This window comes from Lelliottia sp. AC1, from assembly GCF_023278595.1.
Taxonomy (GTDB): Bacteria; Pseudomonadota; Gammaproteobacteria; order Enterobacterales; family Enterobacteriaceae; genus Enterobacter; species Enterobacter nimipressuralis.
This window is the reverse complement of the sequence record NZ_CP025699.1, coordinates 4,204,079-4,261,396: the sequence shown is the minus strand read 5'-3', so window position 1 is coordinate 4,261,396 and position 57,318 is coordinate 4,204,079. Positions and strand designations below refer to the sequence as shown.

The following is a 57,318-nucleotide window of genomic DNA, read 5'->3' as shown; positions in this document are numbered from 1 at the left end:
CACGCGCCGCGCCGTCCACTGTTCACCATGAATCGGGTGGAAACGCACCTGACCTGGGTGATGCTGATGATTATCGCGCTGGTAAGTGTCGGTATTTTCTTCATGCATAACGGCTTTTTGCTGTTCAAACTGCACTCTTACAGCCAGATTTTTTCCGCCGAAGTGTCCGGCGTGGCACTTAAGCGTTTCTTCTATTTCTTCATCCCCGCGATGCTGGTGATCTACTTCATGCGTCAGGACAGCAAAGCCTGGCTGTTTTTCCTGGTGAGCACGGTGGCCTTCGGTCTGCTGACCTATATGATCGTCGGCGGGACGCGCGCGAATATCATCATTGCCTTCGCGATCTTCCTGTTTATCGGCATCATTCGCGGCTGGATCTCGCTCTGGATGCTGGTTGCGGCAGGGGTGTTTGGGATTGTCGGCATGTTCTGGCTGGCGCTCAAGCGTTACGGCATGGACGTGAGTGGTGACGAGGCGTTTTACACCTTCCTGTACCTTACCCGAGACACCTTCTCGCCGTGGGAAAACCTGGCGCTACTGCTGCAAAACTACGACAAAATCGACTTCCAGGGGCTGGCCCCCATCGCGCGTGATTTCTACGTCTTTATCCCGACCTGGCTGTGGCCCGACCGGCCTGGCGTGGTGCTGAATACGGCGAACTACTTTACCTGGGAAGTGCTCAACAACCACTCTGGTCTGGCGATCTCCCCGACGCTGATTGGCTCGCTGGTGGTGATGGGCGGCGTGTGGTTTATCCTGCCGGGCGCCGTGGCTGTTGGGCTTATCATCAAATGGTTCGACTGGCTTTATGTGCGCGGGAACGAAGAGACCAACCGATATAAAGCGGCAATTTTGCACAGTTTCTGTTTTGGTGCCATTTTCAATATGATCGTGCTGGCGCGTGAAGGGCTGGATTCGTTTGTGTCACGCGTGGTGTTTTTCATGGTGGTCTTTGGTCTCTGTCTGCTGCTGGCGAAACTGTTGTACTGGCTGTTTGATAGCGCGGGCCTGATTCACCGACGACTGACGCGGGCAACCAGCACGCTTTCCCAAGTCTGAGTAAGGATAATAATGACTGACAATACCTCTGCGCCGGTCTATGCGCTGCGCGGCCTGCAGCTCATCGGCTGGCGTGATATGCAGCATGCGCTGGATTATCTCTGCGCTGATGGGCAGATCAAATCTGGCACCCTGGTGGCCATCAATGCCGAGAAAATGCTGGCGATTGAAGATAACGCGGAAGTGAAAAGCCTGATTGAAGCCGCCGAGTTTAAATATGCCGACGGCATCAGCGTGGTCCGTTCAATTCGCAAAAAGTTTCCGCAGGCGCAGGTCTCTCGCGTTGCCGGCGCCGATCTCTGGGAAGCGCTGATGGCGCGGGCAGGGCAGGACGGAACGCCAGTATTCCTGATTGGCGGTAAACCCGATGTGCTGGCGCAGACGGAGCAGAAACTCCGTGCGCAGTGGAATGTTAATATCGTGGGTAGCCAGGATGGCTACTTCAAACCCGAGGATCGTCAGGCGCTGTTTGAACGCATTCGCGACAGCGGCGCGAAAATCGTGACCGTGGCGATGGGCTCCCCGCGCCAGGAAATCCTGATGCGCGACTGCCGTCTGGTTTACCCGAATGCCCTGTATATGGGCGTTGGCGGCACCTACGACGTCTTCACCGGCCATGTGAAGCGTGCGCCAAAAGTGTGGCAAAACTTAGGGCTGGAGTGGTTATATCGCCTCTTGTCCCAGCCGAGCCGCATCAAACGACAGATTAAACTCCTGCGCTATCTGGCCTGGCATTACACCGGCAAAATGTAATCAAAATGTAGCGCGATGTGCTATTCGCGCTGCAACCCGCCTGCAAAACTGCTGCGTTTCTGTGCAATACGTTCATTTTTTTAATGCATCGTTTGCCATTTAGCAGGATTTAAGAAACCATTCCTCCCCGTATTTCAGTACCCAAAAATAATAACCGGCAAAAGTCGGGCAACAGCAAACACAACCGAGGATTTATGGCAGAGAAAAAACCTGAGCTTCAGCGTGGGCTGGAAGCTCGTCACATTGAATTGATAGCGCTAGGCGGCACTATCGGCGTCGGCCTGTTTATGGGCTCCGCAAGCACGCTTAAATGGGCAGGCCCGTCGGTCTTACTGGCGTACATCGTCGCGGGATTGTTCGTCTTCTTCATCATGCGCTCGATGGGCGAAATGCTGTTCCTTGAGCCGGTTGCCGGTTCATTCGCCGTTTATGCGCACAAGTACATGAGCCCCTTCTTCGGCTATCTCACGGCCTGGTCTTACTGGTTTATGTGGATGGCGGTGGGGATATCGGAGATCACAGCGATAGGTGTCTACGTCCAGTTCTGGTTCCCGGAAATGGCACAGTGGATACCCGCGCTAATCGCCGTAGGGCTGGTAGCGCTTGCGAACCTTGCGGCTGTGCGTCTGTACGGCGAAATCGAATTCTGGTTTGCGATGATTAAAGTCACCACCATTATCGTGATGATTGTGGTGGGGCTGGGCGTGATCTTCTTTGGCTTCGGCAACGGCGGGCAGGCGATTGGCTTTGGCAATCTGACCGAGCATGGCGGCTTCTTTGCGGGCGGCTGGAAGGGCTTCCTGACGGCGCTCTGTATTGTGGTTGCGTCCTATCAGGGGGTGGAGCTTATCGGTATCACCGCCGGGGAAGCGAAAAACCCGCAGGTCACGCTGCGTAGCGCGGTCGGCAAAGTGCTGTGGCGTATCCTGATTTTCTACGTGGGCGCGATTTTCGTTATCGTCACCATCTTCCCCTGGAACCAGATTGGCACCACCGGTAGCCCCTTCGTGCTGACCTTCGCGAAAATTGGTATCACGGCGGCGGCAGGGATTATCAACTTCGTGGTGCTGACGGCAGCGCTCTCAGGCTGTAACAGCGGTATGTACAGCTGTGGACGTATGCTCTATGCACTGGCGAAAAACCGTCAGCTTCCGGCGGCGATGGGTAAAGTCTCCCGCGCTGGCGTGCCTGTAGCGGGCGTAACGGTCTCCATTGCCATTCTGCTGATCGGCTCGTGCCTGAACTACATCATCCCCAATCCGCAGCGCGTGTTCGTCTATGTCTACAGTGCCAGCGTGCTGCCGGGCATGGTGCCGTGGTTTGTGATTCTGATTAGTCAGCTGCGTTTCCGTCAGGCGCACAAGCAGGCGATCGCCAGTCACCCGTTCCGCTCCATTATGTTCCCGTGGGCGAACTATTTAACGATGGCGTTCCTGATTTGCGTCTTAATCGGCATGTACTTTAATGAAGATACCCGCATGTCGCTGTTTGTCGGGATTATCTTTATGGCCGCCGTGTCGATTGGCTATAAGCTTTTTGGTCTCAGCCGCCACGCTGAAATCCAGAAAGTGGAGTAATAAGCGACAAAATGCACAAAGCGTAACCAAACGCGCATTATTTTCAAAAAAGCACTAGACAGCAGACCGAGACCTCCGTAATATCCAGCCCCGCAACGGCGCTAAGCGCCCGTAGCTCAGCTGGATAGAGCGCTGCCCTCCGGAGGCAGAGGTCTCAGGTTCGAATCCTGTCGGGCGCGCCAATAAAGTAGTGTGGCGTTCGAGCTGCGGTGGTAGTAGTACATACCGCGTGAAAGAATAAGTAGTGGTGGCTATAGCTCAGTTGGTAGAGCCCTGGATTGTGATTCCAGTTGTCGTGGGTTCGAATCCCATTAGCCACCCCATTATTTGATAAGTTGTGACATTGCGACGGTGGCGGAATTGGTAGACGCGCTAGCTTCAGGTGTTAGTGTCTTAACGGACGTGGGGGTTCAAGTCCCCCCCCTCGCACCACGACTTAACGAATTGAACTAAAAATTCAAAAAAGCAGTACATCGGCGAGTAGCGCAGCTTGGTAGCGCAACTGGTTTGGGACCAGTGGGTCGGAGGTTCGAATCCTCTCTCGCCGACCAATTTTGAACCCCGCTTCGGCGGGGTTTTTTGTTTTCTGTCGTTTATTCCTCTGTTGTCATTTCCCGACAACGTTAATTCAGTTTGTCGCGATTCAGAGACAGCTAATTCACTGTTTTGTATGACTATTATTCTTTAGCGATAATTGTGTCGTTCTCAGGAGACACTTGCGCCAAATTTAGGTCCTTTTCAGCTGTTCTGAATACCCCATCAAAATAAAAATTCCTTTCTTCTTATCATGTTGCGAAATGTAAAACTTCTTTTTGTAACCCTGGCACGTAACGTGCAATAATATACGCGTAGATGCTCATTCCATCTCTTATGTTCGCCTTAGTGCCTCATAAACTCAGGAATGACGCAGAGCCATTTAAGGTGCTTATCGTCCACAGACAGATGTCGCTTCGGCCTCATCAAACACCATGGACACAACGTTGAGTGAAGCACCAAATATGTTGTCAAACAGACCTGTTTAACGCCTGCTTTTATAGCAGGCGTTTTTTTATGGGCGATCCTCAGGATTGCGGCAATAAAAAAGGAGGCCCATGGGCCTCCTGATTCGCACTGCTTAAGCTTACTGACCGTTGTTCTGCAACGTTAACAGCAGGCCATCGCGACGCATGGCAGCGGCTTCTTCCGGCTTGTGCTGTTTGTCCAGCGTATCGGCCAGCCAGGCGTAGTCAAACGCATCCGGGCGCTGTTTCAGCGCTGCGCGGAAAGCGAGACTTGCCTCCTGCCATTCGCCGTGTTTCATCAGCGACTGGCCCAGCGTACTCCACAGCAGCGGGCGGTCCCCCACGGTTTTGATCTGCTGGCGCAGCATCTTTTCCATCTGCTCAGGATTGTTGGTTTTAAGGCGTGGGATCACCATCACCAGACGGTCATCATACTGGCGTTTCAGGCCATCAAGGATGATCTCCTGCGCTGTGTCATGATCGTCACATTCGATGAGATGTTCGGCCATCGCCACCTGCAGTGGAACCTGCTGGCGCGTTTTGCGGCTCTGATTTTTCCACCAGGTTTTCAGGCCATCGCTGCCCAGATCGGCTCGCGCCTGATCCATCAGACCAATCCACGCCTGGCGCTGCAGCTCATCACGATGCTCATCATCGCCCACGTTGGCTTTCGCCATCGACGGGATGATATCCAGCAGTGAACCCCAGGCGCCAGTGCTGATATAAGCCTGCTCGGCAAGACGCAACACTTCCGGATGGCGCGGGGTGATCTCCAGCAGACGGTCAACGCCATGACGCGCGGCGTGATTCTCATTGCGTGCCAGCTGGATGCGCACGCGGGTAATTTCTACTGGGATCTGATCATTCGATGCCAGCTCAGATGCGCGCTCCAGATGCTGATTCGCACGCGCTTCATCCCCACGCTGCTGGGCCGCTTCGGCGGCTAACAGATAGTTCACCACCGGCTGCTCGGCATGGTCGGCATTTTTCGACATCAGCTTTTCAACCTGCTGATAATCGCCTTCGGCCAGTTTAAGCAAAGCCTGTTCAGTCTGTTTGCGCGCGCGGCGGCGTTTGCGGCCAACGAACCAGCCACGGGTGTGCGCACCGGTACGGAAGATGCGGCGCAGGATCCATTCGATCGCAAACAACACCACCATGGTGAGGATCGCGATGATCACCAGACCCGTCACGCTGGTTTCAATGTTGTAGTTATCGGTCTGGATCAGGACATAGCCCTGATGGCCAGCAATCAGCGGCCCGAGGACGATCCCTGCGATCAACAATAAGAAGAGTAATAAGACTTTTAACATGATCACTCTCCTTGAGGTGCGCTTTCAGGGGCTGGCGCAGGGGCTGCTGCATCCGGCTGCGCTGCAACGCCAGGCTGGGCCAGCAGGTTGCGCACGCGGGTTTGCATCAGTTTTTCCAGAATCGGCTGGCTTTCGAGTTTGTCCGGGACATTCATGGTGATATTTTGCTGGCTGAGATTATCAACATCGTCCAGGAACGCGGTCGTCGTGGCATCGCTGGTATCGTAGTAAGCACGTACCCACGTTGAAACATTATCCAGCGCCTGCTTGTAGGTCTCTTCCTGGTGACGCGGGACGGCCTGCGCCGCAACCAGCAGTCGGGAGCGGATGTTCTCGCGCAGATAGACGTCCTGATTTGGCGCTAACAGCGGAACAGCGGTTTCGTCGCGGCGGCGGACGGTGATAAAGCTGTCCATAAAGTTCTGCCAGCTTTTTTGCAGATTGATACGCCACTCGCTCAGGGAGCTGGACAGCTCCGTGCCGTCGGAATCCATCGGGGAGTCGTCGTCGTTGTTATCCGCGAGACGCAGGTTATCAATCGAATTCGACAGCTGATTGACCTTCAGAATGATGCCGTCGTAATCGACCTGCGAAACGGCACCCAGGCTGGCGATATCTTCGGTAATAGCGCGACGCGCGGCAATCAGGCTCGGGTCGTTCATGTCGGCCAGGCTGGCGTCGGCGCTTTTCAGCAGCGCGGCGGCGGTGGTGACATCCTGATCGCTCCACAGCTTACGTCCGGCCAGTTTGACCAGGAAATCGGCCTGAGAGAGCAGCCAGGTTTTGGCATCGGTGCCGGAAATGGTCGCCACTTTTTGCTGCACTTCGCCGAGCTGTTTCGTCAGCTCTTCCTGGCGAGAGTTGGCTTCGGCCAGCTGCGTAGACTGCTGCTTAATGACACCTTCCAGCTCTGCTTTCTGCGTCTCCTGCGCTTTTTGCAGGGCGGTGATTTGATTCACCAGCGCATCGCTGGTGACCATCTGGTTAGTGGCCTGTTTTTTTACCAGACCGTATAAACCGACACCGGCCGCCAGGGCAATGGCGATAGCTATCGCGCTCAGCGCCAGGCTGGTTTTATTGCTGCCGTTTTTTTTCTCAACAGTGTGTTCAGTCTTTTCTGGCTGCGGCGGGGTGGCCACAGTCTCCCTGGTCTCTTCAACCACGGCGGAGGATTTTTCTTGTTCCGTCATTATGGCTTCCCATTATGAGAGTTATTGTAATGCGCGCAGCAGCGCATCGTTGTCGGCGTTATCAGCGATCCGAATATCTTGCCAGCCCAGTTCCCGGGCGAGGTTCGCCAGACGCTCACTGACGACCAGAAGCCGACAGCGGAGTAACCAGTTTTCACGATACCATTGCGGAATGAGCGACCAGAACTGCTGTAGCATTTCGCCGCTGGTGATGACGATGGTATCCACGCCGCGCGTGTGCCAGCGCATCGCTTCCTGCGCGCCGTCATAATATTTTGCACAGCGCTGGTAGCATTCGCAGAACGTGACGTCAGCCCCACGGGCGCTTAAGGTTTCGCCCAGCAGTTCACGGCCACCGTTTCCGCGCAAAATCAGCGCACGCTTTCCCGCAACAGTTTGTAATTCAGGTAATTGTAGCAAGATTTCGCTGATTTCCCGATCTAACGGGTATTGGACGTCAATTCCGCTGACCGCATGCAGGGCCAGGGCGGTGGTGCGTCCAATGGCGAAATAGCGCGGCGCAGTCGGCCAGTGGTGTTTCTCTTGCTGCAGTTGGGCGTGTGCAAATTCCACGGCATGTTGTGATAAGGCGAAAACCAAATCGCCTTCATTCAATGCGTGCAGATGGTCGGCGAGCGCAGAGAGCTGCCGGCCAGGGGAGAACTCAATCAGCGGAAAACTCCATGCCACCTGCCCCAGTGCGCGCAGACGGCTCACTAACTGCTCTCCTGCGGGAGAAGGGCGGGTGACGAGAATATTCATGCTGGTGGCTCTCCGTTGTAAACGTCTGCCAGAATTTCGCGGGCGCCGTTATTCAGCAATTCTTCGGCAAGCGAGATGCCGAGCGCTTCGGCGTCTTGCGCCCGTCCACGGCGTTCACCACGCACCATCTGTGAACCGTCCGGTGCGCCAACCAGCGCACGCAGCCACAGTTCATCGTCAATGAATTCAGCATAGCTGCCAATCGGCACCTGACAGCCGCCTTCAAGGCGGGTGTTCATGGCGCGCTCAGCTTTGACGCGAATCTCGGTTTCGTCGTGATTCAGCGGTGCCAGCAGGGCACGGGTGCGGTCGTCGTCAAGACGACACTCAATCCCCACCGCGCCCTGGCCGACGGCCGGAAGTGAAAGCTCTGGCGCAAGGGCAACGCGCACGCGAGACTCCAGCCCCAGACGTTTCAGGCCCGCAACCGCCAGAATAATGGCATCGTAATCGCCGTTATCCAGTTTGCCGAGACGCGTACCGACATTGCCGCGCAGGGAGCGAATCACCAGGTCCGGGCGACGCTCAGCCAGCTGGCACTGACGGCGTAAACTTGACGTGCCAACCACACTCCCGACGGGTAAATCGTCCAGAGAAGCGTAGTGGTTTGAGACGAACGCATCGCGCGGATCTTCGCGCTCGCAAATCGTCACCAGGCCCAATCCCTCGGGGAATTCGACCGGGACATCTTTCATGGAGTGGACGGCGATATCGGCGCGGTTCTCAAGCAGTGCAACTTCCAGCTCTTTGACGAACAGGCCTTTTCCGCCCACTTTCGCCAGCGGCGTATCAAGGATCACATCGCCGCGCGTCACCATAGGAACCAGTTCGACACGCAACCCGGAATGGCAGGCTTCGAGGCGCTGCTTAACATATTGTGCCTGCCATAGCGCAAGGGGGCTTTGGCGTGTGGCAATTCTCAAAACATTGTCTAACATGCTTGTTACCGTCATTATCGTCCGCAGACCATCCTAACATTGTTGACTCTGGGATGTCAGTTTTACGGTCGATGAAGGGGTGAGGGACAAGGCGGTGCGCAGGACACCCGCTGCCGTATTAAGGAATTTACACGTACAGAACGGTGCTACACTTGTATGTAGCGCATCTTTCTTTACGGTCAATCGGCAAGGTGTTAAATTGATCACGTTTTAGACCATTTTTTCGTCGCTACCACCATTGAGTGAGGACGAAAAAGGGTAACGGTTCTTTTTTGAAATACTGCGGGCTCGTAATCATTGCTCTTTTGAACGATTGCTACGTCCGGTAACATCAGGCGATATGTCTTGTACCTCTATATTGAGACTCTGAAACAGAGACTGGATGCCATAAATCAATTGCGCGTGGATCGTGCGCTTGCTGCCATGGGACCTGCTTTCCAACAGGTTTACAGTCTGCTGCCAACATTACTGCACTATCACCACCCGCTGATGCCAGGTTACCTCGATGGTAACGTTCCCCAGGGCATTTGCCTTTTCACGCCTGATGAAACTCAACAGCACTATCTGACCGAGCTGGAACTCTACCGTGGCATGCCGCCGCAGGTGTCTCCAAAAGGTGAGCTGCCGATAACCGGCGTCTACACCATGGGGAGTACCTCATCCGTAGGGCAAAGCTGTTCTTCTGACCTCGATATCTGGGTCTGCCATCAGTCCTGGCTCGATAATGACGAGCGCCAGTTGCTGCAGCGTAAATGCAGCCTGCTGGAAAGCTGGGCGGCGTCGCTCGGCGTGGAAGTGAGCTTCTTCCTGATTGATGAAAACCGTTTCCGCCATAACGAAAGCGGCAGTCTCGGTGGTGAAGACTGTGGCTCCACGCAGCATATTTTGCTGCTCGACGAATTTTACCGTAGTGCCGTGCGCCTCGCCGGGAAGCGTATCCTGTGGAATATGGTGCCGTGCGAAGAAGAAGAGCATTACGACGATTACGTCATGTCGCTCTACTCTCAGGGCGTCCTGACGCCAAACGAATGGCTGGACCTGGGCGGTTTAAGCTCTCTGTCAGCCGAAGAGTATTTTGGCGCGAGCCTGTGGCAGCTCTATAAGAGTATTGATTCTCCGTATAAAGCGGTGCTGAAAACCCTGCTGCTGGAAGCCTACTCCTGGGAATACCCTACGCCGCGACTGCTGGCGAAAGATATCAAACAGCGTCTGCATGATGGAGAGATCGTCTCCTTTGGCCTCGATGCCTACTGCATGATGCTTGAACGCGTGACCGAATACCTGAAAGCCATTGATGACACCACACGTCTCGACCTGGTGCGTCGATGTTTCTATCTCAAAGTCTGTGAAAAACTCAGCCGCGAACGCGCATGCGTTGGCTGGCGTCGTGAAGTGGTCAGTCAGTTAGTCAAAGAGTGGGGCTGGGAAGAAGAACGTTTGTCTATGCTCGATAACCGCGCCAACTGGAAAATTGATCAGGTGCGTGAAGCGCACAACGAACTGCTCGATGCGATGATGCAGAGCTATCGTAATCTGATTCGCTTCGCCCGCCGTAACAACCTCAGCGTTTCCGCCAGCCCGCAGGATATCGGTGTTTTAACCCGTAAACTGTACGCTGCGTTCGAAGCGCTGCCGGGGAAAGTCACGCTGGTTAACCCGCAGATTTCGCCGGACCTGTCAGAACCTAATCTGACCTTTATCTATGTTCCGCCAGGCCGCGCCAACCGCACGGGCTGGTATCTGTACAACCGTGCGCCAAGCATGGATTCGATCATCAGCCATCAGCCGCTGGAATATAACCGCTATCTGAATAAGCTGGTGGCCTGGGCCTGGTTCAACGGCCTGCTGACATCGCGGACGCGCCTGTTTATCAAAGGCAATGAGGTCGTTGATCTCGCCAAATTGCAGGAAATGGTTGCCGATGTGTCGCACCACTTCCCGCTGCGTCTGCCTGCGCCGACGCCAAAAGCGCTCTACAGCCCGTGTGAGATTCGCCATCTGGCGATTATCGTCAACCTGGAATACGACCCGACGGCGGCCTTCCGCAATCAGGTGGTCCATTTTGATTTCCGCAAGCTGGATGTCTTTAGCTTTGGCGAGCAGCAAAACTGCCTGGTCGGCAGCGTGGATCTGCTGTATCGCAACTCGTGGAACGAAGTGCGTACCCTGCATTTCAACGGCGAGCAGGCGATGATCGAAGCGCTGAAAACCATTCTCGGCAAAATGCACCAGGACGCCGCGCCGCCTGATAGCGTGGAAGTGTTCTGCTACAGCCAGCATCTGCGTGGCCTGATTCGTACCCGCGTGCAGCAGCTGGTGTCAGAGTGTATCGAACTGCGCCTGTCCAGTACGCGTCAGGAAACCGGGCGCTTCAAAGCGCTGCGTGTCTCCGGTCAGACCTGGGGCCTGTTCTTTGAACGCCTCAACGTCTCTGTGCAGAAGCTGGAAAACGCGATTGAGTTCTACGGCGCGATTTCCCACAACAAGCTGCACGGCCTCTCTGTGCAGGTGGAAACGAACCACGTCAAACTGCCGCAGGTGGTGGATGGGTTTGCCAGCGAAGGGATTATCCAGTTCTTCTTCGAAGAAGCGGCCGATGAGTCCGGGTTTACCATTTATATTCTGGATGAGACCAACCGCGCCGAGGTGTATCACCACTGCGAGGGCAGTAAAGAAGAGCTAGTGCGCGACGTGAGCCGCTTCTATTCGTCCTCACACGACCGCTTCACCTACGGCTCAAGCTTTATCAACTTCAACTTGCCGCAGTTCTATCAGATTGTGAAGGTCGATGGCCGCGCGCAGGTGATTCCGTTCCGCACCCAGGTTATCCCCGCTCCGCCGGCCAACCAGGACGCGAATCAGCCCCTGTTGCAGCAGTATTTTTCCTGATAATTACCCCTGGCCGGATAAGCGCATCAAGCGCCATCCGGCACAATCACCTCAATCTAACGTAACATCGCCGCTTCTACGCACATCAACAGGCCATGAAAAAAGTTTGGGTGGGACAATCGTTTTGCACAGTTCAGGATTGGTCGTGTAATAACCCATAAGATCCTTGTCGTGACAGGGGCTGTAGCCTGCAAACATAAGTCCGAAAGGGACCAGGTAAGATATGACCAGAGAAATAGCGAGAGTAAAAACCCAAACAGAGATAAATATACTATCGATGATGGTAGTCTTATCGGGCGATCTTATTCCCGGGTAGAATAAAGCGCGAAGCGCGATAAAGATGCCGTAGAGCAAAAAAGGAATCCCACCCACCATAGCAGCAGACATTCGGTAATAAAAAATAATGTCGCCATGATGAATCAGCGAGATAACGCTTCGCATGGGAATTGATGCTAGAGCAAAATGAAGGAATGCTGACATTGCTATCACCAGAAAGATAGCTGCACATTTCATCATTATGACAGTGCGCCAGTTTTTTTTCTGTGTAGTTTTCATTTCACCAACCAGGGTTAAGTATTCTAAAAATTGACTGGTTGCCATGCTCAAGATTCCATTCAGCCATTTTTTGTTCTTCAATTAGCGCTTGATGTAATAACATTTTAATACGATAAGAAAGATGAAAATGGTCATCTAAAGAATTCAACTCTGCATTAAGAAAAAGACCAAGCAAGATTATAGCGCCTGGACCAACAATAACAGCCGAAGTAAAAAGCATCGCTACCCCTCCGACAAAACCAATCACCGCCCCACCAACAATCGCTTTTACGATATCCATCGGGGCATCCACCAAAAAATCATTCAGTGTATAGTCCGACTTGAAAATAAGCTCTACTCCCCGCCATGCCAGCGAAAAAAGGATACAGCATTTGATACCACCGACAATGGCGCCAAAGAACCCTCGTTTACCAATGGCCAGCTCTATCATCTGAACATTACGCGCACCGTAACGGGTTCCTTTTAAAATTCTACGCAAACCTGGATAGCCTATGATTTTAATGTAAGTTTGACCCTGTAATTTGTACTCTGTGGCCTTGATACGCAGAGATGAGAAATGACGAACAAGCTCACCGGCTGGGTTATAGTAGGTTGTCAGTCGGTTGAGAGAGTGGAACCCATCCACCATATCTTTGATATTGCCCGGCCCCGCCCTGTAGGAGAAAAACGCGTCTATACCTCCGAGAAGATCATTTATTATCCCCTGAGCTTCTTCCAGTGTGAGTAATTAAATATGGTGGCTCTCATTAATGAACGTTTCATTAAGCATTGCCATATCACCCAGCATAGGATTCATGCTGGGAAACGGATGAGAGTCGTGGTTGTCCCAGGGGTTTGGATCTGTGTGCCATTCATTCATATTCATTATCGTTCCTTGAGATTATAAAATTCGCTCACTCCACAAACTGTATGCACTGGTTCCGGCTGAGAAATGCTCCCAGGTGATAGATTCATAACTGAAGGAAACTTTTTCCTGCGATTCTGCTCCGTTTTCAATAACACTGTGCGGAATGACTGTTTCCAGGTGCAAAATGTGGGCGTTGGTCAGCTTTATTTTATAGTAAAGCTCATTCATACCTGCCCGGTTGGTACGGTACACACTGAATTCACAGGTGAGCGTTTCGTTATCATTTATGGCTTTTCCTAACAGAGGAGAAGATTTATCGATGGGTTTTACAATACTTAACTCCTGATGATTAACGTTCTGTACGCGAGAGAGGGCATGCTTGAGCGCATACACCATGATTTGATCAACATGGGCGAGTTGGGCCTTATTACCGATTGAACTCATGGATGCACAGCCAGCAGAAATTAACCCTTGCTGGTTGCCATTCAGGGTTAAATAAACCAAGTCAGACATATCATTTCCTTATTATATATTCAGCCGGATTATAAGTTTTGGAGTTACAGTGTAATAACGAAAATAATTCTGTGCCCGACCCAAAAAGAAATCAATCGATTTAGTGTAATGATGAAGTGTGAATAAAAGAGGAATTTAAATTAATTAACGGAAGGTCTACTGGGGATCTATGAAATAAATAAAAAGGAAAAGCGTGTTTTTGTGAATACCGTTTCCAGAAAGAAACGGTATCAATTCACTTAACGGAAGCTGACGTCCTCGCCCGCCTGCTGCGTCGCAGCCTGCTCCAGCAGATCCCAGAACGTTTCGCCGCTACGGTCACACACCCACTGGTCGTCTTTCAGATCGAAATGGTAGCCGCCCTGTTTTGTTGCCAGCCACACCTGGTGCAGCGGCTCCTGGCGGTTGATAATAATCTTACTGCCGTTTTCGAAGCTGAGCGTCAGCACGCCGCCGTTGATTTCACAATCGATATCGCTGTCGCCATCCCAGTCGTCCAGGCGCTCTTCAATGGTCTGCCACAGGGTATCGGCCAGGCGATGGAATTCACTGTCATTCATGGTTTTGTTCCTGTTTTTCGTGATGGCGGCAGTATAACGCTAAATAATTCCCGTTGCAGGAAAGCGGCTAACTCTTGCTTTTGTGTCTTCTCCTGCGATGATAGAAACAGAAAGCATGAACTTACGGGCAACCCATAATGAAAAACGTTTTTCGAACGCTTGCCGTTCTCATCACACTGTTTAGTCTGACTGGCTGTGGTCTGAAAGGGCCGCTTTACTTCCCGCCAGCCGATAAAACAGCGCCGCCGCCAACCAAACCCGTTCAAACCCAGATTGAATCATCGACGCCAGTGAGCAACGATCGCGGCGATAACGGTGGCCCAAGCCAGGTCAACTACTGACAATCAGTTGTTCAACCGCGCAATGGAGTAAATGATGCAGTTCTCTAAAATGCATGGCCTTGGCAACGATTTTATGGTCGTCGACGCGGTAACGCAGAATGTCTTTTTTTCCCCTGAGCTGATTCGTCGCCTGGCGGACAGGCATCTGGGCGTGGGGTTTGATCAGCTGCTGGTCGTTGAGCCACCCTACGATCCGGATCTCGATTTTCACTACCGAATCTTTAATGCTGACGGTAGCGAAGTTTCCCAGTGCGGCAACGGCGCGCGCTGCTTTGCGCGCTTTGTGCGACTGAAAGGGCTGACCAACAAGCGCGATATTCGCGTCAGTACGGCCAATGGCCGCATGGTGCTCAGCGTCACCGACGACGAGCTGGTGCGCGTGAACATGGGCGAACCCAACTTCGAGCCTTCTGCGGTCCCGTTTCGCGCAATCAAAGCGGAAAAGACCTATATTATGCGGGCGGCCGAGCAGACAGTATTGTGCGGCGTCGTCTCGATGGGCAATCCCCATTGCGTGATTCAGGTTGATGATGTTGATGTCGCTGCCGTTGAAACCTTAGGCCCGATTATGGAAAGCCATGAGCGCTTCCCTGAGCGCGCCAATATCGGTTTCATGCAGGTGGTGAAACGTGAACATATCCGCCTGCGCGTCTATGAACGCGGCGCGGGCGAAACGCGGGCCTGTGGCAGCGGCGCGTGCGCGGCTGTGGCTGTGGGTATCTCGCAAGGGTTACTGGCAGAAGAGGTTCGCGTGGAATTGCCGGGCGGTCGTCTTGATATCGCCTGGAAAGGTCCGGGTCATCCACTGTATATGACTGGCCCGGCGGCACATGTATACGACGGGTTTATCCATTTATGAAACAACCAGGGGAAGAACTTCAGGAAGCAATAACGGAGCTGGACGACCGGACTGTTGTTGATTATCTGCTGCGCAATCCTGAGTTTTTTATCCGCAATGCACGCGTGGTCGAACAGATGCGCGTGCCGCATCCGGTGCGCGACACCGTCTCGCTGGTCGAATGGCATATGGCGCGCTCGCGCAAGCACATCGATCAGCTGGAAGAGAACATGACCCTGCTGATGGAACAGGCCAGCAATAACGAAAGCCTGTTTTATCGTCTGCTGCATTTGCAGGCGCGGCTCGCGTCGGCGCACAGCCTGGACGAGTTTCTCAGCCGCTTTCATCGCTGGGCGCGTGAGCTTGGGCTGGCAGGCGCGACTATTCGTCTCTTTCCCGACCGCTGGCGCATCGGTGCCCCCTCCGGTTTCACGCATCTGGCGCTAAGCCGTCAGGCGTTTGAACCGCTGCGCATTCAGCGTCTTGGTCATGAGCATCACTATCTCGGTCCGTTGAACGGTCCTGAACTGCTGGTGGTGCTTCCTGAAGCCAAGGCTATCGGCTCGGTTGCCATGTCCCTGATGGGGCGCGAAGGCGATTTGGGCGTGATGTTATTCACCAGCCGCGACGCGCATCATTATGAGCAGGGACAAGCCACGCATTTGCTGCAGGAAATCGCCCTGATGCTCCCTGAGCTGCTGGAGCGCTGGATTGAGCGCGTATGACGGATTCCCTGCTTGCGCCTCTGGTGGTGCGTTTCCTGCGCTATCTGGGCGTTGAACGTCAGCTTAGCCCGATCACGCTGCTGAACTATCAGCGTCAGCTTGATGCCATCATGCAGATCGCCGATGAAACCGGCCTGAAGAGCTGGCAACAATGTGACGCTGCGACCGTGCGCGGGTTTGTGGTGCGCAGTCGCCGCAAAGGTTTAGGCCCCGCGAGTCTCGCGTTACGTCTCTCTGCCCTGCGCAGTTTCTTCGACTGGCTGGTGAGCCAGGGCGAGCTAAAAGCCAATCCGGCGAAAGGTATCGCTACCCCGAAAGCGCCGCGCCATCTGCCGAAAAATATCGACGTTGATGACGTGAATCGGCTGCTGGATATCGATCTTAACGATCCGCTGGCGGTACGCGATCGCGCCATGCTAGAAGTAATGTACGGTGCGGGCTTACGTCTTTCCGAACTGGTGGGGTTAGATCTTAAACATCTCGATCTGGATACCGGCGAAGTGTGGGTGATGGGGAAAGGCAGCAAAGAGCGCCGTTTACCGATTGGCCGCAATGCAGTGGTATGGATTGAGCACTGGCTCGATCTGCGCGGGCTGTTTGGCGCCGAAGAGAACGCGCTGTTTCTCTCGAAGCTTGGCAAGCGGATCTCCGCGCGTAATGTGCAGAAGCGTTTTGCCGAATGGGGCATCAAGCAGGGGCTGAACAGCCACGTTCACCCGCACAAACTGCGCCACTCTTTTGCCACCCACATGCTGGAATCCAGCGGCGACCTGCGCGGCGTGCAGGAGCTGTTAGGTCACGCCAATTTATCTACCACTCAAATCTATACCCATCTTGATTTTCAACACCTTGCTTCGGTGTATGACTCGGCGCATCCACGCGCAAAACGGGGGAAATAATGCGTTTTTACCGCCCACTGGGTCAGATCTCTGCCCTGACGTTTGACCTTGATGACACCCTTTACGATAACCGCGAAGTGATTCTGCGCACCGAGCAGGAGTCGCTGGCGTTTGTGCAAAACTACCATCCCGCTTTAAAAACGCTGCAAAACAAAGATTTTCAGCGCCTGCGCCAGGCGTTGCGCGAAACCGAACCGGACATCTACCACGACGTAACCGAATGGCGTCGTCGTGCAGTAGAGCAGGCGATGCTGAATGCCGGGCTGAGCGCGCAAGAGGCGGCGCTGGGCGCAGAAGCCTCAATGGCAAACTTTGCCAAATGGCGCAGCCGGATCGATGTGCCGCAGGAAACGCACGACACCCTGACGGCTCTCGGCAAAAAATGGCCGCTGGTGGCGATCACCAACGGCAACGCGCAGCCGGAACTGTTTGGCCTGGGCGATTATTTCCAGTTCGTCCTGCGCGCGGGCCCGCACGGGCGCTCGAAGCCTTTTAACGACATGTATCATCTGGCTGCCGAAAAACTTGATTTGCCGCTGGGCGAGATCCTGCACGTCGGCGATGACCTGACCACCGACGTGGCGGGCGCGATCCGCTGCGGAATGCAGGCCTGCTGGATCAAACCGGAAAGGGCCGACCTGATGCAGACCGCCGACAGCCGCCTGTTGCCACACATCGAAATTTCGCGGTTGGCATCCCTCACCACGCTGATATAATCACCAGCAGTATTGTATAAATCAACAGTATGCCCGGCAGAAAAAACGCTGTCGGGCAGATGACTTCTGGCGGTGCCAATGGACGTTTCTTACCTTCTCGACAGCCTTAATGACAAACAGCGCGACGCGGTTGCCGCGACGCGGACCAATATGCTGGTGCTGGCAGGGGCGGGCAGTGGTAAGACGCGTGTTCTGGTGCATCGCATCGCATGGCTGCAGAGCGTAGAGAACTGCTCGCCGTACTCCATCATGGCGGTGACCTTTACCAACAAAGCGGCGGCAGAGATGCGCCACCGTATCGCACAGCTGATGGGCACCAGCCAGGGCGGCATGTGGGTGGGCACGTTTCATGGGCTGGCGCACCGTCTGCTGCGCGCGCACCATATGGATGCCAATCTGCCGCAGGATTTTCAGATCCTCGACAGTGAAGACCAACTGCGCCTGCTTAAACGCCTGATTAAGGCGATGAATCTCGACGAGAAGCAGTGGCCGCCTCGTCAGGCGATGTGGTACATCAACAGCCAAAAAGACGAAGGGCTACGCCCGCACCATATTCAGAGCTTCGGCAATCCGGTGGAGCAAACCTGGCAGAAGGTCTATCAGGCCTATCAGGAAGCCTGCGACCGCGCGGGGCTGGTGGATTTCGCCGAGTTGCTGCTGCGCGCCCATGAGCTGTGGCTCAACAAACCGCATATTCTTCAGCATTACCGCGAGCGCTTCACCAACATCCTGGTGGACGAATTCCAGGATACCAACAACATTCAGTACGCGTGGATCCGCCTGCTGGCGGGCGATACCGGTAAAGTGATGATCGTCGGCGATGATGACCAGTCGATTTACGGCTGGCGCGGCGCGCAGGTGGAAAACATCCAGCGCTTCCTGAACGACTTCCCGGGCGCCGAAACCATTCGTCTGGAGCAGAACTACCGTTCAACCAGCAATATTCTGAGCGCCGCAAACGCCCTGATAGAAAACAACAACGGGCGTCTGGGCAAAAAGCTGTGGACCGACGGCGTCGACGGTGAGCCGATTTCAATTTACTGCGCGTTCAACGAACTGGATGAAGCCCGCTTTGTGGTCAACCGCATTAAAACCTGGCAGGAAAACGGCGGAGCGCTTGAGCAGTGCGCCATTCTCTATCGCAGCAACGCCCAGTCGCGCGTGCTGGAAGAGGCGCTGTTACAGGTCAGCATGCCGTATCGCATTTACGGCGGCATGCGCTTCTTCGAACGTCAGGAAATCAAAGATGCGCTCTCCTATCTGCGCCTGATTGCCAACCGCAACGACGACGCGGCCTTTGAGCGCGTGGTGAACACCCCCACGCGCGGCATCGGCGATCGCACCCTCGACGTGGTGCGCCAGGCCTCCCGTGACCGCCAGCTCACCCTGTGGCAAGCGTGCCGTGAGCTGTTGCAGGAAAAAGCGCTGGCAGGACGCGCCGCGAGCGCGCTTCAGCGCTTTATCGAACTGATTGACGCGCTGGCACAGGAAACGGCCGACATGCCGCTGCACGTGCAGACGGACCGGGTGGTGAAAGATTCCGGTCTGCGCATGATGTACGAGCAGGAAAAGGGCGAGAAAGGCCAGACGCGTATTGAGAACTTAGAGGAACTGGTGACGGCAACGCGCCAGTTCAGCTACAACGAAGAAGACGAAGATCTGATGCCGCTGCAGGCATTCCTCTCCCACGCGGCACTGGAAGCGGGCGAAGGGCAGGCGGATACCTGGCAGGATGCGGTTCAACTGATGACGCTGCACTCGGCGAAAGGGCTGGAGTTCCCGCAGGTGTTTATCGTCGGGATGGAAGAGGGGATGTTCCCAAGCCAGATGTCGCTCGATGAAGGCGGGCGTCTGGAAGAGGAACGTCGGCTGGCCTATGTGGGCGTCACCCGTGCGATGCAAAAGCTGACCCTGACCTATGCCGAAACGCGCCGTCTGTACGGCAAAGAGGTCTACCATCGCCCGTCGCGCTTCATCGGCGAGCTGCCGGAAGAGTGCGTCGAAGAGGTGCGTTTGCGCGCCAGTATCAGCCGTCCGGTCAACCATCAGCGGATGGGCACGCCGATTTCGGAAAACGATACGGGCTACAAGCTGGGCCAGCGCGTTCGTCATTCCAAATTTGGCGAAGGCACCATCGTGAATCTGGAAGGCAGTGGCGAGCACAGTCGCCTGCAGGTGGCGTTCCAGGGGCAGGGGATCAAATGGCTGGTCGCGGCTTACGCCAAGCTGGAAACAGTGTAACATTCAGAAAAATATCATTATTTTGTAATAATCTGCTAGCCTTATAAGCTGAAGGCTATTTATTGCTCTTCAGCGTTCCGTTGCGTGTTGACGCCACAGTTATTGCTGGCGTAACATGCGCGCACGATTACGCTAAGAGGACATTCGCCTTGGACACACCCAGTAGATACTGGCTCAATTCCCTGTCATCCAGGAACAACTCCTAAGGCTATCTCCTCTTGCTGATGGCCTTAGTGGTTGTCAGCGACCTGCTTAATTCCCGTCGCGCTGAGTCAGGCTTTTAATGGTCTGAAACCCATATTGTTTCTGTGTGCCCACCGAACTGTCCGATATTTTTTGCATTGGGAGTCCCGGTCATGTTGAGCGCATTTCAACTGGAAAAAAACCGACTGATTCGGCTTGAAGCTGAAGAGTCACAGCCCCTCATTGATGCCGTATGGGTGGATCTGGTCGAGCCGGACGACGATGAACGCCTTCGCGTACAATCAGAGCTCGGACAAAGCCTGGCGACCCGCCCGGAACTGGAAGACATCGAGGCCTCCGCGCGTTTCTTTGAAGACGAAGACGGCCTGCATATCCACTCCTTCTTTTTCTATGAAGATGCGGAAGATCACGCCGGTAACTCCACCGTCGCATTTACCATTCGTGATGGCCGCCTGTTCACCCTGCGCGAACGCGAGCTGCCTGCGTTTCGTCTCTACCGCATGCGCGCCCGCAGCCAGGCGATGGTAGATGGTAACGCCTACGAACTGCTGCTCGACCTGTTCGAAACCAAAATCGAGCAGCTGGCGGACGAAATCGAAAACATCTACAGCGATCTGGAAAAGCTGAGCCGCGTGATCATGGAAGGCCATCAGGGCGATGAATATGACGAAGCGCTGTCGACGCTGGCGGAGCAGGAAGATATCGGCTGGAAAGTGCGTTTGTGTCTGATGGATACCCAGCGCGCCCTGAACTTCCTGGTGCGTAAAGCGCGTTTACCGGGCGGTCAGCTGGAGCAGGCGCGTGAGATCCTGCGCGATATCGAATCCCTGTTGCCGCACAACGAATCCCTGTTCCAGAAAGTTAACTTCCTGATGCAGGCGGCGATGGGCTTTATCAATATCGAGCAGAACCGCATCATCAAGATCTTCTCGGTGGTGTCGGTGGTGTTCCTGCCGCCAACGCTGGTGGCGTCGAGCTACGGGATGAACTTTGAGTTTATGCCGGAACTGCGCTGGAGCTTCGGCTACCCGGGCGCGATTATCTTTATGATCCTCGCCGGGCTGGCACCGTATCTCTATTTCAAACGTCGTAACTGGCTTTGAGCGTGATGCCGGGTGGCAGCTACGCCTTCTCCGGCCTACGTAACCTGTAGGCCAGAGTGGCAAAGCGCCCACCGGCAAAAAATCACACTCCTTTTCGCACTCTACGCTGGGTATAAATCGCATCGGCGACGAATACCGCCAGCGCCACCCAAATGAACGCGAACGTCACCATCTTATCCGCACCCGGTACTTCGCCGTAGAACACCACCGCCAGCAGGAACATCAGCGTCGGGCCGATATACTGGAAGAAGCCAAGCGTGGAGAGGCGTAAGCGTGTGGCGGCACCGGTGAAGCACAGCAGCGGGATGGTGGTGACAACACCGGCGGCAATCAGCATCAGATTCAGCGACCACGGATTATTCGCCATATGGCTGGTGCTGCTGTCGGCGATGCCGAACAGATAAATCGCGGCCAGCGGCAGCAGCCACAGGGTTTCAAATAGCATCCCTGTTTGCGCTTCCACGGCGATTTTCTTACGCACCAGGCCGTAAAACGCAAAGCTAAACGCCAGCCCCAGAGCAATGATCGGCAGCGAGCCGAAGGTCCACAACTGTACCAGTACGCCGCAGAGCGCCAGGAGTACCGCCACCCACTGCATTCGGCGGAAACGCTCGCCGAGGAACAGCATCCCCAGCACGATATTCACCAGCGGGTTAATAAAATAGCCGAGGCTCGCTTCCAGCATATGGTGGTTATTCACCGCCCAGATGAACAGCAGCCAGTTGCCGCCGATCAGCACCGCAGACAGCGCCAGCAGGAAAATCTTCTTCGGGGTTTGCATCAGCGTTTTCACGCCCGACCACTGGCGGCTCACGCTCATCAGCGCCACCATAAAGAAAAAGGACCAGATCACACGGTGGGTGAGGATTTCGTCGGCCGGGACAAAGTAGATCAGCTTGAAGTACGCAGGCGCGATACCCCATATAAAATAAGCGGCCAGAGCGAGTAAAACGCCCTGCCGCGTCTGTTTAGCATCCATCGGGATAATCCGTTACAAAAAAGTAAATTCATTTTACCCGATTACACCTTCTCAACCCACCATATAAGTGGCGGTTGCGCTGGCGATGTAAACCTGCTCTTCGTTATGTAATTCGACGCGAGCGACGGCGACCTTATTGCCTGCGCGCAGCAGACTGCTGGTGGCGGTAAAACGGTTCCCGCGGCCTGGCCGTAAATAATCCACGCGTAAATCAATGGTGCCCATTCTGGATAAGCGCTGACGCAGTTCATCTTCGTTGATGGTGTCATGGCGCGCCAGCGTGCTGCCCACGCAGACCAGCCCGGCGGCAACGTCCAGCGCAGAGGCGATCACTCCGCCGTGCAAAATGCTTTGCGCCCAGTTTCCCACCATCATCGGCTGATTGTTAAAGCTGAGCTGAGCGAATCCCTTCTCGTAACGTTCAAGCTCCAGCCCCAGCGCGCGGTTAAAGGGCATGTGATAGACAAAAATCTCTCCCACCAGTTTCAGAGCTTCTTCAGCGGTAAGCGTGGCTGACATGAAAAGTCGCATCCTTCGTTGTTAACAAAATGTTGATTTTATGCTTCAGAGATAAGGAATTCCACTTTCAGAAACGAAGAGGGGAAGTTAATTGAGAAATAGGTAGAATGTGGCCCACATAACTATTCACATAATTTCATTTTGCAGGAGAACCCCACCGATGCGGACGTATCTGGGTTGGTTACTGGCGGCGGTTACGCTGCCGCTCACAGCATTTGCGCAGGAAGCGACGCTCAAGGAAGTGCACGATAAGCCCGCCGTTCGCGGCAGCATTATTGCTAACATGCTTCAGGAGCACGATAACCCGTTCACGCTCTACCCGTACGACACAAACTATGTGATCTACACCCAGACGAGCGATCTCAACAAAGAAGCGATCAGCTCCTATAACTGGTCTGATAATGCGCGTAAAGACGAAGTGAAGTTCCAGCTCAGCCTGGCCTTCCCGTTCTGGCGCGGCATTCTGGGGCCGAACTCGGTTCTGGGCGGCTCATATACCCAGAAATCCTGGTGGCAGCTCTCCAATAGCGGCGAATCTTCTCCGTTCCGCGAAACCAACTATGAGCCGCAGCTGTTCCTCGGTTTTGCGACCGACGACGAATTTGCCGGCTGGACGCTGCGCGATGTGGAGTTTGGCTATAACCACGACTCCAACGGCCGTTCCGATCCGACCTCGCGTAGCTGGAACCGCCTCTATACCCGTCTGATGGCGGAAAACGGCAACTGGATGGTGGAAGTGAAGCCGTGGTATGTGATTGGCGATACGGACGACAACCCGGATATCACCAAATACATGGGCTACTATCAGCTGAAGATTGGCTATCAGCTGGGCGACGCGGTGCTGAGCGCCAAAGGCCAATACAACTGGAATACCGGCTACGGCGGCGCAGAGCTGGGCCTGAGCTATCCGATGACCAAACATGTACGCATCTATACTCAGGTGTACAGCGGTTACGGCGAGTCGCTGATCGACTACAACTTCAATCAGACCCGTGTCGGCGTGGGCGTGATGCTTAACGATCTTTTCTAGCCTGCTAGAATGTTTTTGCGTTAAACGTTGAAGTTTCTCTCTCAGGCGCTGAAAATAGCGCCTGTTTTGTATCTGGCAAATGGGGTTAACGTGGCGCAGGCGGAAGTAATGAATCAGGAATCGCTGGCTAAACAGGTTTTGCATGAAACCTTTGGCTACCAGCAATTTCGCCCTGGCCAGGAAACCATCATTGAAACCGTACTGGAAGGCCGCGACTGTCTGGTGGTTATGCCGACAGGCGGCGGCAAATCCCTGTGCTATCAGGTTCCCGCGCTGGTGCTGGATGGTCTTACGGTGGTGGTTTCACCGCTCATTTCCCTGATGAAAGACCAGGTGGATCAGCTGCTGGCGAACGGCGTGGCCGCTGCCTGTATCAACTCCACTCAGACTCGTGAACAGCAGCAGGAAGTGATGGCCGGATGCCGTACCGGGCAGATTCGCCTGCTGTACATCGCCCCGGAACGTCTGATGCTGGACAACTTCCTCGAACATTTGGCGCACTGGAACCCGGTGCTGCTGGCGGTCGACGAAGCACACTGTATCTCCCAGTGGGGTCACGATTTCCGCCCGGAATACGCCGCGCTCGGCCAGCTCCGCCAGCGTTTCCCGGCGCTGCCGTTTATGGCGCTCACCGCCACGGCGGATGACACCACGCGTCTGGACATCGTGCGCCTGCTCGGGCTTAACGATCCCTTTATTCAGGTCAGCAGCTTCGACCGCCCCAACATCCGCTACATGCTGATGGAAAAATTCAAGCCGACGGACCAACTTCTGCGTTACGTGCAGGAGCAGCGCGGCAAATCCGGCATTATTTACTGCAACAGCCGCGCGAAAGTGGAAGACACCGCCGCGCGTCTGCAAAACCGTGGCTTTAGCGCTGCGGCCTACCACGCCGGTTTAGAAAATCACATCCGCGCCGACGTGCAGGAAAAGTTCCAGCGTGATGACCTGCAAATCGTGGTCGCGACGGTGGCGTTCGGGATGGGGATCAACAAACCAAACGTGCGCTTTGTGGTGCATTTCGACATTCCGCGCAATATCGAATCCTATTATCAGGAGACGGGCCGCGCCGGGCGTGACGGTCTGCCTGCCGAAGCGATGCTGTTTTACGATCCGGCGGATATGGCGTGGCTGCGCCGCTGCCTGGAAGAAAAACCGCAGGGGCAGCTGCTGGATATCGAGCGTCATAAGCTCAACGCGATGGGCGCGTTTGCCGAAGCGCAAACCTGCCGTCGTCTGGTGCTGCTTAACTACTTTGGTGAGGGGCGCCAGGAGCCGTGCGGTAACTGCGATATCTGTCTCGACCCGCCAAAGCAGTACGATGGGCTGATGGACGCCCGTAAGGCGCTCTCAACCATTTACCGCGTGAATCAGCGCTTTGGTATGGGTTACGTGGTGGAAGTGCTGCGCGGTGCAAATAATCAGCGTATCCGCGAGATGGGCCACGATAAGCTGCCGGTTTATGGCATTGGCCGCGAACAGAGCCACGAACACTGGGTGAGTATTATCCGCCAGCTGATTCACCTCGGTTTCGCCACGCAAAATATCGCCCAGCATTCCGCGCTTCAGCTCACGGAAGCGGCGCGTCCTGTGCTGCGCGGTGAGTTAGCGCTGCAGCTTGCGGTTCCACGCGTCGTCGCCCTGAAACCGCGCGTGATGCAGAAATCCTACGGCGGCAACTACGATCGCAAGCTGTTTGCCAAACTGCGCAAGCTGCGTAAGGCGATTGCCGACGAAGAGAACATCCCGCCGTATGTGGTGTTCAACGATGCGACGTTGATCGAAATGGCCGAGCAGATGCCGCTCAGCGCCGGTGAAATGCTGAGCGTCAACGGCGTTGGTACGCGCAAACTCGAGCGCTTTGGCAAAGAATTTATGGCGCTCATTCGTTCCCATGCTGATGGTGACGATGAGGAGTAGTCAGTCCGGCTAAAAAGTGCCAGGATGGTGACTCACTGAATTATTTTCCCGCGAGTTAATTATGTTAATGCTATTCCTCACTGTGGCGTTGGTGCACATCGTTGCGTTGATGAGCCCTGGCCCTGACTTTTTCTTCGTTTCGCAGACTGCCGTCAGCCGCTCCCGCAAAGAGGCGATGATGGGCGTGCTCGGTATTACCATGGGTGTCATGGTCTGGGCTGCCGTTGCGCTGCTTGGCCTGAACCTGATCCTCGCGAAAATGGCCTGGCTGCATAATATCATTATGGTCGGCGGTGGCTTGTATCTGTGCTGGATGGGCTACCAGATGCTGCGCGGTGCGCTGAAGAAAGAAGAGAGCGTAGCCGCTGAACCTAACGTTGAGCTGGCGACCGGTGGACGCAGTTTCGTGCGCGGCTTACTGACCAACCTTGCAAACCCAAAAGCGATTATCTACTTCGGCTCGGTGTTTTCCCTGTTCGTCGGTGACGACGTCGGCGCGGGCGCGCGCTGGGGCATTTTCCTGCTGATCGTCGTCGAAACCTTCGCGTGGTTTACCGTGGTAGCGAGCCTGTTCGCTTTACCGTCCATGCGCCGTGGCTATCAGCGCCTGGCGAAGTGGATCGATGGCTTTGCGGGGGCGCTCTTCGCAGGGTTTGGGATTCACCTGATTATCTCCCGCTAATATCCTGAATGCCGGATGAGGTGCTTGCACCGCCATCCGGCTTTTCCCGGCTACGCATGCCTCGCCGACGCCAGCAACGCACCTACCAGCATAAACAATGACCCGAACACTTTGTTCAGCGCCTTCATCTGTTTCGGCCCTTTGATCCACGCGGCAATTCGTTGCGCCAGGGTCGCGTAACCAATCATCACAATGATATCGACGATAATGGTGGTGGCGCCGAGCACCACGTACTGCATCACCTGTGGCTGATGCGGGACGATAAACTGCGGAAAGAGGGCGGCGAGAAAGACAATGCTTTTCGGGTTGGTCAGGTTCACAAATACCGCGCGTTTAAACAGACGACCGCGCGTCTGGGTATGGGCGAGGGTATTCAGGTCAATCGAGCCTGCCGCGCGCCATTGCTGGATGCCCAGCCAAATCAGATAAGCTGCACCCGCCCATTTGAGCACTTCAAACGCCAGTACCGAACGCGAGAACAGCGTCCCAAGGCCAATCCCCACCAGCACGATATGAATACCCAGCCCGGTCTGTAGTCCGGCAATGGACGCGGCCGCGCCGCGATAGCCGTGGTTAATGGATGTGGTCATGGTATTGATCGCGCCAGAGCCAGGGGAAAGGCTCAGGATGATGGATGTCAGCAGGTAAGCGAACCACCACTCGAAGGTCATTTGAAACTCCCGAATCGTCTATTTTTATGCCACAATACGCTATTGTCGCGTCATTGTGTGACGCAACCAGAAAAAACGATATTCCTTGGCTTACAGGGGTGGAAACCCGATGTTTCAGCAGAAAAAGGACTGGGAAACACGCGAGAACGCATTTGCTGCTTTCTCCATGGGGCCGCTGACCGATTTCTGGCGTCAGCGCGAAGAAGCCGAAATCACAGGCGTGGACAATGTTCCGGTGCGCTTTGTTCGTTTTCGGAATGTCAAAAACGACCGCGTGATCGTGGTTTGCCCCGGTCGTATCGAAAGTTACGTTAAATACGCTGAACTGGCCTACGACCTTTTCCATCTTGGGTTTGATGTACTGATTATCGACCATCGTGGGCAAGGGCGCTCCGGTCGGTTGTTATCCGACTCGCACCGCGGGCATGTGGTGAATTTCAGCGATTATGTCGACGATCTCGCCGCGTTCTGGGAGCAGGAAGTGCAGCCTGGGCCGTGGCGCAAGCGCTATATCCTGGCACACTCCATGGGCGGGGCGATTGCGACGCTGTTTTTACAACGTCATCCGCATCAGTGCGATGCCATCGCGCTCACCGCACCGATGTTTGGCATCGTGATGCGCTTTCCGGACTGGATGGTGCGCCATATTCTCGACTGGGCTGAGGGCCATCAGCGCATTCGTGAAGGCTACGCGATCGGGACCGGTCGCTGGCGCGCTCTACCGTTTGCCGTGAACGTGCTAACGCATAGCCGCCAGCGTTATCGGCGTAACCTGCGTTTCTACGCCGATGAGCCGCGCCTGCGCGTCGGTGGGCCAACGTACCACTGGGTGCGTGAAGGTATCCGCGCGGGGGAGTCTGCGCTGGCCGGTGCGGGCAAAGATGCCACGCCAACGTTACTGATTCAGGCAGAAGAAGAGCGTGTGGTGGATAACCGCATGCACGACCGTTTTTGCGAATTGCGCGCCGCCGCCGGGCACCCCTGTGAAGGGGAGAAACCGTTGGTCATAAAGGGCGCGTACCATGAGATCCTTTTTGAAAAGGACACCATGCGCTCAGTCGCGCTCAACGCTATCGTCGAGTTTTTCGACAGGCATAACTGATTTCCTATTGAGGTTAAATTTTCCTATGTACCAGGTTGTCGCATCTGATTTAGATGGCACGCTGCTTTCTCCCGACCACACCCTGTCGCCTTACGCGAAAGAAACCTTAAAACTGCTGACAGCCCGTGGCGTGAACTTCGTCTTCGCAACTGGCCGCCACCACGTGGATGTGGGGCAGATCCGCGATAATCTGGACATCAAAGCGTACATGATCACCTCCAACGGTGCGCGCGTACACGACACCGACGGCAATCTGATCTTCACCCATAACCTCGATCGCGATATCGCCGCCGACCTGTTTGGCGTGGTGCATAGCAACCCGTCAATCGTCACCAACGTTTACCGCAACGACGACTGGTTTATGAACCGTCATCGTCCGGATGAAATGCGTTTCTTCAAGGAAGCGGTTTTCAACTACACCCTGTACGAGCCGGGTCTGCTGGAGCCTGAAGGGATCAGTAAAGTGTTCTTCACCTGCGAAACCCACGAAGAGCTGCTGCCGCTGGAGCAGGCCATTAACGCGCGCTGGGGCGACCGGGTGAACGTCAGCTTCTCAACGTTGACCTGTCTGGAAGTGATGGCGGGCGGCGTATCGAAAGGTCACGCGCTGGAAGCGGTGGCAAAACGCATGGGCTACGAGCTGAAAGATTGCATCGCCTTTGGCGACGGCATGAACGACGCTGAAATGCTGTCGATGGCCGGGAAAGGCTGCATTATGGAAAACGCGCACCAGCGTCTGAAAGATCTGCACCCGGAGCTGGAAGTGATTGGCACCAACACTGATAACGCCGTGCCGAACTACCTGCGCAAACTGTTCCTTGAATAATCTTCATTTGATTATTTATTGCTCAGTTGTCAACTGAAGAGTTCGCTACAATGCTCGTCCTTCTTTCTGAGAGACATGCATTGTGGCGCTACTCATTATCACCACTATCCTGTGGGCCTTCTCGTTCAGCCTGATCGGTGAATATCTTGCCGGACACGTCGACAGCTACTTCTCTGTGCTGATGCGCGTTGGGCTGGCTGCGCTGGTGTTCCTGCCGTTCCTGCGCCTGCGCGGACAGACGATCAAAACCATTCTGCTGTACATGCTGGTGGGCGCAATGCAGCTCGGCATCATGTATCTGTTCAGTTTCCGCGCCTATGTCTATCTGTCGGTATCAGAATTCCTGCTGTTCACGGTGCTGACGCCGCTCTACATCACGTTGATTTATGACCTGCTGAGCAAACGTCGTCTGCGCTGGGGCTACGTCCTGAGCGCGTTGCTGGCGGTGGCCGGTGCGGCGATTATTCGCTACGACAAAGTGAGCGATCACTTCTGGACCGGGCTGATGTTTGTCCAGCTCGCGAACATCAGCTTTGCCATTGGCATGGTGGGTTACAAACGCCTGATGGAGATCCACCCGATGCCGCAGCACAACGCGTTCGCCTGGTTTTATATGGGGGCGTTCATCGTAGCGGTGGTGGCGTGGTTTATGCTGGGCAATCCGCAAAAATTGCCGACCACCACACTGCAATGGAGCGTGCTGATCTGGCTTGGGGTAGTCGCTTCAGGGCTGGGCTACTTTATGTGGAACTACGGGGCCACGCAGGTGGATGCCGGGACGCTGGGCATCATGAACAACGTTCACGTGCCTGCGGGGCTGCTGGTGAACCTGGCAATCTGGCAGGAACAACCCCACTGGCCGAGCTTTATTATTGGGGGAACGGTGATTCTGGCTTCCCTGTGGGTACATCGCCATTGGGTCGCTCCGCGCTCCGAACAAACGGCAGATGGTCGCAAGCGTGATTCCGCGCTGAGCGAATAAACGCCTCCGTGACCGGCTGACGCTGCTCGCCATCGCGCACGGCAGCGTACAGTCGGCTCCACAATCCCTCGCCCAGGGTTTTGGTTACTACCAGACCCTGACGTTCAAAGCTCTCCACCACCCAGTGCGGCAGCGCCGCGATCCCCATTTTAGCCGCCACCATCTGAATCAGCAGCAGGGTGTTATCAACACTTTTCAGGTTCGGGCTGATGCCTGCCGGTTGCAGGAAATGGCGCCAGATATCCAGACGACTGCGCTGCACCGGATAGATCATCAGCGTTTCAGTCGCCAGATCTTCCGGCGTGACGCGCGTTTTCACCGCCAGCGGATGGTCAGGTGCCAGCACCAGGCGCACTTCATAATCAAACATCGGCGAATAGTGCAGACCGCTGCGCGGCAGAATATCGGAAGTCAGCACCAGATCCAGCTCGCCCTGCTGGAGAGACGGCTGCGGGTCAAAGGTCACGCCCGATTTAAAGTCCATCTCTACCTGCGGCCAGTTCTGACGGAAATTCTCAAGCGCGGGCGTCAGCCACTGAATACAGCTATGACATTCAATTGCGATGCGCAGCCGTGTCTGCTGCGGCTCATTGCAGGATTGCAGGGCGCTGGCGATTTGCGGCAGCACCTGATTTGCCAGCTGCAGCAAAATCTCACCCTGCGGCGTAAAGCGCAGCGGCTGGCTCTTACGCACGAACAGACGAAAGCCAAGGCGTTGTTCCAGATCGCTGAACTGGTGGGACAGGGCGGATTGTGTTTGATGCAGCGTGGCCGCAGCCGCTGCGAGCGAACCGCAGTTCCGCAACGCTTGTAGCGTTTTCAGGTGTTTTATCTCGATCATGAAAGTCCTTCACTTCGCCATGAACAATTTGCGCTTGTGGATCATACAGTACATTCACATTATGGATGTGTAAACATCTGGATGGCTAAATAACGAATTCATAAGAGGCAGCGACATGACAATTATTAACCACACCCTCGGTTTTCCTCGCGTTGGCCTTCGCCGCGAGCTGAAAAAAGCACAAGAGAGCTACTGGGCGGGCAACGCCACCCGTGAAGAGCTACTGGCGGTTGGACGCGAGCTGCGTGCGCGCCACTGGGATCAGCAAAAACAGGCAGGCGTGGATCTGCTGCCGGTGGGCGATTTTGCCTGGTACGACCATGTTCTGACCACCAGCCTGCTGCTCGGCAATGTGCCGGCTCGTCATCAGAACAACGATGGATCGGTAGATATCGACACCCTGTTCCGCCTGGGTCGTGGGCGCGCACCGACCGGCGAGCCAGCGGCAGCCGCAGAAATGACGAAATGGTTTAACACCAACTATCACTACATGGTGCCGGAGTTTGTGAAAGGCCAGCAGTTCAAACTGACCTGGAGGCAAATCCTGGATGAAGTGGACGAAGCGCTGGCGCTGGGCCACAAAATCAAACCTGTACTGCTCGGCCCGGTAACCTACCTGTGGCTGGGCAAAGTGAAAGGCGAGCAGTTTGACCGCCTGAGCTTGCTGAAAGACATCCTGCCGGTGTACCAGCAGGTGCTGGCTGAGCTGGCAAAACGCGGCATCGAGTGGGTACAAATCGACGAACCGGCGCTGGTACTGGAGCTGCCGCAGGCGTGGCTGGATGCCTTCAAACCGGCTTACGACGCTCTCTCCGGGCAGGTTAAACTGCTGCTGACCACCTATTTCGAAGGCGTCACGCCGAACCTCGACACCATCACCGCGCTGCCGGTGCAGGGCCTGCACGTTGACCTGGTTCACGGCAACGATGACGTGGTAGAGCTGCACAAACGCCTGCCGGCTGACTGGCTGCTCTCTGCCGGTCTGGTTAACGGACGTAACGTCTGGCGCGCCGATTTGACCGAGAAATACTCGCAGATCAAAGACATTGTCGGCAAACGTGATCTGTGGGTAGCTTCGTCTTGCTCCCTGCTGCACAGCCCGATCGATCTGAGCGTGGAAACGCGTCTGGATGCGGAAGTGAAAAGCTGGTTTGCTTTCGCCCTGCAAAAATGTGAAGAGCTGGCCCTGCTGCGAGATGCGCTGAACAGCGGCGACACGGCTGCGATTACCGAATGGAGCGCACCGATTCAGGCGCGCCGCCACTCGACTCGTGTTCACAACGCGGCGGTGGAAAAACGTCTGGCGGCGATCACCGCCAAAGACAGCCAGCGTGAAAATGCCTATGAAGTTCGTGCTAAAGCACAGCGCGCGCGCTTTAATCTGCCGGCCTGGCCAACCACCACTATTGGCTCATTCCCGCAGACCACTGAAATTCGCGGCCTGCGTCTGGACTTCAAAAAAGGCAATCTCGACGCCAACAACTACCGCACAGGCATCGCTGAACACATCAAACAGGCGATTATTGAGCAGGAACGTCTGGGTCTGGACGTGCTGGTTCACGGCGAAGCCGAGCGTAACGACATGGTGGAATATTTCGGCGAACATCTGGACGGTTTCGTCTTTACCCAGAACGGCTGGGTGCAGAGCTACGGCTCACGCTGCGTAAAACCCCCGGTGGTGATTGGCGACGTGAGCCGCCCGGAAGCGATTACCGTCGAATGGGCGAAGTACGCCCAGTCTCTGACCGACAAACCGGTCAAAGGCATGTTGACCGGTCCGGTGACTATTCTGTGCTGGTCCTTCCCGCGCGAAGACGTGACCCGCGAAACCATCGCCAAACAGATTGCGCTGGCGCTGCGTGATGAAGTGGCGGATCTGGAAGCGGCAGGCATTGGCATCATCCAGATTGACGAACCGGCATTGCGCGAAGGTCTGCCGCTGCGTCGCAGCGACTGGGCGGCGTATCTGGAGTGGGGCGTGGAAGCGTTCCGCATCAACGCCGCCGTGGCAAAGGACGACACGCAGATCCACACCCATATGTGTTATTGCGAATTTAACGACATCATGGACTCGATCGCCGCGCTGGATGCGGATGTGATCACCATCGAAACGTCGCGTTCCGATATGGAGTTGCTGGAGTCATTCGAAGAGTTCGACTACCCAAACGAAATCGGGCCGGGCGTGTATGACATTCACTCCCCGAACGTACCCAGTGTGGAGTGGATTGAAGCCCTGCTGCAGAAAGCCGCCCAGCGTATTCCGGCTGAGCGTCTGTGGGTCAACCCGGACTGCGGCCTGAAAACCCGCGGCTGGCCAGAAACCCGTGCCGCACTGGCGAACATGGTGAAAGCCGCGCAGAACCTGCGTCAGGCGTAATGCGATATGGCCGGGCGATTGCCCGGCCTAGGCATGACCGTCCATTAACCGGCTGATGTGAATGCTCAGCCACGTCAGCTCATCTTTCGGCAGCGTTAGCTGATACTTCTCCTGCACGTAATCGCGAATCACCCACGCGACGGTCATTGCGTCCGGGCGATGGCGCATCAGCTCCTGATAAAAATCCTCGGTCTCACTGACCACCACGCTTCCACTTAACACGCGTTCCGCGAAATAGCGCAGATGGGTGATAAACCGCCGGTAATTCACCGACTCCGTATCGATCGCTTTGCTCAGCTTGTAGCGCACAATCTCGGCGATGCGATTCACCAGTTCGACCTGCTGATGGGCGGAGCTGTTGTCATCCTGGCTGCTGGCGTTAATGAGATGGAACGCAATATTGACCGCTTCTTCTTCAGGTAGCTCTACGTCAAAGCGTTCATTCACGTTGTCTCGCGCCTGCATCCCGACGCGGTATTCTTGCGGGTAATAGCGCTTCACTTCCCAGCTCAACTTATTCAGGATCAACTGCCCGTTACGGCTACGCTCCACCGCAAAATGCAAATGTTCGGCGAGCGTAAACAGCAGCACGGAGTTCAGCTTTTCGCCGCACAGGCTGCGGGCGAGCGTGAGAATCTCATGGCTGACGTCAAAGTACGCCGCAGGAATGGTATCCGTCAGGGATAAAAAATGGCGGGATTTCAGATCGCTAAGCGGCAGAAAAACTTTCTCCACCTGCGCCAGGTCGATATGCGTACCGGGTTTGGCTCCGAATCCAATCCCTTTACCAAACAGGATCATCTCCCGCTGGTCGTGGTCGACCAGCAGCATACTGTTATTGAGCGATTTTTTTATCGTTATCACGGTTATTCCTGCGGCCTGGCCGTTTAGCTCATGTCAGCGCCATTGCTGGCAATCACTCTCTGGTACCACCAGAACGACTCTTTTTTCAGGCGTTCCAGCGTGCCGTTACCTTCGTCATCCTGGTCGACATAAATAAAGCCGTAGCGTTTGGACATCTGCGATGTGCCCGCGCTGATAATGTCGATACAACCCCAGGTGGTGAATCCCATCACATCTACCCCTTCGTTGATAGCTGCCAATGTTTGTTCGAAGTGGGCGCGGAAATAGTCGATACGATAGCTGTCGTGGATCTTCCCTTCCTCGACGGTATCTTTTGCCCCTAAGCCATTTTCGACAATAAACAGCGGCTTTTGGTAACGGTCATATAATTCGAGCAGGGAGATTTTCAACCCGACGGGATCAATCTGCCAGCCCCACTCGGATGCAGGCAAGTACGGGTTTTTTACCCCCAGAATCGTGTTACCCGCGGTGCGCTCGACATCAGCCTGCGTCGATTCGGTGAGGGACATGTAATAGCTGAAGGAGACAAAATCGACGGTGTGATCTTTCAAAATACGATGATCGTCTGCCTGCATCTCAATCTGAATATCACGGCTGGCGAGATCGCGCAGGATCAGTGGCGGATATTCGCCAAAGACCTGCACATCGGCGTAAAAGTAGTTTTCGAGATTTTTTTTCAGCGTGGCCTCTACGTCCTGCGGGCGACAGCTGTGAGGATAGGTGGTGAGCTTCGTCAGCATGCACCCGACCTGGCTGCCGGGAATTTTGGCGTGGCAGTCGCGGGTCACCAGCGCAGAGGCCACAAACTGGTGGTGCAGCCCCTGGTAAATGTCCTGCTGCGCTTTTCCTGGCGCGCTTTTCTCTTCGCGAATCCCGGCGGTGGTAAACGGATGGCGATGAATGCTGTCGATCTCATTAAAGGTGAGCCAGTAGCGCACCAGATCTTTGTAGCGATCAAAGCAGACATTGCTGAACCGCACGAAAGCATCCACCACGTTACGATGTACCCAGCCGTTGTACTTCTCGCTCAGGGCCAGCGGCATTTCATAATGTGAGAGCGTGACGAGCGGTTCAATATTATGGCGGCGCAGCTCGCGGAACATCTCCTCGTAAAACTGCAGGCCCGCTTCATTAGGGGCCGCGTCCTCGCCTGTCGGGAAGATACGCGACCAGGCAATGGACACGCGCAGAACCTTAAAGCCCATCTCGGCAAACAGGGCGATATCGTCTTTATAGCGATGATAAAAATCAATGCCGCGACGCTTGGGATAAAGTGCGTCGTTGCGCCCTTCAAACGCATCGCGGATATTTTCATCCGTCAGCGCCATATGACCGTCATAATCCTTCAGCGACAGGTTCGGCTTCCAGGTGATGGCGTCAGCGACGGACGGCCCTTTGCCATCAACGTTCCATGCTCCTTCGGCCTGATTAGCGGCAATCGCGCCGCCCCATAAAAAACCTTGCGGAAACGGGAGGGATTTATCCATTACACGGACTCCTTTAGCGTCATGATGATATTAGGATGAGTGTCTTTGTCGTGGTTACTGCCTGGTGTCAGCGAGAATCGTTCGCCATTCGTGACGATCATGACCACAACCGGATCCAGCCCGGCGGCGGTGATGATGTCGAGAGAAAACTCAATCAGTGTGTCGCCGCTTTTCACGTGCTGGCCTTCTTTCACCAGCGGGCGGAATCCATTGCCTTGCAGCCTGATGGTGTCGATGCCGATGTGGAAAATCAGCTCAACCCCTGCATCCGTTAAGAGGCTTAGGGCATGACCGCTTTCAAAGACGTTAACGACCGTGCCGTCGGCGGGAGCACGCAGGACGCCCTGCGAAGGGACAATGGCTACGCCATCGCCCATGATTTTGCGCGAAAAAACGTCGTCGTTAACATTTTCCAGCGGGATAATTTGCCCCTCTACGGGACGGATAAAGTGCAGTTCATCGGCCTGTTCCGGGGCGTTATCGCGCCATAACAGCAGAGCACTCAGAAAGGCGATGACAAAAGATAAACCGGCACCCGCAAAGGCCCAGACGATGTTCATTGGGTTATCGGGCGAGACGAACATGGAGATGCTGGCAAGGCCAGGCCCTACCAGCGCAAAGGCTTCGATGGCCATCCAGCCAATAAATGCGCCGCCAACCAGGCTACCCGCAAGCACGCTATACAGTGCTTTTTTATTGAGAAGCGTGACGCCATACAGAGCGGGTTCGGTAATACCAAACAGCGCGGAAATTCCTGCCGAGAAGGCGGTGGATTTCAGTACCTTATCTTTGCTCCGGAGTGCAATGGCCAGACAGGCGCCAGATTCAGCGATGTTATGTGCCAGTGACGCAGGCAGATAGAGCATTTCGCGCCCGAACTGGCTCATCGAGGCGACGGCATAAGGCAGCATCGGCTTATGCATGCCGGCTGCGACCATAAACGGCAGCGCTGCCGCGAGTAACCCGGTCGCCACAAATCCCAGCTTGCCATAAAGCCATAAGATCACCGTGGCCAGGCCCGCGCCAAGCTCATAGCCCAATGGTCCCAGGATCAGCAATGTCACTGGCACCGTAACCAGCAGAGAGAGCATCGGCGAGAGAAAAATGCGCAGTGCGCCGGGAGAGTAACGGTTGAACAGCTTCTCAGTCTGAGCGTAAAACAGCACGCACAGAATGGCCGGGAAGACCTGCGAGGCATAGGCGACATTGCGCAGATCAAACGACATAAACTCTGCGCCATCAGCAAGTTGCTTCGTCATTGCCGGTAGCACCATTACCGCTACGGCAGAGACGGCAACCAGCACGTTCACTTTGAGCTTTGTCGCAGTGGTTATCGCCACCAGTATCGGCAGGAAATAGAGTGGGGCAGAGCCGATATTATCCAGCACTTTGTAAGTGGAACTGTCGCGGCTGAGCCAGCCAAGTACATCCAGCAACAGCAGCAGCGATTTCAGTACGCCGCCGCCCGCAATGGCCGGGACCAGCGGCTGAAAGACGCTTATCACAAAGTCGACGATTTGCGCGCCACGATGGGGCTTGACCGTCTGAGCTGACGCATTTGCCTGGGGTGTGCCGATGAGGGAGCGCGCCGCTTCATAAACCTGCACCACTTCATGACCGATAATGACCTGGCACTGTACGTTGACGCGCACGCCGAGCACGCCATCAATTTTCGCCAGTTCGCGCTCGTTCACTTTCCCGTTATCGTAAAGGCTCAGCCGTAAGCGGGTGGAGCAGTGCTCGAGATGTTCGATGTTTTCAGCGCCGCCCACCTGGGCGATGATATCCAGTGCTGTCTGCAAGTGATTCATGTCTGGCCCCTGTCTCCAGAGCAAAAAAAAGACCTGAAGCCCATTTCCCCCCGAAAGAGAGAGATGGGCTTCAGGTCTTGCCTACGGATCGTAGTTACACGCCTGTGCTTTTTATATCGTCGAAATTCTGTTTAAAAGTCAAACAACGGCTGCGGTTGTTGCGTCAATGTGTGAGCAACTTAACCCTTTTTCGCCCCATACTGCCTGAACCAGGCCAGCATACGTTGCCAGCCATCTTTGGCGGATTCTTCGTGATAACTCGGGCGATAGTCGGCGTTAAAGGCATGTCCCGCGTCGGGATAGACCACGATATCGGCTTTGGCATTGGCGGCACGCAGCGCCTGGCGCATGGTGTCCACACTCTCAAGCGAAATCCCGGTGTCTTGGCCGCCGTACAGCCCTAAAACCGGCGCGTTAAGATCGGTCGCGATATCCACCGGATGTTTCGGTGAATTCAGCGTTTTCTCACCGACCAGTTTGCCATACCACGCCACGGCGGCTTTCAGCTGCGGATTGTGCGCAGCATACAGCCAGCTGATGCGCCCACCCCAGCAAAAACCGGTGACCAGCAGACGGTGCGGATCACCGCCGTTGCGCGCGGCCCAGCTGGCGACGTGGTCCAGATCGGCAAGCACCTGCGCATCCGGCACTTTGCTGACCAGATTGCTGAAAAGCGTCGGGATATCGCTGTAATCATTCGGATCGCCCTGGCGGAAATAAAGCTCCGGCGCAACGGCCAGATAGCCTTCCAGCGCCAGACGGCGGCAGATATCGCGAATATGTTCGTGAACGCCAAAAATCTCCTGTATCACAATGACGATCGGCAACGGACCGTCGGCCTCTTTCGGGCGCGCGTGATAAGCGGGCATGTTTTCACCCTGCGAGGGGATCGAGGTTTCGCCTGCGGTAATGGCTTCTTCTGACGTGGAGACGATGGTCGCGGCGAGAGGGGCAGCAGCAGGTGCAAAATGGGTCTTTTGTGTCATGGTATTCTCCGTACCTGTAAGCGCAAAAGTAAATATAGACCTCAAGTTAACAACTCACAGTGCCCGAAACGGGCTATCTTTTGTGCAGCCCTGAACGATATAACTTGTTAATGTGATGTAAATCACTATTTTGTGGAAATTAACTGCAACCATTTTCATTCATGGTGAGGTGTGTCACGAAATTAAGCCTGGTGCTTCTGTAAAGTACCGTTTTACTTCTTCTGACACACCGACCCACAGAGGAGTCACCTATGTCTAAGTCTGATGTTTTTCATCTCGGCCTCACTAAAAACGATTTACAAGGGGCTACGCTGGCTATCGTCCCTGGCGATCCTGAGCGTGTGGAAAAGATCGCCGCGCTGATGGATAAGCCGGTTAAGCTGGCAGCGCATCGTGAATTCACCACCTGGCGTGCTGAGCTGGATGGCAAAGCGGTGATTGTGTGCTCGACCGGTATCGGCGGCCCGTCTACCTCTATTGCTGTGGAAGAGCTGGCGCAGCTGGGCATTCGTACCTTCCTGCGTATCGGCACCACGGGTGCGATTCAGCCGCACATCAGCGTCGGTGACGTTCTGGTGACGACCGCGTCTGTGCGTCTGGACGGTGCAAGCCTGCACTTCGCACCAATGGAATTCCCGGCTGTCGCGGACTTCGAATGCACAACGGCGCTGGTTGAGGCGGCAAAATCTATCGGCGCAACCACGCACATTGGCGTGACCGCTTCCTCTGACACCTTCTACCCAGGCCAGGAGCGCTACGACACCTTCTCCGGTCGCGTGGTGAGCCGCTTTAAAGGTTCCATGGAAGAGTGGCAGTCGATGGGCGTCATGAACTACGAAATGGAATCGGCAACGCTTCTGACCATGTGCGCAAGCCAGGGTCTGCGTGCGGGTATGGTGGCTGGCGTGATCGTTAACCGTACTCAGCAAGAGATCCCGAACGCAGAAACCATGAAGCAAACCGAAAGCCACGCGGTGAAAATTGTGGTCGAAGCGGCTCGCCGCCTGATCTAATCGCACAACATTCTGTTCAAGGCCGACACGTTCGGCCTTTTCTTTTTTGCGTAACGCCTCGCAGGAAATTCCTTTCAAACTGGACGTTTATACAGCACAATTCTATTTTGTGCGGGTAATGGTTTGATGCAGGAGGCGTTGTGGATATCTCAATCATCGTTTATGCGGCGATAGCGCTGGCGGGGCTGGTCATTGGCTGGCTGATCTCGAGCTATCAACATGCCCAGCAGAAAGCGGAACAACTGCTCGATCGTGAAGAGATCGTCGCTGAGTTGAGCGCTGCCAAACAGCAGCTGGCCCAGAGCAGCCACTGGCGCGATGAGTGCGAGTTGCTCAACAACGAACTGCGCAATCTGCGCGATATCAATACCTCCCTGGAAGCGGATCTCCGCGAAGTCACCACCCGTCTCGAATCCACCCAGCTGCATGCGGAAGATAAAATCCGCCAGATGATCAATAGCGAACAGCGCCTCAGCGAGCAGTTTGAAAACCTCGCCAACCGTATTTTTGAACAGAGCAATCGCCGCGTCGATGAACAAAACCGCCAGAGCCTGAATGGATTGCTGACGCCGCTGCGCGAACAGCTCGACGGCTTTCGCCGCCAGGTGCAGGACAGCTTTGGTCAGGAAGCCCGTGAACGTCACACGCTGGCGCACGAGATCCGTAATCTTCAGCAGTTAAATGCGCAAATGGCGCAAGAGGCAGTCAACCTGACGCGAGCCCTGAAAGGCGACAACAAAACCCAGGGCAACTGGGGAGAAGTGGTGCTAACCCGCGTGCTAGAGGCCTCCGGGCTGCGCGAAGGCTACGAATATGAAACGCAGGTCAGCATTGAGACCGATTCCCGCTCGCGGATGCAGCCCGATGTGATCGTGCGTCTGCCGCAGGGCAAAGACGTGGTGATTGACGCCAAAATGACGCTGGTGGCCTACGAGCGCTACTTCAATGCGGAAGACGATTTCACCCGCGAATCCGCGCTGCAGGAACACATCGCCTCCGTGCGCAATCACATTCGTCTGCTGGGCCGTAAGGATTATCAGCAGTTGCCTGGCCTGCGGTCGCTGGACTATGTGCTGATGTTTATCCCGGTCGAACCGGCGTTCCTGCTGGCGCTCGACAGGCAGCCGGAGCTTATCACCGAAGCGCTGAAAAACAACATTATGCTGGTCAGCCCGACCACGCTCCTGGTGGCGCTGCGCACCATTGCCAACCTGTGGCGCTACGAACATCAAAGCCGTAACGCGCAGCAGATTGCCGATCGCGCCAGCAAGCTGTATGACAAAATGCGCCTGTTTGTCGACGATATGTCCTCCGTGGGGCAAAGCCTGGATCGCGCGCAGGATAACTATCGACAGGCCATGAAAAAACTCTCCTCCGGGCGGGGTAATTTGCTGGCACAAGCCGAAGCGTTTCGCACGCTGGGCGTAGAAGTTAAACGCGAGATTAATCCGGAACTGGCGGAGCAGGCCACGGCCCAGGATGAAGAGTATCGTCTGCGCGAAGGCGTGAATGAACGAAATATGAGCAGTGATGACAGTGAGTTAGCGGCACAAACCGCCCCTGAAACGCAGTCAGAACGATTCTTTCAGGGTGGTTGAATCGTAGGGCAAACGCGCCCAATCTGTTACACTTCATGCACATTTGACTGATTAGCAGGCACTGAGATGGTTGAAGATTCACAAGAAACAACGCACTTTGGCTTTCAGACTGTCGCCAAAGAGCAGAAAGCAGACATGGTGGCCCACGTATTCCATTCCGTGGCGGCAAAGTACGATGTCATGAATGACCTGATGTCATTCGGCATTCATCGCTTGTGGAAGCGTTTCACTATCGACTGTAGCGGTGTTCGCCGTGGTCAAACCGTTCTGGATTTAGCCGGCGGTACCGGCGATTTGACCGCAAAATTCTCCCGCATGGTCGGTGAAACGGGCCGCGTTGTACTGGCTGATATCAACGATTCCATGCTGAAAATGGGGCGCGAAAAACTGCGTAACATCGGTGTGGTCGGTAACGTTGAATATGTACAGGCTAACGCCGAAGCCCTGCCGTTCCCCGATAACACGTTCGACTGCATCACCATCTCTTTCGGTCTGCGTAACGTCACCGAAAAAGAAAAAGCGCTGCGTTCCATGTATCGCGTGCTGAAGCCGGGTGGACGTCTGCTGGTGCTGGAGTTCTCCAAACCAATTATTGAGCCGTTGAGCAAAGCGTACGACGCCTACTCGTTCCACATTTTGCCGCGTATTGGCGAATTAGTGGCAAAAGACGCAGAAAGCTATCGCTATCTGGCGGAGTCTATCCGTATGCACCCGGATCAGGACACCCTGAAAGCCATGATGCAGGATGCCGAGTTTGAAAACGTTGAGTACTTCAACCTGACGGCGGGTGTTGTTGCGCTGCATCGCGGCTACAAGTTCTGACTGGAGGCAACGTATGCCTTTTAAACCGTTAGTCACCGCAGGCATCGAGAATGTCCTGAATACCTTTTTGTATCGCTCGCCTGCGCTGAAAACGGCGCGCCAGCGGCTAAACGGCAAGGTACTTCGCGTGGTGCTAAAAGAGTTCTCGACGCCGCTGGTGCTGGTGTTCAGCGAACGCCAGCTGGATGTCGTGGGCGAGTGGGAAGGCGACGCCGATTGCTCTGTCATTACGCACATGAGCGTGCTGCCAAAACTGCGCGACCGTCAGCAACTCACGGCGCTAATCCGCAGCGGTGAGCTGGAAGTCGAAGGCGATATTCAGGTGGTGCAAAACTTCGTTGCACTGGCCGATCTGGCTGAGTTTGACCCGGCGGAGCTATTGGCACCTTACACCGGTGACATCGTGGCCGAAGGCATCGGCAAGTTTCTGCGCGGCGGCTCGTCCTTCTTACGTAAAGGCGTGCAGCGCCAGCAACGCTACGTGGCTGAAGTGCTGACCGAAGAGTGGCGAATGGCGCCCGGTCCGCTTGAGATGGCGTGGTTTGCAGAAGAAACTGCCGCTGTCGAACGCGCGGTTGACGCGCTAACCCAACGGCTGGAAAAACTGGAGGGCAAATGACGCCTGGTGAAATTCGGCGCCTCTACTTTATCGTCCGCACCTTTTTGAGTTACGGGCTCGACGAGCTTATCCCCAAAATGCGTATTACGCTGCCGCTGCGATTCGGGCGGCGCATGTTGTTCTGGATGCCAAACCGTCATAAAGATCAGCCGCTCGGCGAGCGGTTGCGACTGGCGTTGCAGGAGCTCGGCCCAGTTTGGATTAAATTTGGGCAGATGCTCTCTACCCGCCGCGATCTCTTCCCACCGCAAATTGCCGATCAGCTGGCGTTGCTTCAGGACCGCGTTGCACCCTTCGACGGTGCGCGTGCCAAGCAGCAGATTGAAGAGGCGATGGGCGGCATTCCTGTTGAAACCTGGTTCGATGATTTTGAGATCACCCCGCTGGCCTCTGCCTCCATTGCGCAGGTGCATACTGCCCGCCTGAAAGAGAACGGCAAAGAGATCGTCATCAAGGTGATTCGCCCGGATATCCTGCCGATCATTAAAGCAGACATGAAGCTGATTTATCGTCTGGCTCGCTGGGTCCCGCGCCTGTTACCGGATGGTCGTCGTCTGCGCCCAGTCGAAGTGGTGCGTGAGTACGAAAAAACGCTTATCGATGAACTGAATTTACTGCGCGAAGCGGCCAACGCCATTCAGCTGCGCCGTAACTTTGAAAACAGCCCGATGCTGTATGTGCCTGAGGTCTATTCGGACTACTGCAGTCAGAACATGATGGTGATGGAGCGCATCTACGGCATTCCCGTCTCGGATGTGGTGGCGCTGGAAAATCAGGGCACCAACATGAAACTACTGGCCGAGCGCGGCGTGCAGGTCTTCTTCACTCAGGTATTCCGCGACAGCTTTTTCCACGCCGACATGCACCCAGGTAATATTTTTGTCAGCTACGAACACCCGGAAGATCCGAAATACATCGGCATCGACTGCGGTATTGTCGGCTCGCTGAACAAAGAAGATAAACGCTATCTGGCAGAGAACTTTATCGCCTTCTTTAATCGCGATTACCGTAAGGTGGCCGAGCTGCACGTGGATTCGGGGTGGGTTCCGCCGGATACCAACGTCGAAGAGTTCGAGTTTGCGATCCGCACCGTCTGTGAGCCGATTTTTGAGAAGCCGCTGTCAGAAATCTCATTTGGCCACGTTCTGCTGAATCTCTTTAACACCGCGCGACGCTTCAATATGGAAGTGCAACCGCAGTTAGTTTTACTTCAGAAAACACTACTTTACGTTGAGGGCGTAGGCCGCCAGCTCTATCCTCAGTTAGACTTATGGAAAACAGCGAAACCTTTCCTTGAGTCGTGGATTAAGGATCAGGTGGGCCTTCCTTCGCTGGTGCGTGCGTTTAAAGACAAAGCGCCGTTCTGGATCGAAAAAATGCCAGAGATCCCTGAACTGGTTTACGACACTTTGCGTCAGAGCAAGAACCTTCAGCACAGCATGGATAAAATCGCCAGCGAGCTTCAGTCCAATCGCGTGCGTCAGGGGCAGTCTCGCTACCTCTTTGGCATTGGCGCTACCTTGTTGCTCAGCGGCACGCTGTTGCTGATCAACCGCCCGGACTGGGAGATGATGCCCGCCTGGGTGATGGCCGGAGGCCTTGTGGTCTGGCTGATCGGCTGGAGAAAAACGCGCTGAATTTGCGTCGCTATCGCCAGGTTGCATACGTATAATGCAACCTGATTAATTAATCATCTATCGAGGATGTAGTATGGGTGGTATCAGTATCTGGCAATTGTTAATCATTGCCGTCATCGTCGTGCTGCTGTTCGGCACCAAAAAGCTCGGTTCTATCGGTTCCGACCTTGGCGCGTCCATCAAAGGCTTCAAGAAAGCCATCAGCGATGATGAAGACAAGCAAGAAAAATCCAGCCAGGACGCGGATTTCACGGCTAAAACCATCGCAGACAAACAGGACGAAGCCAAAAAGGAAGACGCTAAACGCCACGATAAAGAGCAGGTGTAAGTCGTGTTCGATATTGGTTTTGGTGAACTGCTGCTGGTATTCGTGATTGGCCTGATTGTATTAGGCCCGCAACGTCTGCCGGTGGCAGTAAAAACTGTCGCAGGCTGGGTACGCGCGCTGCGCTCGCTGGCCACGACGGTGCAAAATGAACTGGCGCAGGAACTCAAGCTCCAGGAGTTTCAGGACAGCCTGAAAAAGGTTGAAAAGGCGAGCATGGATAATCTGTCGCCTGAGCTGAAAGCCTCGATGGATGAATTGCGTGAAGCTGCGGAGTCCATGAAGCGTTCTTACAGCGTCAACGATCCTGAAAAAGCGAGCGATGAAGCGAATACTATTCGTAATCCGCTGGTAAAAGATAGCGACGCTCAGCGTGAAGGCATTACGCCTGCCGAAGCGGAGCATCAGGCCAGTGCGCCATCGCAAGCCCCTGATCTGCAAGAGCCCGTCCCTGCACAAGAGCCTGAGGTAAAACCGAAAGCCGCAGAAGCAAAAGCCGCCGCGCCCGTTTCCGAATCCGCCCCCTCGTCGAGTGATAAAGCGTAAACATGGCAGTAGATGATACTCAACCACTTATTACGCACCTCATTGAGCTGCGTAAGCGTCTGTTAAACTGCATTATTGCCGTTTTCCTGATTTTCTTGTGCCTGGTCTATTTCGCTAACGACATCTATCAGGTTGTCTCCGCGCCGTTGATTAAGCAGATGCCGCTGGGTGCAACGATGATTGCCACCGATGTGGCATCGCCGTTCTTTACGCCAATCAAGCTGACCTTCTGGGTCTCGCTGATTGCGTCTGCGCCGGTGATTCTGTACCAGGTGTGGGCGTTTGTGGCGCCAGCGCTCTACAAACATGAACGTAAGCTGGTGATCCCACTTCTGGTCTCCAGCTCGCTGCTGTTTTATATCGGCATGGCCTTTGCCTACTTCGTCGTCTTCCCGCTGGCCTTTGGCTTCCTGACGCACACCGCGCCGGAAGGGGTGCAGGTCTCGACGGACATCGCCAGCTACCTGAGCTTTGTGATGGCGCTGTTTATGGCGTTCGGCGTGGCCTTCGAGGTGCCGGTCGCGATCGTCCTGCTCTGCTGGATGGGCGTCACCACGCCGGAAGATCTGCGTAAGAAACGCCCGTATATGCTGGTGGGCGCGTTCGTGGTCGGGATGTTGCTGACGCCGCCAGATGTCTTCTCGCAAACCCTGCTGGCGATACCGATGTACTGCCTGTTTGAGGTTGGCGTGTTCTTCTCGCGCTTCTATGTGGGCAAACGTCGCTCACGGGATGACGAAGAAGATGAGCCAGAGAATCCGACAGAAGAGTAAAACCAGCCGCCCGACAGGGCGGTTGTCATATGGGAGAGAGCATGTTTGATATCGGTTTAAATCTGACCAGTTCGCAGTTTGCCAAAGATCGTGATGAGGTGGTGGCGCGTGCCTTTACTGCAGGCGTCAACGGGCTGTTGCTGACGGGCACCAACCTTCAGGAAAGCGAACATGCGCAGCAGCTGGCGCAAGGCTTTGAGCACTGCTGGTCAACCGCAGGCGTACATCCTCACGACAGTAGCCACTGGAATGATGAAAGCGCCGGAACGCTGTATGCGCTGGCGAAAACAGCAGAGGTGGTGGCGATCGGTGAATGTGGTCTCGATTTTAACCGCAACTTTTCTACCCCTGCCGAGCAGGAGAAGGCGTTTACCGCGCAGCTGGCGCTGGCGGCAGAACTCGGGATGCCGGTGTTTATGCATTGCCGCGACGCCCACGAACGTTTTCTGACGCTGCTGGAACCCTGGCTGGATAAACTGCCTGGCGCGGTGCTGCACTGCTTTACCGGCTCCCGTCAGGAGGCCATTGAGTGTCTGGATCGCGGGCTGTACCTGGGCGTAACCGGCTGGGTGTGCGATGAACGACGTGGACTGGAGTTGCGGGAACTGCTGCCGGTTATTCCTGCCGATCGGCTGTTAGTCGAAACGGATGCACCGTACCTTCTGCCGCGCGACATGCGGCCCAAACCCGCCTCACGACGCAACGAACCGGCTTATCTTGGCCATATCGTTGAGCGCATCGCGCACTGGCGGGGCGAAGAATTGCAGTGGCTGGACGCGCAGACGGATGAAAACGTCCGTCGCCTGTTCGGCGTGACGTTTTAAACCTTGCGGAATTCGGTATTCTTGACGCTCTGACGTACCTGTTTATTAAGGAAGTTCAGCAGCAGCATGGAGCGCGCTTCGCCGTCTGGCTCGGCAAATATTGCCTCAACCCCTTCGAATGCCCCTTCGGTGATAACAACGCTATCGCCGGGGAACGGCGTTTCAGGGTCGGTAATATCTTCCGGCTGTTTGTAGACCGAAAGCTGATGTATCACCGTCGACGGCACGGTGGCCGGATGCGCGCCAAAGCGCACGAAGTGGCTGACACCCCGCGTGGCATTGATGGTGGTGGTGTGGATCACTTCCGGGTCGAATTCGACGAAAAGGTAGTTAGGGAACAGCGGCTCACTGACTGTTGTACGCTTGCCGCGCAGCATTTTTTCGAGCGTAATAACAGGCATCAGACAATTGACTGCCTGACGCTCAAGATGTTCCTGCGCACGCTGAATTTGCCCGCGTTTGCAATACAGTAAATACCAGGCTTGCATAATCACTCTTTCCCTTTGTTCGCGGCGCAAGCATATCAAAACCCCGAAGGGATCGCTAAGGTGATTATAATGGCCGAAAGCGGAAGTTGAGGTAGAACTTCACGCTTATTTAACAAAATTACAGCGTCATGATGACGAACGCCGTATAATGAAGCGCTTACAGAGAGGCCATGACTAACTGCATGAAATACCACGATCTACGCGACTTCCTGGCGCTGCTGGAAAAGCAGGGCGAACTCAAACGCATTACGCTCCCTGTTGATCCTTATCTGGAAATGACAGAAATCGCTGACCGCACCCTGCGTGCCGGTGGCCCCGCGTTGCTGTTTGAAAATCCAAAAGGTTATTCCATGCCGGTGCTCTGCAACCTCTTCGGCACGCCCAAGCGTGTGGCGATGGGGATGGGCCAGGAAGATGTCAGTGCGCTGCGTGAAGTCGGTAAACTGCTGGCGTTCCTGAAAGAGCCAGAGCCGCCGAAAGGCTTCCGCGATCTGTTCGACAAACTGCCGCAGTTTAAGCAGGTGTTGAATATGCCAACCAAACGCCTGCGCGGTGCGCCGTGCCAGCAGAAAATCCTCGAAGGCGATGCCGTCGATCTGACCAAAATCCCTATCATGCAATGCTGGCCTGAAGATGCCGCGCCGCTGATCACCTGGGGTTTGACGGTTACCCGTGGCCCGCATAAAGAGCGTCAGAATCTCGGTATTTATCGCCAGCAGCTGATTGGCAAAAACAAACTGATTATGCGCTGGCTGTCGCATCGCGGCGGTGCGCTTGATTTCCAGGAGTGGTGTGCGGCGCATCCGGGCGAGCGTTTCCCGGTTTCAGTGGCGCTCGGTGCCGATCCGGCGACCATTCTCGGCGCCGTGACGCCGGTGCCTGATACATTGTCGGAATATGCTTTCGCAGGCCTGCTGCGCGGCACCAAAACCGAAGTGGTGAAGTGTATTTCTAACGACCTGGAAGTGCCTGCCAGCGCGGAAATCGTGCTTGAAGGCTATATCGAACAGGGCGAGCTGGCACCGGAAGGGCCTTATGGTGACCATACGGGATACTACAATGAAGTGGATAGCTTCCCGGTGTTTACCGTTACGCACATTACGCAGCGTGAAGATGCGATTTATCACTCGACCTATACCGGCCGTCCGCCGGATGAGCCTGCTGTATTAGGCGTCGCACTGAATGAAGTGTTCGTACCGATTCTGCAAAAGCAGTTCCCGGAAATTGTCGATTTCTATCTGCCGCCAGAAGGGTGTTCCTACCGCCTGGCGGTGGTGACGATGAAGAAACAGTACGCAGGTCACGCCAAGCGCGTGATGATGGGCGTGTGGTCATTCCTGCGCCAGTTTATGTATACCAAATTTGTTATTGTCTGCGATGACGACGTCAATGCCCGCGACTGGAATGACGTTATCTGGGCCATCACCACGCGTATGGACCCGGCGCGCGACACGGTGTTAGTGGAAAATACACCGATTGATTATCTGGATTTTGCCTCGCCGGTTTCTGGGCTTGGTTCAAAAATGGGACTGGATGCCACCAATAAATGGCCCGGCGAAACTGAGCGTGAATGGGGTCGCCCGATTAAAAAAGATCCTGAAGTGACCGCGCGAATTGACGCGATTTGGGACGAGTTGGCCATATTGAATGACGGTAAGCCCGAGTCTGACCGTTAAGCCCTATAGACTTCCCGACAGAGAGAGCGAATGACAACCTTAAGCTGTAAAGTGACCTCGGTAGATGCTATCACCGACACCGTATATCGCGTCCGTTTGGTTCCGGAGGCGGCGTTCTCTTTCCGCGCTGGCCAATATTTGATGGTGGTGATGGATGAACGTGATAAGCGCCCTTTCTCCATGGCGTCTACGCCAGCGGAGCAGGAATTTATTGAGCTGCATATTGGTGCGTCAGAGCTTAACTTGTATGCCATGGCGGTGATGGACCGTATTCTGAAAGAGCGTGAAATCGATGTCGATATCCCGCACGGTGAAGCCTGGCTGCGTGAAGACGAAGATCGTCCGCTGATTCTGATTGCCGGGGGAACGGGCTTCTCCTATGTGCGTTCGATTCTGCTGACTGCGCTGGCGCAAAACCCGGACCGCGACATCACCATCTACTGGGGCGGTCGCGAAGAGAAACATCTCTACGATCTTTCCGAGCTGGAAGCACTGAGCGTAACGCACCCGAATCTGCGCGTTGAGCCTGTGGTTGAGCAACCGGAAGAGGGCTGGCGCGGGCGCTCAGGTACGGTGCTGACCGCGGTGTTGCAGGATCACGGGACGCTCGCCGGACACGATATCTATATTGCCGGGCGTTTTGAGATGGCGAAGATTGCTCGCGACCTGTTCTGCCATGAGCGTGATGCGCGGGAAGATCGCCTGTTCGGCGATGCGTTTGCGTTTATCTAAATAAAAAACCCGCCCCTGACAGGCGGGAAAAACGGCAACTAAATCATTTATTCTGTTACAGGCCGGGGAGCGAAACGCCCCCGGCCTTCTCACTACACCCGCTCAAACACCGTCGCGATCCCCTGACCCAACCCGATACACATCGTCGCCAGACCAAACTGAGCGTCTTTGCGTTCCATCAGGTTGATAAGGGTGGTGCTGATACGCGCGCCCGAACAACCCAGCGGATGACCCAGCGCAATCGCGCCGCCGTTGAGGTTGATCTTCTCGTCGATCTGCTCCATCAGCCCCAGATCTTTAATGCACGGCAGGATCTGCGCGGCGAACGCCTCATTCATCTCAAACAGGTCGATATCGCTGGCTGTCAGACCGGCTTTTTTCAGCGCCAGTTTTGATGCCGGAACCGGGCCGTAACCCATAATCGAGGGATCGCAGCCCACTACGGCCATGGAACGGACGCGAGCGCGCGGCTTCAGGCCTAACTCGCGAGCGCGGCTTTCGCTCATCACCAGCATCGCCGCAGCACCGTCGGAAAGGGCAGAGGATGAGCCTGCCGTCACCGTGCCGGTTACCGGGTCAAACGCCGGACGCAGCGTGGAAAGCGCTTCGACGGTGGTTTCCGGGCGGATCACTTCATCGAAGTAGAACTGTTTCAGTACGCCGTCAGCGTCGTGGCCGCCGGTCGGGAGGATCTCATTTTTAAAAGCGCCGGACTGCGTGGCGGCCCAGGCGCGGGCATGAGAGCGCGCAGCAAAGGCGTCCTGCATTTCGCGGCTGATGCCGTGCATGCGGGAGAGCATTTCGGCGGTCAGCCCCATCATGCCTGCGGCTTTCGCCACGTTACGGCTCATGCCTGGGTGGAAATCGACGCCGTGGCTCATCGGCACGTGGCCCATGTGTTCCACGCCACCGACCATACAGACCTGCGCATCGCCGGTCATGATCATGCGAGCCGCATCGTGCAGCGCCTGCATCGACGAACCGCACAGACGGTTGACGGTGACCGCCGGAACCGAATGCGGGATTTCGGCCAGCAGGGAAGCGTTACGGGCGATGTTAAAACCCTGCTCCAGTGTTTGCTGTACGCAGCCCCAGTAAATATCATCCAGCGCAGCCGCTTCCAGCGCAGGATTACGCGCCAGCAGACTACGCATCAGGTGCGCGGAGAGATCTTCCGCGCGCACGTTGCGGAATGCGCCGCCCTTCGAACGGCCCATCGGGGTGCGAATTGCATCGACAATGACAACCTGTTCCATTGTGACTCCTTAAGCCGTTTTCAGCTCGCCAACCGGACGGGCAGGCGCAACTGGGGGATAGTACGGTTCGTTATGACGCGCTTTATTACGCAGGCCTTCCGGCACGTCATACAACGCCCCGAGATGCTGATAGTGCTGCGCCATGTCGAGATACTTCGCGCTGCCGAGCGTATCCAGCCAGCGGAACGCACCGCCGTGGAACGGAGGGAAGCCGAGGCCGTAGACCAGCGCCATATCTGCTTCTGCCGGGCTTGCGATAATGCCTTCTTCCAGGCAACGCACCACTTCGTTGACCATCGGGATCATCATGCGGGCGATAATCTCTTCGTCGCTGAAATCACGTTTTACCTGGCTGACGCCAGCCAGCAGATCTTCAACGGCAGCATCGTCCTCTTTCTTCGGCTTGCCTTTGCTGTCTTCTTTATAGCGCCAGAAACCCAGACCGTTTTTCTGCCCAAAGCGACTGGCGTCGAACAGCGCGTCGATGGCATCGCGATAATCTTTCTGCATGCGCTGTGGGAAACCCGCGGCCATCACAGCCTGCGCATGGTGCGCCGTATCAATGCCGACCACGTCCAGCAGATACGCCGGGCCCATTGGCCAGCCGAATACTTTTTCCATCACTTTGTCGACTTTGCGGAAATCCGCGCCGTCGCGCAGCAGCTGGCTGAATCCGGCGAAGTACGGGAAGAGCACGCGGTTGACGAAGAAGCCTGGGCAGTCGTTTACCACAATTGGGGTTTTGCCCATTTTGCTGGCCCACGCCACCACTTTGGCGATGGTTTCGTCGGAGGTTTTTTCCCCGCGAATCACTTCGACCAGTGGCATACGATGGACCGGGTTAAAGAAGTGCATACCGCAGAAGTTTTCCGGACGCTTCAGGACGCTCGCCAGTTCGCCAATCGGAATGGTCGAGGTGTTGGACGCCAGAACCGTATCCGGGCGCACTTTCTCTTCCGTTTCTGCAAGTACCGCTTTTTTCACTTTCGGGTTTTCGACGACCGCTTCAACGACGATGTCCACGCGGTCAAAACCGGTGTACTCCAGCGTTGGCTGAATGGTTGAGATCACACCCGACAGCTTCAGGCCGTCAATTTTGCCGCGCTCAAGCTGTTTGTTGAGAAGCTTGGCCGCTTCGTTCATGCCCAGCGTCAGGGATTTCTCGTTGATATCTTTCATCACTACCGGCACGCCTTTCCAGGCCGACTGGTAGGCAATCCCGCCGCCCATAATCCCTGCGCCGAGTACCGCCGCGTGTTTTGGCGTTTCAACGTTTTTGGTGAGTTGTTTGGCTTTCCCTTTCACGTACTGATCGTTGAGGAAAATGCCGACCAGCGCGCGCGCTTCGCTGGTATGCGCCAGCGGCACGAAGCTTTGGTTTTCTAATTTAAGCGCGTCTTCGCGGCCAAAGCGTGCGGCGGCTTCAATGGTTTTGACGGCGGTGATCGGTGCCGGATAGTGTTTTCCGGCGGTCTGCATCACCATGCCTTTGGCAATGGTAAAGCTCATGGTGGCTTCAATTTTGCTGAGTTTCAGCGGCTCAAGCTTCGGCTGGCGTTTGGCTTTCCAGTCGAGATCGCCATTGATCGCTTGACGCAGAATGCTGATCGCACCGTCGCGCAGTTTTTCCGGCTTCACGATGCCGTCAATCAGGCCGATTTTCAGCGCCTGATCTGCGCCTACGTCTTTACCTGCAGCAATAATTTCCAGCGCGCTGTCGGCGCCCAACATACGTGGCATACGTACGGAACCGCCAAAGCCCGGCATGATGCCCAGCTTGGTTTCCGGCAGGCCGATGCGCAGATCCGGCGTGGCGAGACGATAGTCTGTCGCCAGCACGCATTCGCAGCCGCCGCCCAGCGCGTAGCCGTTGACGGCAGAGATCGTGGGAACAGGAAGATCTTCCAGGCGGTTAAAGACGCTGTTGGCAAAATGCAGCCACTGGCTGAGCTGTTCTTCCGGCACCTGGAACAGGGAGAGGAACTCGGTGATGTCGGCACCGACAATAAAGGCGGCTTTCTCAGAACGCAGCAGCAGCCCTTTCAAATCAGATTGTTTTTCGAGGACATCCAGCGCGTGGCCGAGGCTGGCCACCGTCGCGGTGTCGAGTTTGTTGACTGAGCCGGGGGCATCGAACACCAGTTCGGCGATGCCATCTTCCAGCCAGTCTACGTACAGGGTGTCGCCTTTGTAGAGCATGTCAGTCTCCTGAATCCAGCAATTGGATCTGGTCATACCAGATGAAGTCGAGTGTGGAATTTATGTTAATAAAATGCAAATCACTCATTAAATAAATGCTGCATTGATCACGCTCGGTGGAAATGACGCAGTAAAAGCGAGGTGTGCTAAGATGCGAAGACTTGAGCTCAATAAAGAAAGGAAGAATGATGGACTCACTGGCCTCACTTTATAAAAATCATATTGTTACGTTACAGGAACGTACCCGCGATGTACTGGCCCGCTTTAAGCTTGATGCGCTGCTTATTCACTCTGGTGAGCTGGTTAACGTCTTCCTGGATGACCATCCGTATCCCTTCAAGGTCAATCCGCAGTTCAAAGCCTGGGTGCCGGTGACGCAGGTTCCCAACTGCTGGCTGCTGGTGGATGGCGTGAACAAGCCGAAACTGTGGTTCTATCTGCCGGTCGATTACTGGCACAACGTGGAGCCGCTGCCGACCAGCTTCTGGACCGAAGAAGTGGATGTGATTGCCCTGCCAAAAGCCGACGGTATCGGCAGCCAGCTGCCTGCTGCGCGTGGCAACATCGGGTATATTGGTCCTGTGCCAGAACGTGCTAGGGGTCTGGATATTCCTGCGGATAACATCAACCCGAAAGGCGTGATTGATTATCTGCACTATTACCGTTCGTATAAGACCGACTATGAACTCTCCTGCATGCGCGAAGCGCAGAAAACGGCGGTGAACGGTCATCAGGCGGCCCAGGAAGCCTTCCTTTCCGGGATGAGCGAATTCGACATTAATCAGGCATACCTGACGGCGACCGGCCATCGCGATACGGACGTGCCTTACAGCAACATCGTGGCGCTGAATGAGCATGCTTCCGTGCTGCACTATACAAAACTGGATCACCGCGCGCCGGCCGAGATGCGCAGTTTCCTGCTGGATGCGGGCGCTGAATACAACGGTTATGCAGCCGATCTGACCCGTACCTGGGCGGCGAACGCCGATACGGATTTCGCGCAGCTGATCAAAGACGTGAATGACGAACAGCTGGCGCTTATCAGCACCCTGAAGGCGGGTACCAGCTACGTCGATTACCACGTTCAATTCCATCAGCGCATCGCCAAACTGCTGCGTAAACATCAGATTCTGACGGATATGAGCGAAGAGGCGATGGTGGAAAACGATCTCACCGGGCCGTTCATGCCGCACGGGATTGGTCATCCGCTGGGCCTGCAAGTTCATGATGTGGCTGGCTTTATGCAGGATGATACTGGCACGCATCTGGCCGCACCGTCGAAGTATCCTTACCTGCGCTGCACCCGTGTGCTGCAACCGCGCATGGTGCTGACCATTGAGCCAGGCATTTACTTCATCGACTCTCTGCTGCAGCCGTGGCGTGAAGGCCCGTTCAGCAAACACTTCAACTGGCAGAAAATTGAAGCGCTGAAGCCGTTCGGTGGCATTCGTATCGAAGATAACGTGGTGATTCACGAAAACAGCATCGAGAACATGACGCGAGATCAGAAACTGGCGTGATGGACAGCTGGCTGATACCGGCTGAGCCGGTCACCTTCGTCGAAGAGATCAAAAAGAGCCGCTTTATCACGCTGCTGGCCCATACGGACGGCGTGGAGGCGGCGAAAGCCTTTGTTGAATCTGTTCGCGCAGACCATCCTGATGCCCGCCACCACTGCTTGGCGTGGGTAGCCGGTCCGCCGAATGATTCGCAACAGCTTGGCTTTTCTGATGATGGTGAGCCCGCAGGAACAGCGGGTAAACCGATGCTCTCTCAATTGATGGGAAGCGGCGTCGGGGAGATCACCGCCGTGGTGGTTCGCTACTACGGCGGCATCCTGTTAGGAACCGGTGGGCTGGTAAAAGCCTACGGCGGAGGAGTGCAGCAGGCGCTTAATCTGCTGCAGACGGTCCGCAAAACGCCACTTACCGAATATACTTTGTTGTGTGATTACGCTCAGTTATCTGGCATCGAAACGCTGCTTAAAAACGTTAACGGCGTGATTGTGCAGAGTGATTACCAGGCAACGGTACAATTACGCGTGGCGCTTCCTCAGGCGGAACTGGCGGCTTTTTCAGCAAAACTGGCTGATTTTAGTCGTGGTGCGTTGCAATTACTGCCGATTGAAGAATAATCCCCACCTTACTTTTTGAATACCAAAGGAACGGCAGAGATGCATTTTCGTGCCATAACCCGAATTGTTGGACTGCTGGTCATACTCTTTTCCGGGACGATGATCCTCCCAGGGCTGGTAGCGCTTATCTATCGGGACGGCGCGGGGCGCGCGTTCACGCAGACCTTTTTCGCCGCGCTGGTGATTGGCTCAATTCTCTGGTGGCCTAACCGTCGTGAGAAGGGCGAGCTGAAGTCCCGCGAGGGCTTTCTGATTGTGGTGCTGTTCTGGACCGTGCTGGGGAGCGTGGGTGCGCTGCCGTTTATCTTCGCGGAACAGCCGAATCTGACCGTGACCGACGCGTTTTTTGAATCCTTTTCCGGGTTAACGACCACGGGGGCGACCACGCTGGTGGGGCTGGACTCGCTACCGCATGCCATTCTCTTTTATCGGCAGATGCTGCAATGGTTCGGCGGTATGGGGATCATCGTCCTCGCCGTGGCGATTCTCCCGATACTGGGCGTCGGTGGGATGCAGCTCTATCGCGCTGAAATGCCGGGCCCCCTGAAAGATAACAAGATGCGTCCGCGTATTGCCGAGACGGCGAAAACGCTCTGGTTCATCTACGTATTACTGACCGTCGCGTGTGCGCTGGCCCTGTGGTTTGCCGGGATGCCTGCCTTCGATGCGATTGGACACAGCTTCTCCACGATTGCAATTGGCGGGTTCTCGACCCACGACGCCAGCGTGGGCTATTTCGATAGCCCGACTATCAACACCATTATTGCTATCTTCCTGCTGATCTCCGGCTGTAACTACGGCCTGCACTTCTCTTTATTGAGTGGGCGTAGCCTGAGGGTCTACTGGCGCGATCCTGAGTTCAGAATGTTTATCGGCGTGCAACTGACGCTGGTTATCATTTGTACGCTGGTGTTGTGGTTCCACGATGTTTACAGCTCGGCCGTGATGACCCTTAACCAGGCTTTCTTCCAGGTGGTGTCGATGGCTACGACGGCGGGCTTTACCACGGACAGCATTGCCCGCTGGCCGCTGTTCCTGCCGGTACTGCTTCTGTGCTCTGCTTTTATCGGCGGGTGTGCGGGGTCTACGGGCGGGGGCCTGAAGGTCATCCGTATTCTGCTGCTGTTCAAGCAGGGTAACCGTGAACTGAAACGTCTGGTACACCCGAATGCGGTTTATAGCATTAAGCTTGGCAACCGCGCGCTGCCGGAACGTATTCTCGAAGCGGTGTGGGGCTTCTTTTCTGCCTACGCGCTGGTCTTTATCGTCAGCATGCTGGCGATTATCGCCACCGGCGTTGATGATTTCTCGGCGTTTGCTTCCGTAGTAGCAACGCTCAATAACCTTGGGCCGGGGCTTGGCGTGGTGGCGGATAACTTTGCCAGCATGAATCCGGTAGCGAAGTGGATCCTGATTGCCAATATGCTGTTCGGGCGTCTTGAAGTATTCACATTGCTGGTGCTGTTCACCCCAACATTCTGGCGCGAGTAAGGATTTAGCTGGTGAAAACACTCATTTTATTTTCGACACGAGATGGTCAGACGCGTGAGATCGCCTTTTATCTGGCGTCTGAATTGAAAGAGCAGGGCGTTTACGCTGATGTGGTGAATCTCAATCGGACGGAAGAGATTCACTGGCAGGATTACGATCGCGTGGTGATTGGCGCTTCTATTCGTTATGGCCATTTCCATCCTGCGCTGGATCGCTTTGTGAAAAAACATCTGGCGACACTAAACAGCCTGCCCGGTGCGTTCTATTCGGTGAACCTGGTTGCACGTAAAGCGGAGAAACGCACGCCGCAGACCAACAGCTATACGCGTAAGTTTTTATTGAACTCGCCGTGGCAGCCAGAACGCTGTGCTGTGTTTGCGGGCGCGCTGCGTTATCCACGCTATAGCTGGTATGACCGCATTATGATCCGCCTCATTATGAAGATGACCGGGGGGGAGACGGATACCCATAAAGAAGTGGTTTATACGGACTGGCCGCAGGTGGCCAGTTTTGCACGGGAAATCGCGCAATTAACGGTCGATTCGCGGGTTTAATCGACGGTGAGTTTGAAAAATAAGCGAACGATAACTTTTTTCGATTTTATGCTTGTCACCCCAGAATAACTCCCTATAATGCGCCTCCACTGACACGGAACAACGGCATACACGCCGCCGGGTTAGCGGGGTTCAGAGATGAACACCAACAGAGAAAAGCGAAAATAAAGCTTGACTCTGAAGCGGGGAAGCGTAATATGCACACCCCGCGCCGTTGAGAAAAACGAAGCGGCACTGCTCTTTAACAATTTATCAGACAATCTGTGTGGGCACTCAAAGTGACATGGATTCTAACGTCGCAAGACGCTAAATGAATACCAAAGTCTCTGAGTGAACATACGTAATTCATTACGAAGTTTAATTCACGAGCATCAAACTTAAATTGAAGAGTTTGATCATGGCTCAGATTGAACGCTGGCGGCAGGCCTAACACATGCAAGTCGAGCGGTAGCACAGAGAGCTTGCTCTCGGGTGACGAGCGGCGGACGGGTGAGTAATGTCTGGGAAACTGCCTGATGGAGGGGGATAAC

54 protein-coding genes and 4 tRNA genes (1 of these 58 running past the window's edge) are annotated in these 57,318 nt (G+C 55.2%); 38 read left to right on the top strand and 20 right to left on the bottom strand.

Going from position 1 to position 57,318, the window contains the following annotated elements; all coding sequences use genetic code 11:
- From wzyE to C0560_RS20235, 7 genes are all read left to right on the top strand, one after another.
- A protein-coding gene (gene wzyE / locus C0560_RS20265) for an ECA oligosaccharide polymerase (protein WP_248859319.1) crosses the window boundary here: on the top strand, nt 1-1,059 show its 3' portion. It extends 291 nt beyond the left edge of the window; only the last 1,059 of its 1,350 coding nucleotides appear in the window; the start codon falls outside the window, past its left edge; its stop codon occupies nt 1,057-1,059.
- Nucleotides 1,060-1,071: 12 nt separating this feature from the next.
- Nucleotides 1,072-1,812 (top strand): lipopolysaccharide N-acetylmannosaminouronosyltransferase, encoded by a 741-nt coding sequence (gene wecG / locus C0560_RS20260; protein WP_100778429.1) that lies wholly within the window; start codon nt 1,072-1,074, stop codon nt 1,810-1,812.
- 194 nt (nt 1,813-2,006) lie between these two features.
- Nucleotides 2,007-3,389 (top strand): amino acid permease, encoded by a 1,383-nt coding sequence (locus tag C0560_RS20255; RefSeq protein ID WP_100778430.1) that lies wholly within the window; start codon nt 2,007-2,009, stop codon nt 3,387-3,389.
- A gap of 105 nt (nt 3,390-3,494) precedes the next feature.
- Nucleotides 3,495-3,571: transfer RNA gene (locus tag C0560_RS20250), tRNA-Arg, on the top strand.
- A 65-nt stretch (nt 3,572-3,636) separates the two neighbouring features.
- Nucleotides 3,637-3,712, top strand: a tRNA-His gene (locus C0560_RS20245).
- A gap of 22 nt (nt 3,713-3,734) precedes the next feature.
- Nucleotides 3,735-3,821, top strand: a tRNA-Leu gene (locus C0560_RS20240).
- A gap of 42 nt (nt 3,822-3,863) precedes the next feature.
- Nucleotides 3,864-3,940: transfer RNA gene (locus C0560_RS20235), tRNA-Pro, on the top strand.
- 569 nt (nt 3,941-4,509) lie between these two features.
- Here the strand turns inward: C0560_RS20235 and hemY are convergent.
- The 4 genes from hemY to hemC are packed head-to-tail and all read right to left on the bottom strand — an operon-like array spanning nt 4,510 to nt 8,593.
- Entirely contained in the window at nt 4,510-5,703 is a 1,194-nt protein-coding gene (hemY, locus tag C0560_RS20230) for a protoheme IX biogenesis protein HemY (RefSeq protein WP_248859318.1), read from the bottom strand.
- 2 nt (nt 5,704-5,705) lie between these two features.
- Nucleotides 5,706-6,893 carry a uroporphyrinogen-III C-methyltransferase gene (hemX, locus tag C0560_RS20225; protein ID WP_248859317.1) on the bottom strand — a complete coding sequence of 396 codons (1,188 nt, stop codon included), beginning with the start codon at nt 6,891-6,893 and terminating at the stop codon, nt 5,706-5,708.
- A 21-nt stretch (nt 6,894-6,914) separates the two neighbouring features.
- Nucleotides 6,915-7,655, bottom strand: a complete 741-nt coding sequence (gene hemD / locus C0560_RS20220; protein WP_248859316.1) for a uroporphyrinogen-III synthase — start codon at nt 7,653-7,655, stop codon at nt 6,915-6,917.
- Nucleotides 7,652-8,593, bottom strand: a complete 942-nt coding sequence (gene hemC / locus C0560_RS20215) for a hydroxymethylbilane synthase (RefSeq protein WP_123429976.1) — start codon at nt 8,591-8,593, stop codon at nt 7,652-7,654. The genes hemD and hemC overlap by 4 nt, the downstream gene beginning before the upstream one ends.
- 345 nt (nt 8,594-8,938) lie before the next feature.
- Between hemC and cyaA the strand changes: the two genes are divergently transcribed.
- Nucleotides 8,939-11,482 carry a class I adenylate cyclase gene (gene cyaA / locus C0560_RS20210; protein WP_248859315.1) on the top strand — a complete coding sequence of 848 codons (2,544 nt, stop codon included), beginning with the start codon at nt 8,939-8,941 and terminating at the stop codon, nt 11,480-11,482.
- Nucleotides 11,483-11,533: 51 nt separating this feature from the next.
- On the opposite strand, the gene C0560_RS20205 is transcribed toward cyaA, so the two are convergent.
- The 5 genes from C0560_RS20205 to cyaY form a co-directional block, all read right to left on the bottom strand.
- Complete coding sequence (locus C0560_RS20205; protein WP_248859314.1) at nt 11,534-12,082, bottom strand: hypothetical protein; 549 nt, start codon at nt 12,080-12,082, stop codon at nt 11,534-11,536.
- The gene (locus C0560_RS20200; RefSeq protein ID WP_248859313.1) at nt 12,039-12,665 is read right to left on the bottom strand and encodes a hypothetical protein; all 627 of its coding nucleotides are present in this window, start codon (nt 12,663-12,665) and stop codon (nt 12,039-12,041) included. Before C0560_RS20200 ends, C0560_RS20205 begins: the two co-directional genes overlap by 44 nt.
- A gap of 99 nt (nt 12,666-12,764) precedes the next feature.
- A complete protein-coding gene (locus C0560_RS20195; protein WP_248859312.1) occupies nt 12,765-12,902 on the bottom strand; it encodes a hypothetical protein in 138 nt (45 codons plus the stop codon).
- A gap of 15 nt (nt 12,903-12,917) precedes the next feature.
- A complete protein-coding gene (locus C0560_RS20190) occupies nt 12,918-13,397 on the bottom strand; it encodes an Hcp family type VI secretion system effector (RefSeq protein WP_107702639.1) in 480 nt (159 codons plus the stop codon).
- Nucleotides 13,398-13,636: 239 nt separating this feature from the next.
- Nucleotides 13,637-13,957, bottom strand: a complete 321-nt coding sequence (gene cyaY, locus C0560_RS20185) for an iron donor protein CyaY (RefSeq protein ID WP_100778439.1) — start codon at nt 13,955-13,957, stop codon at nt 13,637-13,639.
- 137 nt (nt 13,958-14,094) lie between these two features.
- Between cyaY and C0560_RS20180 the strand changes: the two genes are divergently transcribed.
- The 8 genes from C0560_RS20180 to corA all read left to right on the top strand — a co-directional run bounded on the left by C0560_RS20180 (nt 14,095) and on the right by corA (nt 21,024).
- Entirely contained in the window at nt 14,095-14,298 is a 204-nt protein-coding gene (locus C0560_RS20180; RefSeq protein WP_102105653.1) for a lipoprotein, read from the top strand.
- A gap of 34 nt (nt 14,299-14,332) precedes the next feature.
- Complete coding sequence (gene dapF / locus C0560_RS20175) at nt 14,333-15,157, top strand: diaminopimelate epimerase (protein ID WP_102105652.1); 825 nt, start codon at nt 14,333-14,335, stop codon at nt 15,155-15,157.
- Nucleotides 15,154-15,861 (top strand): DUF484 domain-containing protein, encoded by a 708-nt coding sequence (locus C0560_RS20170; RefSeq protein ID WP_100778442.1) that lies wholly within the window; start codon nt 15,154-15,156, stop codon nt 15,859-15,861. Before dapF ends, C0560_RS20170 begins: the two co-directional genes overlap by 4 nt.
- Nucleotides 15,858-16,760: a tyrosine recombinase XerC gene (gene xerC / locus C0560_RS20165; protein WP_123429980.1), complete on the top strand. Its 903-nt coding sequence runs from the start codon at nt 15,858-15,860 to the stop codon at nt 16,758-16,760. Before C0560_RS20170 ends, xerC begins: the two co-directional genes overlap by 4 nt.
- Nucleotides 16,760-17,476, top strand: coding sequence for a 5-amino-6-(5-phospho-D-ribitylamino)uracil phosphatase YigB (yigB, locus tag C0560_RS20160; protein WP_102105650.1), 717 nt, complete (start codon nt 16,760-16,762; stop codon nt 17,474-17,476). The genes xerC and yigB overlap by 1 nt, the downstream gene beginning before the upstream one ends.
- A gap of 78 nt (nt 17,477-17,554) precedes the next feature.
- Entirely contained in the window at nt 17,555-19,717 is a 2,163-nt protein-coding gene (gene uvrD, locus C0560_RS20155; RefSeq protein WP_102105649.1) for a DNA helicase II, read from the top strand.
- 149 nt (nt 19,718-19,866) lie between these two features.
- A complete protein-coding gene (gene ysgD, locus C0560_RS20150; protein WP_212743980.1) occupies nt 19,867-19,923 on the top strand; it encodes a YsgD/CorL family protein in 57 nt (18 codons plus the stop codon).
- Nucleotides 19,924-20,073: 150 nt separating this feature from the next.
- Entirely contained in the window at nt 20,074-21,024 is a 951-nt protein-coding gene (corA, locus tag C0560_RS20145; protein ID WP_095283883.1) for a magnesium/cobalt transporter CorA, read from the top strand.
- 82 nt (nt 21,025-21,106) lie between these two features.
- Here corA and rarD read toward each other — a convergent pair whose 3' ends face one another.
- Both rarD and yigI read right to left on the bottom strand, forming a co-directional pair.
- A complete protein-coding gene (gene rarD / locus C0560_RS20140) occupies nt 21,107-22,003 on the bottom strand; it encodes an EamA family transporter RarD (RefSeq protein ID WP_100778446.1) in 897 nt (298 codons plus the stop codon).
- Between the two features lie 51 nt (nt 22,004-22,054).
- The gene (gene yigI / locus C0560_RS20135; RefSeq protein ID WP_095283881.1) at nt 22,055-22,522 is read right to left on the bottom strand and encodes an acyl-CoA thioesterase YigI; all 468 of its coding nucleotides are present in this window, start codon (nt 22,520-22,522) and stop codon (nt 22,055-22,057) included.
- 160 nt (nt 22,523-22,682) lie between these two features.
- On the opposite strand from yigI, the gene pldA reads away from it, so the two are divergent.
- The 3 genes from pldA (at nt 22,683) to rhtC (ending at nt 26,154) form a co-directional block, all read left to right on the top strand.
- Complete coding sequence (pldA, locus tag C0560_RS20130) at nt 22,683-23,552, top strand: phospholipase A (protein ID WP_100778447.1); 870 nt, start codon at nt 22,683-22,685, stop codon at nt 23,550-23,552.
- 90 nt (nt 23,553-23,642) lie between these two features.
- Entirely contained in the window at nt 23,643-25,472 is a 1,830-nt protein-coding gene (gene recQ, locus C0560_RS20125) for an ATP-dependent DNA helicase RecQ (RefSeq protein WP_100780793.1), read from the top strand.
- Between the two features lie 61 nt (nt 25,473-25,533).
- On the top strand, nt 25,534-26,154 hold the full coding sequence (rhtC, locus tag C0560_RS20120) for a threonine export protein RhtC (protein ID WP_100778448.1): 621 nt from the start codon (nt 25,534-25,536) through the stop codon (nt 26,152-26,154).
- 50 nt (nt 26,155-26,204) lie between these two features.
- Here rhtC and rhtB read toward each other — a convergent pair whose 3' ends face one another.
- Entirely contained in the window at nt 26,205-26,825 is a 621-nt protein-coding gene (gene rhtB, locus C0560_RS20115) for a homoserine/homoserine lactone efflux protein (RefSeq protein WP_112012613.1), read from the bottom strand.
- A 109-nt stretch (nt 26,826-26,934) separates the two neighbouring features.
- Here rhtB and pldB point away from each other — a divergent pair, with 109 nt between their 5' ends.
- From pldB to C0560_RS20100, 3 genes are all read left to right on the top strand, one after another.
- A complete protein-coding gene (pldB, locus tag C0560_RS20110; protein ID WP_102105646.1) occupies nt 26,935-27,927 on the top strand; it encodes a lysophospholipase L2 in 993 nt (330 codons plus the stop codon).
- A gap of 25 nt (nt 27,928-27,952) precedes the next feature.
- The gene (gene yigL, locus C0560_RS20105) at nt 27,953-28,753 is read left to right on the top strand and encodes a sugar/pyridoxal phosphate phosphatase YigL (RefSeq protein WP_248859310.1); all 801 of its coding nucleotides are present in this window, start codon (nt 27,953-27,955) and stop codon (nt 28,751-28,753) included.
- Nucleotides 28,754-28,835: 82 nt separating this feature from the next.
- Nucleotides 28,836-29,735 carry a carboxylate/amino acid/amine transporter gene (locus C0560_RS20100; protein WP_102105645.1) on the top strand — a complete coding sequence of 300 codons (900 nt, stop codon included), beginning with the start codon at nt 28,836-28,838 and terminating at the stop codon, nt 29,733-29,735.
- Here C0560_RS20100 and metR read toward each other — a convergent pair.
- Nucleotides 29,623-30,576 (bottom strand): HTH-type transcriptional regulator MetR, encoded by a 954-nt coding sequence (metR, locus tag C0560_RS20095; protein ID WP_107702644.1) that lies wholly within the window; start codon nt 30,574-30,576, stop codon nt 29,623-29,625. The two genes, C0560_RS20100 and metR, sit on opposite strands and share 113 nt — an antisense overlap.
- Nucleotides 30,577-30,691: 115 nt before the next feature.
- On the opposite strand from metR, the gene metE reads away from it, so the two are divergent.
- Entirely contained in the window at nt 30,692-32,953 is a 2,262-nt protein-coding gene (gene metE / locus C0560_RS20090) for a 5-methyltetrahydropteroyltriglutamate--homocysteine S-methyltransferase (protein ID WP_248859309.1), read from the top strand.
- A 27-nt stretch (nt 32,954-32,980) separates the two neighbouring features.
- Here the strand turns inward: metE and C0560_RS20085 are convergent, their stop codons facing one another.
- From C0560_RS20085 to C0560_RS20070, 4 genes are all read right to left on the bottom strand, one after another.
- Nucleotides 32,981-33,817, bottom strand: a complete 837-nt coding sequence (locus tag C0560_RS20085; protein WP_100778455.1) for a PRD domain-containing protein — start codon at nt 33,815-33,817, stop codon at nt 32,981-32,983.
- A 23-nt stretch (nt 33,818-33,840) separates the two neighbouring features.
- On the bottom strand, nt 33,841-35,304 hold the full coding sequence (locus C0560_RS20080; protein WP_100778456.1) for a glycoside hydrolase family 1 protein: 1,464 nt from the start codon (nt 35,302-35,304) through the stop codon (nt 33,841-33,843).
- Entirely contained in the window at nt 35,304-37,115 is a 1,812-nt protein-coding gene (locus C0560_RS20075; protein WP_248859308.1) for a beta-glucoside-specific PTS transporter subunit IIABC, read from the bottom strand. The genes C0560_RS20080 and C0560_RS20075 overlap by 1 nt, the downstream gene beginning before the upstream one ends.
- A gap of 179 nt (nt 37,116-37,294) precedes the next feature.
- Nucleotides 37,295-38,101: a dienelactone hydrolase family protein gene (locus tag C0560_RS20070; RefSeq protein ID WP_100778458.1), complete on the bottom strand. Its 807-nt coding sequence runs from the start codon at nt 38,099-38,101 to the stop codon at nt 37,295-37,297.
- A 251-nt stretch (nt 38,102-38,352) separates the two neighbouring features.
- Here C0560_RS20070 and udp point away from each other — a divergent pair, with 251 nt between their 5' ends.
- The 9 genes from udp (at nt 38,353) to tatD (ending at nt 46,258) form a co-directional block, all read left to right on the top strand.
- Nucleotides 38,353-39,114: a uridine phosphorylase gene (gene udp / locus C0560_RS20065; RefSeq protein WP_095283865.1), complete on the top strand. Its 762-nt coding sequence runs from the start codon at nt 38,353-38,355 to the stop codon at nt 39,112-39,114.
- A 140-nt stretch (nt 39,115-39,254) separates the two neighbouring features.
- On the top strand, nt 39,255-40,712 hold the full coding sequence (gene rmuC / locus C0560_RS20060; RefSeq protein WP_248859307.1) for a DNA recombination protein RmuC: 1,458 nt from the start codon (nt 39,255-39,257) through the stop codon (nt 40,710-40,712).
- A 66-nt stretch (nt 40,713-40,778) separates the two neighbouring features.
- Entirely contained in the window at nt 40,779-41,534 is a 756-nt protein-coding gene (gene ubiE / locus C0560_RS20055) for a bifunctional demethylmenaquinone methyltransferase/2-methoxy-6-polyprenyl-1,4-benzoquinol methylase UbiE (protein ID WP_100778460.1), read from the top strand.
- A 13-nt stretch (nt 41,535-41,547) separates the two neighbouring features.
- Nucleotides 41,548-42,153, top strand: coding sequence for a ubiquinone biosynthesis protein UbiJ (ubiJ, locus tag C0560_RS20050; protein ID WP_100778461.1), 606 nt, complete (start codon nt 41,548-41,550; stop codon nt 42,151-42,153).
- The gene (gene ubiB / locus C0560_RS20045) at nt 42,150-43,790 is read left to right on the top strand and encodes a ubiquinone biosynthesis regulatory protein kinase UbiB (protein WP_100778462.1); all 1,641 of its coding nucleotides are present in this window, start codon (nt 42,150-42,152) and stop codon (nt 43,788-43,790) included. Before ubiJ ends, ubiB begins: the two co-directional genes overlap by 4 nt.
- Nucleotides 43,791-43,863: 73 nt before the next feature.
- Nucleotides 43,864-44,118 (top strand): Sec-independent protein translocase subunit TatA, encoded by a 255-nt coding sequence (gene tatA / locus C0560_RS20040; protein WP_100778463.1) that lies wholly within the window; start codon nt 43,864-43,866, stop codon nt 44,116-44,118.
- 3 nt (nt 44,119-44,121) lie between these two features.
- Nucleotides 44,122-44,661, top strand: coding sequence for a Sec-independent protein translocase protein TatB (gene tatB / locus C0560_RS20035; protein WP_100778464.1), 540 nt, complete (start codon nt 44,122-44,124; stop codon nt 44,659-44,661).
- 2 nt (nt 44,662-44,663) lie between these two features.
- On the top strand, nt 44,664-45,434 hold the full coding sequence (gene tatC, locus C0560_RS20030; RefSeq protein ID WP_100778465.1) for a Sec-independent protein translocase subunit TatC: 771 nt from the start codon (nt 44,664-44,666) through the stop codon (nt 45,432-45,434).
- A gap of 41 nt (nt 45,435-45,475) precedes the next feature.
- The gene (tatD, locus tag C0560_RS20025; protein ID WP_248859306.1) at nt 45,476-46,258 is read left to right on the top strand and encodes a 3'-5' ssDNA/RNA exonuclease TatD; all 783 of its coding nucleotides are present in this window, start codon (nt 45,476-45,478) and stop codon (nt 46,256-46,258) included.
- Here tatD and rfaH read toward each other — a convergent pair.
- On the bottom strand, nt 46,255-46,746 hold the full coding sequence (gene rfaH, locus C0560_RS20020; RefSeq protein ID WP_248859305.1) for a transcription/translation regulatory transformer protein RfaH: 492 nt from the start codon (nt 46,744-46,746) through the stop codon (nt 46,255-46,257). The two genes, tatD and rfaH, sit on opposite strands and share 4 nt — an antisense overlap.
- A gap of 170 nt (nt 46,747-46,916) precedes the next feature.
- Between rfaH and ubiD the strand changes: the two genes are divergently transcribed.
- Together ubiD and fre are read left to right on the top strand one after the other, a co-directional pair.
- A complete protein-coding gene (ubiD, locus tag C0560_RS20015) occupies nt 46,917-48,422 on the top strand; it encodes a 4-hydroxy-3-polyprenylbenzoate decarboxylase (protein ID WP_100778468.1) in 1,506 nt (501 codons plus the stop codon).
- A gap of 30 nt (nt 48,423-48,452) precedes the next feature.
- Entirely contained in the window at nt 48,453-49,154 is a 702-nt protein-coding gene (gene fre / locus C0560_RS20010; protein WP_102105635.1) for an NAD(P)H-flavin reductase, read from the top strand.
- 92 nt (nt 49,155-49,246) lie between these two features.
- On the opposite strand, the gene fadA is transcribed toward fre, so the two are convergent.
- Entirely contained in the window at nt 49,247-50,410 is a 1,164-nt protein-coding gene (fadA, locus tag C0560_RS20005) for an acetyl-CoA C-acyltransferase FadA (protein WP_100778470.1), read from the bottom strand.
- A 9-nt stretch (nt 50,411-50,419) separates the two neighbouring features.
- Nucleotides 50,420-52,609 carry a fatty acid oxidation complex subunit alpha FadB gene (fadB, locus tag C0560_RS20000; protein ID WP_248859304.1) on the bottom strand — a complete coding sequence of 730 codons (2,190 nt, stop codon included), beginning with the start codon at nt 52,607-52,609 and terminating at the stop codon, nt 50,420-50,422.
- 188 nt (nt 52,610-52,797) lie between these two features.
- Between fadB and pepQ the strand changes: the two genes are divergently transcribed.
- Genes pepQ through hemG form a run of 4 tightly spaced genes read left to right on the top strand, consistent with a single transcriptional unit; the run spans nt 52,798 to nt 56,788 of the window.
- The gene (gene pepQ / locus C0560_RS19995; RefSeq protein WP_100778472.1) at nt 52,798-54,129 is read left to right on the top strand and encodes a Xaa-Pro dipeptidase; all 1,332 of its coding nucleotides are present in this window, start codon (nt 52,798-52,800) and stop codon (nt 54,127-54,129) included.
- The gene (locus C0560_RS19990) at nt 54,129-54,743 is read left to right on the top strand and encodes an IMPACT family protein (protein WP_123429988.1); all 615 of its coding nucleotides are present in this window, start codon (nt 54,129-54,131) and stop codon (nt 54,741-54,743) included. Before pepQ ends, C0560_RS19990 begins: the two co-directional genes overlap by 1 nt.
- Before the next feature lie 39 nt (nt 54,744-54,782).
- Nucleotides 54,783-56,234, top strand: a complete 1,452-nt coding sequence (trkH, locus tag C0560_RS19985; RefSeq protein ID WP_100778474.1) for a Trk system potassium transporter TrkH — start codon at nt 54,783-54,785, stop codon at nt 56,232-56,234.
- Nucleotides 56,235-56,245: 11 nt separating this feature from the next.
- Nucleotides 56,246-56,788, top strand: a complete 543-nt coding sequence (hemG, locus tag C0560_RS19980) for a menaquinone-dependent protoporphyrinogen IX dehydrogenase (RefSeq protein ID WP_123429989.1) — start codon at nt 56,246-56,248, stop codon at nt 56,786-56,788.
- Nucleotides 56,789-57,318: the final 530 nt, after the last annotated feature.

Excerpts from the sequence above, each read along its gene's own strand:
- C0560_RS19990 (WP_123429988.1), top strand. The coding sequence starts at position 54,129 with ATGGACAGCTGGCTGATACCGGCTGAGCCGGTCACCTTCGTCGAAGAG.
- trkH (WP_100778474.1), top strand. The coding sequence starts at position 54,783 with ATGCATTTTCGTGCCATAACCCGAATTGTTGGACTGCTGGTCATACTC.
- cyaY (WP_100778439.1), bottom strand. The coding sequence starts at position 13,957 with ATGAATGACAGTGAATTCCATCGCCTGGCCGATACCCTGTGGCAGACC.
- ubiD (WP_100778468.1), top strand. The coding sequence starts at position 46,917 with ATGACTAACTGCATGAAATACCACGATCTACGCGACTTCCTGGCGCTG.
- pldA (WP_100778447.1), top strand. The coding sequence starts at position 22,683 with ATGCGGACGTATCTGGGTTGGTTACTGGCGGCGGTTACGCTGCCGCTC.
- rfaH (WP_248859305.1), bottom strand. The coding sequence starts at position 46,746 with ATGCAAGCCTGGTATTTACTGTATTGCAAACGCGGGCAAATTCAGCGT.
- C0560_RS20080 (WP_100778456.1), bottom strand. The coding sequence starts at position 35,304 with ATGGATAAATCCCTCCCGTTTCCGCAAGGTTTTTTATGGGGCGGCGCG.
- ubiB (WP_100778462.1), top strand. The coding sequence starts at position 42,150 with ATGACGCCTGGTGAAATTCGGCGCCTCTACTTTATCGTCCGCACCTTT.
- C0560_RS20180 (WP_102105653.1), top strand. The coding sequence starts at position 14,095 with ATGAAAAACGTTTTTCGAACGCTTGCCGTTCTCATCACACTGTTTAGT.
- ubiJ (WP_100778461.1), top strand. The coding sequence starts at position 41,548 with ATGCCTTTTAAACCGTTAGTCACCGCAGGCATCGAGAATGTCCTGAAT.
- C0560_RS20195 (WP_248859312.1), bottom strand. The coding sequence starts at position 12,902 with ATGAATATGAATGAATGGCACACAGATCCAAACCCCTGGGACAACCAC.
- yigL (WP_248859310.1), top strand. The coding sequence starts at position 27,953 with ATGTACCAGGTTGTCGCATCTGATTTAGATGGCACGCTGCTTTCTCCC.
- dapF (WP_102105652.1), top strand. The coding sequence starts at position 14,333 with ATGCAGTTCTCTAAAATGCATGGCCTTGGCAACGATTTTATGGTCGTC.
- hemD (WP_248859316.1), bottom strand. The coding sequence starts at position 7,655 with ATGAATATTCTCGTCACCCGCCCTTCTCCCGCAGGAGAGCAGTTAGTG.
- yigI (WP_095283881.1), bottom strand. The coding sequence starts at position 22,522 with ATGTCAGCCACGCTTACCGCTGAAGAAGCTCTGAAACTGGTGGGAGAG.
- tatC (WP_100778465.1), top strand. The coding sequence starts at position 44,664 with ATGGCAGTAGATGATACTCAACCACTTATTACGCACCTCATTGAGCTG.
- C0560_RS20190 (WP_107702639.1), bottom strand. The coding sequence starts at position 13,397 with ATGTCTGACTTGGTTTATTTAACCCTGAATGGCAACCAGCAAGGGTTA.
- C0560_RS20170 (WP_100778442.1), top strand. The coding sequence starts at position 15,154 with ATGAAACAACCAGGGGAAGAACTTCAGGAAGCAATAACGGAGCTGGAC.
- rhtC (WP_100778448.1), top strand. The coding sequence starts at position 25,534 with ATGTTAATGCTATTCCTCACTGTGGCGTTGGTGCACATCGTTGCGTTG.
- fadA (WP_100778470.1), bottom strand. The coding sequence starts at position 50,410 with ATGGAACAGGTTGTCATTGTCGATGCAATTCGCACCCCGATGGGCCGT.
- tatD (WP_248859306.1), top strand. The coding sequence starts at position 45,476 with ATGTTTGATATCGGTTTAAATCTGACCAGTTCGCAGTTTGCCAAAGAT.
- hemC (WP_123429976.1), bottom strand. The coding sequence starts at position 8,593 with ATGTTAGACAATGTTTTGAGAATTGCCACACGCCAAAGCCCCCTTGCG.
- rarD (WP_100778446.1), bottom strand. The coding sequence starts at position 22,003 with ATGGATGCTAAACAGACGCGGCAGGGCGTTTTACTCGCTCTGGCCGCT.
- xerC (WP_123429980.1), top strand. The coding sequence starts at position 15,858 with ATGACGGATTCCCTGCTTGCGCCTCTGGTGGTGCGTTTCCTGCGCTAT.
- C0560_RS20255 (WP_100778430.1), top strand. The coding sequence starts at position 2,007 with ATGGCAGAGAAAAAACCTGAGCTTCAGCGTGGGCTGGAAGCTCGTCAC.
- C0560_RS20205 (WP_248859314.1), bottom strand. The coding sequence starts at position 12,082 with ATGGCAACCAGTCAATTTTTAGAATACTTAACCCTGGTTGGTGAAATG.
- rhtB (WP_112012613.1), bottom strand. The coding sequence starts at position 26,825 with ATGACCTTCGAGTGGTGGTTCGCTTACCTGCTGACATCCATCATCCTG.
- hemY (WP_248859318.1), bottom strand. The coding sequence starts at position 5,703 with ATGTTAAAAGTCTTATTACTCTTCTTATTGTTGATCGCAGGGATCGTC.
- hemX (WP_248859317.1), bottom strand. The coding sequence starts at position 6,893 with ATGACGGAACAAGAAAAATCCTCCGCCGTGGTTGAAGAGACCAGGGAG.
- wecG (WP_100778429.1), top strand. The coding sequence starts at position 1,072 with ATGACTGACAATACCTCTGCGCCGGTCTATGCGCTGCGCGGCCTGCAG.
- udp (WP_095283865.1), top strand. The coding sequence starts at position 38,353 with ATGTCTAAGTCTGATGTTTTTCATCTCGGCCTCACTAAAAACGATTTA.
- C0560_RS20200 (WP_248859313.1), bottom strand. The coding sequence starts at position 12,665 with ATGGTGGATGGGTTCCACTCTCTCAACCGACTGACAACCTACTATAAC.
- yigB (WP_102105650.1), top strand. The coding sequence starts at position 16,760 with ATGCGTTTTTACCGCCCACTGGGTCAGATCTCTGCCCTGACGTTTGAC.
- metE (WP_248859309.1), top strand. The coding sequence starts at position 30,692 with ATGACAATTATTAACCACACCCTCGGTTTTCCTCGCGTTGGCCTTCGC.
- uvrD (WP_102105649.1), top strand. The coding sequence starts at position 17,555 with ATGGACGTTTCTTACCTTCTCGACAGCCTTAATGACAAACAGCGCGAC.
- metR (WP_107702644.1), bottom strand. The coding sequence starts at position 30,576 with ATGATCGAGATAAAACACCTGAAAACGCTACAAGCGTTGCGGAACTGC.
- C0560_RS20075 (WP_248859308.1), bottom strand. The coding sequence starts at position 37,115 with ATGAATCACTTGCAGACAGCACTGGATATCATCGCCCAGGTGGGCGGC.
- ubiE (WP_100778460.1), top strand. The coding sequence starts at position 40,779 with ATGGTTGAAGATTCACAAGAAACAACGCACTTTGGCTTTCAGACTGTC.
- fre (WP_102105635.1), top strand. The coding sequence starts at position 48,453 with ATGACAACCTTAAGCTGTAAAGTGACCTCGGTAGATGCTATCACCGAC.
- C0560_RS20070 (WP_100778458.1), bottom strand. The coding sequence starts at position 38,101 with ATGACACAAAAGACCCATTTTGCACCTGCTGCTGCCCCTCTCGCCGCG.
- corA (WP_095283883.1), top strand. The coding sequence starts at position 20,074 with ATGTTGAGCGCATTTCAACTGGAAAAAAACCGACTGATTCGGCTTGAA.
- tatA (WP_100778463.1), top strand. The coding sequence starts at position 43,864 with ATGGGTGGTATCAGTATCTGGCAATTGTTAATCATTGCCGTCATCGTC.
- fadB (WP_248859304.1), bottom strand. The coding sequence starts at position 52,609 with ATGCTCTACAAAGGCGACACCCTGTACGTAGACTGGCTGGAAGATGGC.
- pepQ (WP_100778472.1), top strand. The coding sequence starts at position 52,798 with ATGGACTCACTGGCCTCACTTTATAAAAATCATATTGTTACGTTACAG.
- pldB (WP_102105646.1), top strand. The coding sequence starts at position 26,935 with ATGTTTCAGCAGAAAAAGGACTGGGAAACACGCGAGAACGCATTTGCT.